Annotated in this window: 53 protein-coding genes and 1 pseudogene (1 of these 54 running past the window's edge); 29 read left to right on the top strand and 25 right to left on the bottom strand. The window is 49.2% G+C overall.

Annotated elements, in window-relative coordinates:
- Together VOA_RS00295 and VOA_RS0118855 are read left to right on the top strand one after the other, a co-directional pair.
- Positions 1–1,200, top strand: partial view of a polysaccharide deacetylase family protein gene (locus VOA_RS00295; RefSeq protein ID WP_001023751.1) — the 3' portion only. The gene continues 576 nt to the left of window position 1, outside the view; only the last 1,200 of its 1,776 coding nucleotides appear in the window; its start codon lies beyond the left edge, outside the window; its stop codon occupies positions 1,198–1,200.
- Positions 1,201–1,210: 10 nt separating this feature from the next.
- On the top strand, positions 1,211–1,771 hold the full coding sequence (locus VOA_RS0118855) for an acyltransferase (protein WP_000896831.1): 561 nt from the start codon (positions 1,211–1,213) through the stop codon (positions 1,769–1,771).
- Between the two features lie 97 nt (positions 1,772–1,868).
- Here the strand turns inward: VOA_RS0118855 and VOA_RS00300 are convergent, their stop codons facing one another.
- Positions 1,869–3,083, bottom strand: coding sequence for an O-antigen ligase family protein (locus VOA_RS00300; RefSeq protein WP_000494471.1), 1,215 nt, complete (start codon positions 3,081–3,083; stop codon positions 1,869–1,871).
- On the bottom strand, positions 3,067–3,795 hold the full coding sequence (locus VOA_RS00305) for a glycosyltransferase family 25 protein (protein ID WP_009356200.1): 729 nt from the start codon (positions 3,793–3,795) through the stop codon (positions 3,067–3,069). Before VOA_RS00305 ends, VOA_RS00300 begins: the two co-directional genes overlap by 17 nt.
- A 180-nt stretch (positions 3,796–3,975) precedes the next feature.
- Between VOA_RS00305 and waaF the strand changes: the two genes are divergently transcribed.
- The 7 genes from waaF to VOA_RS00340 are packed head-to-tail and all read left to right on the top strand — an operon-like array spanning position 3,976 to position 10,717.
- On the top strand, positions 3,976–5,037 hold the full coding sequence (gene waaF / locus VOA_RS00310; protein ID WP_000770963.1) for a lipopolysaccharide heptosyltransferase II: 1,062 nt from the start codon (positions 3,976–3,978) through the stop codon (positions 5,035–5,037).
- A gap of 6 nt (positions 5,038–5,043) precedes the next feature.
- On the top strand, positions 5,044–5,826 hold the full coding sequence (locus VOA_RS00315; protein WP_001066212.1) for a glycosyltransferase family 32 protein: 783 nt from the start codon (positions 5,044–5,046) through the stop codon (positions 5,824–5,826).
- On the top strand, positions 5,826–7,106 hold the full coding sequence (gene waaA / locus VOA_RS00320) for a lipid IV(A) 3-deoxy-D-manno-octulosonic acid transferase (RefSeq protein ID WP_000926846.1): 1,281 nt from the start codon (positions 5,826–5,828) through the stop codon (positions 7,104–7,106). The genes VOA_RS00315 and waaA overlap by 1 nt, the downstream gene beginning before the upstream one ends.
- Complete coding sequence (locus VOA_RS00325; protein WP_000734010.1) at positions 7,103–7,483, top strand: HAD-IIIC family phosphatase; 381 nt, start codon at positions 7,103–7,105, stop codon at positions 7,481–7,483. Before waaA ends, VOA_RS00325 begins: the two co-directional genes overlap by 4 nt.
- The gene (locus VOA_RS00330) at positions 7,474–9,057 is read left to right on the top strand and encodes a hypothetical protein (protein WP_000478639.1); all 1,584 of its coding nucleotides are present in this window, start codon (positions 7,474–7,476) and stop codon (positions 9,055–9,057) included. Before VOA_RS00325 ends, VOA_RS00330 begins: the two co-directional genes overlap by 10 nt.
- Positions 9,054–9,797 carry a glycosyltransferase family 2 protein gene (locus tag VOA_RS00335; RefSeq protein ID WP_000635456.1) on the top strand — a complete coding sequence of 248 codons (744 nt, stop codon included), beginning with the start codon at positions 9,054–9,056 and terminating at the stop codon, positions 9,795–9,797. Before VOA_RS00330 ends, VOA_RS00335 begins: the two co-directional genes overlap by 4 nt.
- Positions 9,794–10,717: a WavE lipopolysaccharide synthesis family protein gene (locus VOA_RS00340; protein WP_000590011.1), complete on the top strand. Its 924-nt coding sequence runs from the start codon at positions 9,794–9,796 to the stop codon at positions 10,715–10,717. Before VOA_RS00335 ends, VOA_RS00340 begins: the two co-directional genes overlap by 4 nt.
- On the opposite strand, the gene VOA_RS00345 is transcribed toward VOA_RS00340, so the two are convergent.
- Positions 10,714–11,472 carry a 3-deoxy-D-manno-octulosonic acid kinase gene (locus VOA_RS00345; protein ID WP_080480540.1) on the bottom strand — a complete coding sequence of 253 codons (759 nt, stop codon included), beginning with the start codon at positions 11,470–11,472 and terminating at the stop codon, positions 10,714–10,716. The two genes, VOA_RS00340 and VOA_RS00345, sit on opposite strands and share 4 nt — an antisense overlap.
- Before the next feature lie 85 nt (positions 11,473–11,557).
- On the opposite strand from VOA_RS00345, the gene VOA_RS00350 reads away from it, so the two are divergent.
- Together VOA_RS00350 and VOA_RS00355 are read left to right on the top strand one after the other, a co-directional pair.
- A complete protein-coding gene (locus VOA_RS00350) occupies positions 11,558–12,625 on the top strand; it encodes a glycosyltransferase family 9 protein (protein ID WP_001173301.1) in 1,068 nt (355 codons plus the stop codon).
- Between the two features lie 42 nt (positions 12,626–12,667).
- A complete protein-coding gene (locus VOA_RS00355; protein ID WP_000042989.1) occupies positions 12,668–13,447 on the top strand; it encodes a glycosyltransferase family 2 protein in 780 nt (259 codons plus the stop codon).
- A gap of 62 nt (positions 13,448–13,509) precedes the next feature.
- On the opposite strand, the gene VOA_RS00360 is transcribed toward VOA_RS00355, so the two are convergent.
- Positions 13,510–14,547 carry a glycosyltransferase family 9 protein gene (locus tag VOA_RS00360; RefSeq protein ID WP_000735612.1) on the bottom strand — a complete coding sequence of 346 codons (1,038 nt, stop codon included), beginning with the start codon at positions 14,545–14,547 and terminating at the stop codon, positions 13,510–13,512.
- Between the two features lie 110 nt (positions 14,548–14,657).
- Here VOA_RS00360 and coaD point away from each other — a divergent pair, with 110 nt between their 5' ends.
- Positions 14,658–15,152: a pantetheine-phosphate adenylyltransferase gene (gene coaD, locus VOA_RS00365; protein ID WP_000078885.1), complete on the top strand. Its 495-nt coding sequence runs from the start codon at positions 14,658–14,660 to the stop codon at positions 15,150–15,152.
- A gap of 96 nt (positions 15,153–15,248) precedes the next feature.
- Here the strand turns inward: coaD and mutM are convergent, their stop codons facing one another.
- From mutM to VOA_RS00395, 6 genes are all read right to left on the bottom strand, one after another.
- The gene (gene mutM, locus VOA_RS00370) at positions 15,249–16,058 is read right to left on the bottom strand and encodes a bifunctional DNA-formamidopyrimidine glycosylase/DNA-(apurinic or apyrimidinic site) lyase (protein WP_001114649.1); all 810 of its coding nucleotides are present in this window, start codon (positions 16,056–16,058) and stop codon (positions 15,249–15,251) included.
- A gap of 9 nt (positions 16,059–16,067) precedes the next feature.
- On the bottom strand, positions 16,068–16,550 hold the full coding sequence (locus tag VOA_RS00375) for a hypothetical protein (RefSeq protein WP_001266250.1): 483 nt from the start codon (positions 16,548–16,550) through the stop codon (positions 16,068–16,070).
- Positions 16,551–16,776: 226 nt separating this feature from the next.
- Positions 16,777–16,944 (bottom strand): 50S ribosomal protein L33, encoded by a 168-nt coding sequence (rpmG, locus tag VOA_RS00380; protein ID WP_001051801.1) that lies wholly within the window; start codon positions 16,942–16,944, stop codon positions 16,777–16,779.
- Between the two features lie 13 nt (positions 16,945–16,957).
- A complete protein-coding gene (gene rpmB, locus VOA_RS00385) occupies positions 16,958–17,194 on the bottom strand; it encodes a 50S ribosomal protein L28 (protein ID WP_000091952.1) in 237 nt (78 codons plus the stop codon).
- Positions 17,195–17,488: 294 nt separating this feature from the next.
- Complete coding sequence (gene radC, locus VOA_RS00390) at positions 17,489–18,163, bottom strand: RadC family protein (protein WP_000053459.1); 675 nt, start codon at positions 18,161–18,163, stop codon at positions 17,489–17,491.
- Positions 18,164–18,274: 111 nt separating this feature from the next.
- Positions 18,275–19,954 carry a methyl-accepting chemotaxis protein gene (locus tag VOA_RS00395; RefSeq protein ID WP_000953041.1) on the bottom strand — a complete coding sequence of 560 codons (1,680 nt, stop codon included), beginning with the start codon at positions 19,952–19,954 and terminating at the stop codon, positions 18,275–18,277.
- A gap of 182 nt (positions 19,955–20,136) precedes the next feature.
- Here VOA_RS00395 and coaBC point away from each other — a divergent pair, with 182 nt between their 5' ends.
- Complete coding sequence (coaBC, locus tag VOA_RS00400) at positions 20,137–21,336, top strand: bifunctional phosphopantothenoylcysteine decarboxylase/phosphopantothenate--cysteine ligase CoaBC (RefSeq protein ID WP_001190969.1); 1,200 nt, start codon at positions 20,137–20,139, stop codon at positions 21,334–21,336.
- Positions 21,337–21,401: 65 nt separating this feature from the next.
- Here the strand turns inward: coaBC and VOA_RS19740 are convergent, their stop codons facing one another.
- The gene (locus VOA_RS19740; RefSeq protein WP_001889830.1) at positions 21,402–21,539 is read right to left on the bottom strand and encodes a hypothetical protein; all 138 of its coding nucleotides are present in this window, start codon (positions 21,537–21,539) and stop codon (positions 21,402–21,404) included.
- Between VOA_RS19740 and slmA the strand changes: the two genes are divergently transcribed.
- From slmA to lpxN, 3 genes are read left to right on the top strand one after another with little or no spacing between them, the layout of a single operon-like run.
- Entirely contained in the window at positions 21,495–22,085 is a 591-nt protein-coding gene (gene slmA / locus VOA_RS00405; RefSeq protein ID WP_000918350.1) for a nucleoid occlusion factor SlmA, read from the top strand. The genes VOA_RS19740 and slmA overlap by 45 nt on opposite strands.
- A 5-nt stretch (positions 22,086–22,090) precedes the next feature.
- Entirely contained in the window at positions 22,091–23,038 is a 948-nt protein-coding gene (gene lpxL, locus VOA_RS00410) for an LpxL/LpxP family Kdo(2)-lipid IV(A) lauroyl/palmitoleoyl acyltransferase (protein WP_000076208.1), read from the top strand.
- 18 nt (positions 23,039–23,056) lie between these two features.
- The gene (gene lpxN, locus VOA_RS00415; protein ID WP_001283388.1) at positions 23,057–24,034 is read left to right on the top strand and encodes a lipid A biosynthesis myristoyltransferase LpxN; all 978 of its coding nucleotides are present in this window, start codon (positions 23,057–23,059) and stop codon (positions 24,032–24,034) included.
- Positions 24,035–24,118: 84 nt separating this feature from the next.
- On the opposite strand, the gene pyrE is transcribed toward lpxN, so the two are convergent.
- Positions 24,119–24,760, bottom strand: coding sequence for an orotate phosphoribosyltransferase (gene pyrE, locus VOA_RS00420; protein ID WP_000649353.1), 642 nt, complete (start codon positions 24,758–24,760; stop codon positions 24,119–24,121).
- Positions 24,761–24,958: 198 nt separating this feature from the next.
- Entirely contained in the window at positions 24,959–25,675 is a 717-nt protein-coding gene (gene rph, locus VOA_RS00425) for a ribonuclease PH (protein ID WP_001247182.1), read from the bottom strand.
- Between the two features lie 163 nt (positions 25,676–25,838).
- Between rph and VOA_RS00430 the strand changes: the two genes are divergently transcribed.
- A complete protein-coding gene (locus VOA_RS00430) occupies positions 25,839–26,705 on the top strand; it encodes a YicC/YloC family endoribonuclease (protein WP_000640565.1) in 867 nt (288 codons plus the stop codon).
- Positions 26,706–26,771: 66 nt separating this feature from the next.
- Positions 26,772–27,260, top strand: coding sequence for a TIGR00645 family protein (locus tag VOA_RS00435; protein WP_000440283.1), 489 nt, complete (start codon positions 26,772–26,774; stop codon positions 27,258–27,260).
- Positions 27,261–27,324: 64 nt separating this feature from the next.
- Here VOA_RS00435 and VOA_RS00440 read toward each other — a convergent pair whose 3' ends face one another.
- The 3 genes from VOA_RS00440 to murQ all read right to left on the bottom strand — a co-directional run bounded on the left by VOA_RS00440 (position 27,325) and on the right by murQ (position 30,923).
- On the bottom strand, positions 27,325–28,380 hold the full coding sequence (locus VOA_RS00440; protein ID WP_000739879.1) for a porin: 1,056 nt from the start codon (positions 28,378–28,380) through the stop codon (positions 27,325–27,327).
- 164 nt (positions 28,381–28,544) lie between these two features.
- Positions 28,545–29,990: a PTS N-acetylmuramic acid transporter subunit IIBC gene (gene murP / locus VOA_RS00445; RefSeq protein ID WP_001074160.1), complete on the bottom strand. Its 1,446-nt coding sequence runs from the start codon at positions 29,988–29,990 to the stop codon at positions 28,545–28,547.
- Positions 29,991–30,020: 30 nt separating this feature from the next.
- Entirely contained in the window at positions 30,021–30,923 is a 903-nt protein-coding gene (murQ, locus tag VOA_RS00450) for an N-acetylmuramic acid 6-phosphate etherase (protein ID WP_000687211.1), read from the bottom strand.
- Positions 30,924–31,152: 229 nt separating this feature from the next.
- On the opposite strand from murQ, the gene VOA_RS00455 reads away from it, so the two are divergent.
- Positions 31,153–32,001 (top strand): MurR/RpiR family transcriptional regulator, encoded by an 849-nt coding sequence (locus VOA_RS00455; RefSeq protein ID WP_000114962.1) that lies wholly within the window; start codon positions 31,153–31,155, stop codon positions 31,999–32,001.
- A gap of 26 nt (positions 32,002–32,027) precedes the next feature.
- Here VOA_RS00455 and fhuB read toward each other — a convergent pair whose 3' ends face one another.
- The 4 genes from fhuB to fhuA form a co-directional block, all read right to left on the bottom strand.
- The gene (fhuB, locus tag VOA_RS00460; protein ID WP_000115025.1) at positions 32,028–33,989 is read right to left on the bottom strand and encodes a Fe(3+)-hydroxamate ABC transporter permease FhuB; all 1,962 of its coding nucleotides are present in this window, start codon (positions 33,987–33,989) and stop codon (positions 32,028–32,030) included.
- A complete protein-coding gene (locus VOA_RS0118845; RefSeq protein ID WP_000335752.1) occupies positions 33,986–34,945 on the bottom strand; it encodes an iron-siderophore ABC transporter substrate-binding protein in 960 nt (319 codons plus the stop codon). The genes fhuB and VOA_RS0118845 overlap by 4 nt, the downstream gene beginning before the upstream one ends.
- Complete coding sequence (locus tag VOA_RS00465; protein ID WP_000487057.1) at positions 34,936–35,721, bottom strand: ABC transporter ATP-binding protein; 786 nt, start codon at positions 35,719–35,721, stop codon at positions 34,936–34,938. The genes VOA_RS0118845 and VOA_RS00465 overlap by 10 nt, the downstream gene beginning before the upstream one ends.
- Before the next feature lie 130 nt (positions 35,722–35,851).
- Positions 35,852–37,951, bottom strand: coding sequence for a TonB-dependent siderophore receptor FhuA (gene fhuA / locus VOA_RS00470; protein ID WP_001204838.1), 2,100 nt, complete (start codon positions 37,949–37,951; stop codon positions 35,852–35,854).
- 135 nt (positions 37,952–38,086) lie between these two features.
- Here fhuA and VOA_RS00475 point away from each other — a divergent pair, with 135 nt between their 5' ends.
- Positions 38,087–39,826: an ABC transporter ATP-binding protein gene (locus VOA_RS00475; RefSeq protein WP_000488006.1), complete on the top strand. Its 1,740-nt coding sequence runs from the start codon at positions 38,087–38,089 to the stop codon at positions 39,824–39,826.
- A gap of 57 nt (positions 39,827–39,883) precedes the next feature.
- On the opposite strand, the gene VOA_RS00480 is transcribed toward VOA_RS00475, so the two are convergent.
- Positions 39,884–40,183: a DUF3630 family protein gene (locus VOA_RS00480; protein ID WP_000807272.1), complete on the bottom strand. Its 300-nt coding sequence runs from the start codon at positions 40,181–40,183 to the stop codon at positions 39,884–39,886.
- Positions 40,176–42,011: an ATP-dependent DNA helicase RecQ gene (gene recQ, locus VOA_RS00485; RefSeq protein ID WP_032468443.1), complete on the bottom strand. Its 1,836-nt coding sequence runs from the start codon at positions 42,009–42,011 to the stop codon at positions 40,176–40,178. The genes VOA_RS00480 and recQ overlap by 8 nt, the downstream gene beginning before the upstream one ends.
- Before the next feature lie 162 nt (positions 42,012–42,173).
- Between recQ and rarD the strand changes: the two genes are divergently transcribed.
- Both rarD and ggt read left to right on the top strand, forming a co-directional pair.
- Positions 42,174–43,082, top strand: coding sequence for an EamA family transporter RarD (gene rarD / locus VOA_RS00490; RefSeq protein WP_000200147.1), 909 nt, complete (start codon positions 42,174–42,176; stop codon positions 43,080–43,082).
- A gap of 184 nt (positions 43,083–43,266) precedes the next feature.
- Positions 43,267–45,021 carry a gamma-glutamyltransferase gene (gene ggt / locus VOA_RS00495; RefSeq protein WP_001104623.1) on the top strand — a complete coding sequence of 585 codons (1,755 nt, stop codon included), beginning with the start codon at positions 43,267–43,269 and terminating at the stop codon, positions 45,019–45,021.
- A gap of 99 nt (positions 45,022–45,120) precedes the next feature.
- Here the strand turns inward: ggt and VOA_RS00500 are convergent, their stop codons facing one another.
- Positions 45,121–46,734 carry a methyl-accepting chemotaxis protein gene (locus tag VOA_RS00500; protein WP_000778343.1) on the bottom strand — a complete coding sequence of 538 codons (1,614 nt, stop codon included), beginning with the start codon at positions 46,732–46,734 and terminating at the stop codon, positions 45,121–45,123.
- 820 nt (positions 46,735–47,554) lie between these two features.
- Positions 47,555–49,726 (bottom strand): DNA helicase II, encoded by a 2,172-nt coding sequence (gene uvrD, locus VOA_RS00505; RefSeq protein WP_000566891.1) that lies wholly within the window; start codon positions 49,724–49,726, stop codon positions 47,555–47,557.
- A gap of 304 nt (positions 49,727–50,030) precedes the next feature.
- Between uvrD and VOA_RS00510 the strand changes: the two genes are divergently transcribed.
- The 4 genes from VOA_RS00510 (at position 50,031) to VOA_RS00520 (ending at position 52,483) form a co-directional block, all read left to right on the top strand.
- On the top strand, positions 50,031–50,291 hold the full coding sequence (locus VOA_RS00510; RefSeq protein WP_000749486.1) for a BufA1 family periplasmic bufferin-type metallophore: 261 nt from the start codon (positions 50,031–50,033) through the stop codon (positions 50,289–50,291).
- A 71-nt stretch (positions 50,292–50,362) separates the two neighbouring features.
- On the top strand, positions 50,363–51,229 hold the full coding sequence (gene bufB, locus VOA_RS0118835; protein ID WP_000378094.1) for an MNIO family bufferin maturase: 867 nt from the start codon (positions 50,363–50,365) through the stop codon (positions 51,227–51,229).
- Positions 51,226–51,993, top strand: coding sequence for an HvfC/BufC N-terminal domain-containing protein (locus tag VOA_RS00515; protein ID WP_000059859.1), 768 nt, complete (start codon positions 51,226–51,228; stop codon positions 51,991–51,993). Before bufB ends, VOA_RS00515 begins: the two co-directional genes overlap by 4 nt.
- 1 nt (position 51,994) lies before the next feature.
- Positions 51,995–52,483 carry a DoxX family protein gene (locus tag VOA_RS00520; protein WP_000025816.1) on the top strand — a complete coding sequence of 163 codons (489 nt, stop codon included), beginning with the start codon at positions 51,995–51,997 and terminating at the stop codon, positions 52,481–52,483.
- Between the two features lie 65 nt (positions 52,484–52,548).
- Here VOA_RS00520 and prlC read toward each other — a convergent pair whose 3' ends face one another.
- Positions 52,549–54,591: an oligopeptidase A gene (gene prlC / locus VOA_RS0118830; RefSeq protein WP_000070224.1), complete on the bottom strand. Its 2,043-nt coding sequence runs from the start codon at positions 54,589–54,591 to the stop codon at positions 52,549–52,551.
- A gap of 278 nt (positions 54,592–54,869) precedes the next feature.
- On the opposite strand from prlC, the gene VOA_RS00525 reads away from it, so the two are divergent.
- The 3 genes and pseudogenes from VOA_RS00525 to VOA_RS0118825 all read left to right on the top strand — a co-directional run.
- A complete protein-coding gene (locus tag VOA_RS00525) occupies positions 54,870–55,709 on the top strand; it encodes a 23S rRNA (adenine(2030)-N(6))-methyltransferase RlmJ (protein WP_000954224.1) in 840 nt (279 codons plus the stop codon).
- Positions 55,710–55,814: 105 nt separating this feature from the next.
- Complete coding sequence (gorA, locus tag VOA_RS00530; RefSeq protein WP_000190683.1) at positions 55,815–57,167, top strand: glutathione-disulfide reductase; 1,353 nt, start codon at positions 55,815–55,817, stop codon at positions 57,165–57,167.
- Positions 57,168–57,255: 88 nt separating this feature from the next.
- Positions 57,256–57,671: pseudogene (locus VOA_RS0118825) on the top strand (site-specific integrase); the annotation flags it as partial.

Below are 57,671 nucleotides of genomic sequence, written 5' to 3'. Positions count from 1 at the left end.
GAGTGTTTAGACCTCGACCGCTACCAAGTTCAAGTGATCACAGGTACACCATTGACCGAGCGTTTTAGCGCACTGCAAGATAAAGTCTCATTTCCCGGCTACAGCGCTAACGTTGAACAGGTCATGGCTCAATCAGATTTGGTGATTGGTGCAGGACGAGTCGCGATGGAGGCACTCCTGTGTGGTCGCCCGACTCTTGCGATTGGTGAAGCTAGCTGTGTGGGCATTATCGAATTGGATAATCTAAACCAAGCCATGGCAACCAATTTTGGCGATATCGGCCCACACGATCTGGCGATAGATTTCCAGCAGATCCCCGCTTTGATTGAGCAAGGCCTAAGTCAACCACACTGCGCTCAAGAGATCACTGAACAGATCAAGCTTAACTATGATTTACAAGTGATTGTGAATGAGCTTGAAAGCCTTTATCAAACGGTTTACGTCAACAAATTACAACGAGAAGTTCCCATCATCATGTACCACCGCTTTATTCGTGATGACAGCGAAAAAGGTGTACATGGAACCTATTTGCATATTCAGCAGCTTGAGAAACATTTTCGGTTGCTTAAAAAGATGGGCTTTGAAACTCTGACCTTTAAAGAACTAGCCGAGAAGGGATTTATTCATCGCTTACAACCGGGTAAGCGTTTTATCATGATTACCGTTGATGATGGCTATCGCGACAACTATGAGTTGTTACTACCGCTGCTCAAAAAGTATCAATTTAAAGCCGTGGTGTATGTGGTGACTGGCGAGAATTTTAATCGCTGGGATGTCGAAGTGAGTGACAACCCAGAAAAAGTGGTGCCTTTGATGTCACCGGAGCAAGTTAAAGCGTTACATGACTCTGGATTAGTAGAAATTGGGGGTCATACGATGACTCATCCCTTTTTGAGTAAGCTCAGCGAATCAGAACAACGCGAAGAGATATTGCGCAACAAACTCGAACTTGAAGCGCTAATCGGAGAGCCACTAACCTCCTTTGCTTATCCTTATGGTGACCATGATGCAACCTCTAAACAACTGGCTCAGGATCTGGGTTATCGATTTGCCGTAGCGACCAACAGCGGTCCACTTGTGATGCACCAAGATCCCTATCAAATTCGTCGGATTGCGATTTTTCCAAGAACCGACACTTTTGGTCTTTGGCGAAAAGTGAAAGGGAATTATCTATTTAGAAAAATGAACAAAAAATCATAAGAGGTTGCAGATGGCTGGCTTTGGATTAATTTCAAAACTGCGCAATAAAATTCGGGTAAAACCTAACAACAAGATTCAAATAGGTAAAAATACTCGTATCCGCTATTGCGACATTTATGTTAATGGTAATAATAACCAACTGATTATCCATGATGGTGCAAATTTAAAAGGCGTCTCTATCGAGCTCAATGGCAACAATTGTCTCTTAGAAATTGGCGAAAACTGCGTAATTGGCGAAAACTGTTTTTTATCATGCCGAGAATATGACACTACATTAATTATTGGTAGCGAATGCATGTTTTCGCGCAACGTAAAACTAATGACCAGTGATGGACATGATATTTTACGTGATGGTAAGCGTGTTAACCCTGCAAAAAATATCCATATCGGCTCGCATGTATGGTTAGCGGATAATGTTACTGTCTTAAAAGGCGTGTCAATTGGAAGTGGTTCGATAGTAGGCATTAACTCAACCGTAACACATTCTTTTGCCGATAATTCTGCAGCAGCTGGTAATCCAGCTCGAGTGATCGCCAACTCTATTGCTTGGCAGGAAGAGTTAACTTTTTAAATTAATATTTACACGATTTTCAATAAAAATAAAAATCGGCCTTATCAAAATAAAAAGACCGACCTTATTATAGAAAAAAACGTAATCAGAATAACAATCAGTAGTATTTAAACAGATGAAGATTTTTATTCACACCTTTCTCTGAAAAACGAATCAAAAGGCCACACAAGATCGTCAACAAATAAACAATATGGGTGTGATGCAAAGGCACATCGGTTAAGCCAGCAAATATCAGCATCATAAACATACTATTAACTAGCGGATTACCAATATATTCAAAAGCCGAATTATTTAAATTAAAAATTAGAGCTAAGCAAAACAAAAAGATTACCAGAGTACCCACTATGCCATAGCGTGCTAAAAAATCTAAATACTGATTATGTAGATGAGGCTGTGTTGCTGCACCAGGATTCGTCATTTTTGAAATGCGATCCTGCAGTCCAATATCACCCACTCCAAAGAGCGGATTTTGAGCAATAATGTCCACTCCATGCATCCACAAATCCAAGCGTACACCTATAGAACTACTTAAATAACCTTGCTTTATCAAAGCGATTTCGCCTTGAGTCTGAGTAATACGAGCATTAATCTCAGGTTGAAATATCGTATAAAAAACGCCTAAAAAAAACATTACCGATAATATCGAAGCAACATAATATTTCCATATCGGTTTAATTGTGGTGATCACCAAATAGATGATGGCAACTGGAAGAAAGAGTATTACTCCTCGCACATCAGTCATAATGATCGCAGATAAGGAAAGCGAGCCACCGATAGACGCAAGTAGTTTTAATGTTTTTGATTGCGAGTTCAATAATAGATAAACACAAGACAATACTAAAAAAGATACATACAATGCATATGGTATTGGATTAGTTGCAATGCCGACTCTGTAAATATTTAAAACATAACGTTCATAAAATGCATTTAAACCGCAAACAATGGCAGCAATTGCAATGATATAACATACCACTTTTGGATTAATTCTTTTCCATGGTACAAAAATCAAATAAGCCAGACTTGTAATTAATGTTCTCGCCAAACTGAATCCATCTCCTCGAATAACGTGATAAATAGAATATACCACTACAACCCCAAAGCCAAAAATCAGAAAGCTTTTCAATTGTGAATTATAATTATCCTTTATTTCCTTTCCATACTTTATCATTCCATAAAGACAAACCACGGGGATAAGTCTTGAGAGGATAAACTTTGTGTCAGGAAAATTAAAAATAGCCATAAGTAGTATGGCTAACGGAGATATAAAAAATGCAGCTTCTAATTTTGATATGTGTTTATTTTTTGTAAACATTGTTTGCTAATGCCATCTTTATTTTTCTATATAATGAATATAATTCCCTTGTAGGCTTTCTATATAACGGCGCACTTGGTTGCCTATCATTTTGGAAAGTCGTTTCAAAATGATCTGGGTTTTCTACAACACTGGGATAAAATACAAATGATGGCATATCGTGTAGATATAACGACCCCATATAATTATCAACGGGCATAGACCAACGTTGAGAACCTTTTATTAATTTTTTAGCACTCTCAGGAGATAACGAATAAGCTCTCGCACCTCCAAAATTATTGGTAAGAAAAGAGATCTTAAAGTCATTTGTTTTTTCTTTTAAAAACAGACGACTACGATCGTAAGCCTCTTCCAATCGAAGAAATCCATACTCTTGCGTTTTTACTCGTATGATATTGAGGTAATTAATAAAACTAGGAAGAATTTTAGCATCATCTTCTAGAATAACGATCGGCTCCCCTAATTCGACACATTTTTGCCACATCAAATAGTGGCTTGCGTAACAACCAAGCTCTCCTCGCATAGGCATTTTGCCACTCGTCAACCAAAGACGCTTGGTATAGTCATAATTGGCAAAGAGTGGATGGGGAGGATCGACTCGTCCATCAATCGCATCAAAAAACTCAAACTTCAGACCATGAGAGGTCATTTGCTGTTCAATTGATGCACGTCTATCTAAGCTGTTTTTAAGGCTAATTACGTAGATTTTCATCAGGGAAAACTCGAATTCTTATAAGAATAGTCGCCAACGCGCTACACAATGCTGATTATCAAACTGGGTCAGATTAGAGCATATCTTGACTGGCATTTGAATGCATTTGTTGAACGCAAGTGAGTTTTATCAAACTAGTGCTGTGTTAGAATAGCCGCAAAATAAGAATGACGGTGAAAAATGAAGTTACTGATTGTAGGCCCTTCTTGGGTAGGCGATATGGTGATGTCACAGAGCTTATATAAACGGCTCAAGCAGTTACATCCTAGCGCAAAGATTGATGTCTTAGCGCCAGCTTGGTGCAAACCGATTTTAGAACGCATGCCCGAAGTCAATCAGGCGATTGAAATGACGATCGGACACGGTGCATTCAACCTACTAGGGCGTCGGGCTATTGGCCATGAGCTACGAGACAAACACTACACTCAGGCTTATGTGCTACCCAATTCAGCAAAATCTGCTCTGATTCCGGTATTCGCCAAAATTCCACGCCGTACTGGCTGGAAAGGTGAATTTCGTTATGGGCTGCTTAATGACTTACGTCCGGACAAACGTGTCTTTCAATACATGGTTGAAAGGTACGTCGCATTAGCTCATCCAAAAGCGACAATGCGAGCAGACGTTTCATTGGAACACTGTCCAAGACCAAAACTCACCGTTGACCATACAGCGCAACAGACGGCGCGCCAGAGACTTGGCTTAGATTCGACGCGGCCAATTATCGGTCTTTGTCCTGGTGCAGAGTTTGGCCCAGCTAAACGCTGGCCCGATCACTACTACGCCGAAGTCGCTCGTTATGTGATTGAAAAAGGTTTTCAGGTGTGGTTGTTTGGTTCAGCGAAAGATCATCCGGTCACAACCCAAATACAACAAGCATTAAGCTCAGAGCAACAAGCATACTGTGCCAACCTTGCTGGAGAAACCTCATTAATTGAAGCGGTTGACTTACTTGCTGCTTGTCATACGGTGGTGAGTAATGACTCTGGATTAATGCATGTTTCTGCAGCAGTCGGGTGTAATATTGTCGCCATTTACGGCTCTAGCTCCCCCAAATATACGCCACCACTGACCGATAAACTGGCGATGGTGCATACCGAGATTGAGTGTCGCCCTTGCTTTAAACGAGAATGCCCGCTAGGCCATATGGATTGCCTCAATTCTCTATTGCCTTCTCGTGTCATTGAAGCGCTAAACCTATTTATCGTGCCCGATGCGAAATCGGCACTCGCTAATGAGATATAAACACTTATGAACAACACCGCTAAAGTGATTGCCAACCGACTAATCCGCCTGACTGGCAACCTATTTAAGATGCTCTCTTACCCGTTTCATTGGGTGTTTCCAAAGCTGCGTTTTACGATTCCCGCTTATTCACCCGCCAAACTAAACATGCGCGCCAATGCCACCATTCCACGCACTATTTGGCAAACCAACTTTACCGATCAAGCCTCACTACCGGTTTACCTTAACTATCTGTTTAACCGCCTAATGTCGCTCAACTGTGACTATCGCTATGTGAGTACCGAAGCGCGTGGTGAGTTCTTAAAAGAACATGCATCACCAGAAGTTTATGATGCTTACTCTCGCCTCACTAACGGTGCAGCCCAAGCTGACTTATGGCGTTTAGTGGTACTCAATACCTATGGTGGTGTGTATATGGATATTGATGCCACGCTAGTATGGCCGCTCGATAAGCTGCTCGACGACTCACAAGAGCTGTATATTCGCATTAAAAATAATACCGAGATTACTAACTACTTCATTGCGACCGCACCAAACAATCCCGATCTGCAGGCCACCATTGAACAGGTGGTTTATAACGTGAATCACTACGAGCCTTCGATGGGGGTGTATCACTCCACAGGACCAACAGTACTCAATAACATCTTGTCAGCTAAAGCGGTGATTCACACTCAAGATCGTAAATACGTCTGTATTCAGGGCACCTTTACCAATGAACACTTCCAGTACATTGATAAACCTCGTGGTAAATGGACACACATCAACCCCGAAGATCTCGTGAAAAAATAATGCTGCTCCGTACGCTTTATACGCTTTTACTCACTTTAGCTGCACCGCTTTTACTGTATGGCCTCTATCGCCATAAACAGGGAAAACCCAGTGTCGGAAAACGTTGGAAAGAGCATTTCGGCATTACCCCACCACTAAAAACCACAACCCCACCGATCTGGATCCATGCCGCGTCGGTGGGTGAAACCCTAGCGGTAACGCCACTCATAAAACAAATTAAGCAATGTTCACCGAATACACCAATTCTGCTGACTACCACGACCCCGACGGGTGCAGAACAAGCGGAAAAGTTGGCCGATTGGGTTGAGCATCGCTATACCCCGATTGATTTTTCGTTTGCAGTAAGAGGCTTTTTGCGTCGTGTCCGACCTTGCCAATTGATCATAGTGGAAACAGAACTGTGGCCAAATACTCTGCATACCGTTGCCAAAGCGGGTTTGCCGATTACACTCGTGAATGCACGACTTTCGGAAAAATCCTATCGCGGCTATCAGCGTATTCGCCCGTTCTTTAACAGTATGGCGAAACCTCTCAGCCTAGTGTTATGTCAATTTGCAGACGATGCGCAGCGTTTTATTCAGCTCGGTGTGGCTGAGACAAAAATCAAAATTACCGGTTCGATTAAGTTTGATATCAACATCACCGATGAGGTGATTGCTCAAGGTGAAGCGCTCAGAACGGCTTTAGGTAAACATCGTCTAGTCTGGATAGCCGCCAGCACGCATCAAGGCGAAGATGAAATTGTGCTTTCGGCGCATCAAGAAATCCTCAAGCAGCATCCTAATGCTTTGTTGATTTTAGTGCCGCGCCATCCTGAACGTTTTGCGGCGGTGCATAAGCTCGCAGCCAGCCTTTTTTCAGTGCAAACTCGTAGCAGCCAACAAACCATAATCTCAGACACTCAAGTATATCTCGGTGATACCATGGGTGAGATGCTGGTATTACTCGGCGCTTCTGATGTGTGTTTTATGGGTGGCAGTTTAGTGGGCAAAAAAGTCGGCGGACATAATTTGCTTGAACCTGCTGCACTGGCAAAACCCATCATTACAGGCTCTAGTTTTTACAACTTTACTGATATCACCCACGCGCTCATCAATGCACATGCCTGTGTGATTGCTGACCAATCAGAAACTATTGCCAAGCTGGTAAACCATTGGTTTGCTGATGTTCAAGAACGGCAGCAATGCGGAAAAAATGCGTTAAAGATCGTGATGCAAAATCGTGGGGCTCTCGAAAACACCTTGATCGAATTAGGTTTTACTAAGGAATTCGTCCAATGAAAAAATTGATCGTCGACCTCGACGGCACTCTCACCCAAGCCAATACTTCAGATTATCGTAACGTGCTACCTCGGCTTGATGTGATTGAAAAGCTTCGCGAGTACCACCAACAAGGGTTTGAGATTGTGATTTCGACGGCGCGTAATATGCGCACTTATGAAGGTAACGTCGGCAAAATCAATATTCACACGCTTCCTATCATTACTGAGTGGCTGGATAAACACCAGGTGCCTTATGATGAAATTTTAGTAGGAAAACCTTGGTGTGGGCACGATGGCTTTTACATTGATGATCGCGCCGTGCGCCCTTCCGAATTTGCCTCGATGAGTTTGGAAGAGATCCACCAACTCTTTGAGAAGGAAAAATCATGTTCCTAATTATGTCTGGTGCCTATGTTGGCCAAGAGTTGGAATCTGAATTTGGGCGTATTCCTCCGAGTTTTCTGCCGTTAGGCAATCGTCGCCTGTTTCAGCATCAAGTCGCTTTGGCACCACAAGGCGTAAAAGTCTATCTCTCTTTGCCTGAATCTTATGCTGTCTCAGAGATTGACCACCAATGGCTTGAACAACATCAGGTGACAATTATCGCTACACCAGATGGACTCAGCTTAGGGGCATCACTGGTGGCGGCACTCAATATTAGTGGGCACTCACTCAATGCACCACTGCACATCCTCTACGGTGATACGCTATTTAACCAACTGCCGGTTGGCGATGATATCGTCAGCGTTTCCACGGCAAAAGACAGCTATAACTGGGCCGTATTAACTAATGATGAAGTCGATTGGCTACAAGATGTCAATACGCCCATGAGTCACGAAAGTCAGCGAATTATCGATGGTTACTTCAAATTCAGCCGACCACGGGAACTGGTTCGTTGTATAACACAGAGTGAATGGAAGTTTATTGCAGGCCTCAATCGCTATCATAAAAGCGTTGGCCTAAGTGCGCTCAACTCCATCGGTTGGCTCGATTTTGGCCATGTGAATACTTACTATCACTCTAAAGCCGAATTTACGACGCAACGCGCCTTTAATGAGCTGACCATCACCGCTAAATGGATTGAAAAATCAAGCATCAAAAACCAAAAAATCGCCGCTGAGGCTTACTGGTTTGACAATCTGCCGATGGCGATGCGTGGTTTCATTCCACAATATTTAGGCAGCCAAAACAGCGAGGGGAAAATTTCCTATCGTTTAGAGTATCTCTACCTAACAGCACTGAACGAGTTATTCGTTTTTTCCAGATTACCGAGCCAAATCTGGCAGAAAATCTTAGCTAGCGCAGTGGAGTTTTTAAGTCTATGCCTTGAGCAAACGGTCGAGCAAAATGCTCCCATCAATACTCTCGACATCCTATTTGCCGATAAAACCGCTCTACGCCTTAACGAATTCTGTACAGCGCGACACATCACTTTAGAAGATCAATGGCAGTTTGCGGGACAAGATGTTTCGCTAGCGCAAATTCTACACGATAGCCAAAAACATCTACCTGATAGCAAACCCTTGCTAGGGGTCTTGCACGGTGATTTTTGCTTTAGCAACATTTTGTATGACTTCCGAGCCAACAAAATTAAGACGATTGACCCTAGAGGAATGACGCCTGACGGACAGAAAACACTGTATGGTGATATCCGCTACGATCTCGCTAAGCTGAGTCATTCGATTCTTGGCTTATATGACTGGATTATTGCCGGTTACTACCATGTTGAGATTGCCGATAACGCGATCGAATTAAAGATTGCCGAACAGAGCCATCATAAAGAGACGCAGCAAGGTTTTATCGAACTGATTGAACAGACCTTCGGTCTCACGGCGAAAAATCTCTACGCGATGCAAATTCAACTATTCCTCTCCATGTTGCCTTTGCATGCCGATGATCGTCGCCGCCAAGATGCCTTGTTTGCGAATGCATTTCGTCTCCATCAAATTTTACTGAGGCTTGATCAATGATTGTGATCCCAATGGCGGGAATGAGTTCTCGTTTCTTTAAAGCCGGCTATACCCAGCCTAAATATATGCTTGAAGCCCATGGTCAAACCCTGTTTGAACACTCGGTCAACAGCTTTGCCGCCTATTTTGCTAGCACTCCGTTTCTATTTATTGTGCGCAATGTTTACGACACAGCGGCCTTTGTGCGCGAAAAATCGACTCAGCTTGGCATTAAACAGTTTTACATTGCTGAATTGCATACCGAAACTCGCGGCCAAGCAGAAACGGTGACTTTGGGGTTAGAGGAATTAGCAAAACAAGGCTTGGACTACCAAGGCTCGATCACGGTGTTTAACATCGACACATTTCGTCCGAATTTTGTATTTCCTGACATTAGCCAACACAGCGATGGCTACCTAGAAGTGTTTCAGGGCGGTGGTGACAACTGGTCTTTCGCCAAACCAGAACATGCTGGCAGCACTAAAGTGATTCAGACAGCCGAGAAAAATCCGATTTCCAATCTCTGTAGCACTGGGCTTTATCACTTCAATCGTAAAGAGGATTACTTGGAGGCGTATCGCGAATACGTTGCCAAACCTAGCCAAGAATGGGAGCGAGGCGAGCTATACATTGCGCCACTCTACAATTTGCTCATTCAAAAAGGGTTGAATATTCACTACCACCTGATCGCGCGTCATGAGGTCATTTTTTGTGGCGTGCCAGATGAATACACGGACTTTTTGAGGCAGCCACAACCATGATCAAGATTGATGATGAAGCGATCACCTTTGTTGTACAGGGACCGGTACAAGCCAGTGCCAGTCGTCAGCAAATCGCGGGCATCACCGAGCAGTGTTTGAACTCCATACGGCGCTTTTTTCCTAAATCGACCATCATTCTTTCGACTTGGAAAGGGCAGCCGTTGGATGGGCTCGATTACGACCAAGTGTTGGAACTGGATGATCCCGGCGCAAATACCGTTTTTTATGACGGCCAGCCAATTAAACTCAATAATAACCGTCAGATGTACAGCACCCACATGGGGCTGAAAGCGGTAAAAACGCCTTATGCGGTTAAGTTACGTACCGATAACCTGCTGACGGGTCGTCAATTTGTTGAGTTGTATGAACAATATGCCGATCTCCCCCGAGCGCAGAATTATCAATTTTTGACTCAGCGAGTGCTCACCAGCAGCACGTTTTTTATTTCGAGCCACTACGGACATCCGGTGCATTTTCATAAAAGCGACCTGTTTGATTTTGGACTGACCCAAGATCTCCTGACTATTTGGTCTGATCGCTGGATACCAGAATTACAATTCACGCTTAAACCGGGCTACAAAGCTCGCCACCCAGCAACGGAGCAAGTTTTATGTCTGAATTGGATCTCCGCATTACTCGATGAAGAGCACCATATAGAGAGTAAAACCTGCGATCACGCAGGCTTAGGTGAAAACTTTTGGCCACAGTTTATGGCCAATAACTTACTCATGGATTGTCCAGAAAATATTGGATTGGATGTCACTGAGCGCTTCTATAAACGAGGTAATCTGGCGCTTGAATATGACCTTAAGGATTGGCTGTATCTTAATGGACAGACTCGCCGTCCACTTGATTTCAAGCGCTTATATCGCTACTACCGTTATCAAGAAGGTAAGCTTTTACGTAAGCTCAAATCCTAATCGGCCAATTGGTAACCTTGCACTACAGGTTGCCAATCTAATTCACTCCATTTAACGGCTCGTTTGACAACTTCCTTTTCAAACGAACGTTTTAATCTATTTAAGTTGTCTTGTTTCCAACTATGACCTGATTGCACATAACACTTATCAAAATCAATAATCCATACCTTCTCTTGGTCATCAATCAAGATGTTATGAATATTAAGATCGGTGTGGTTGACTTGCGCATCGTGCATTTTTCGGATCTCACGGCCGATTTTACGATAGAGTTCATCGCTGATCGGGCTTTCTTGCAAGATACTCACCAGATCGCGGGCATTCGGCACTTTTTCACTTAAGAGATCGGCTTTATACAGCAGCCCGTGTTTTTGTACGCGAGCGGCAATCGGGCGCGGCACGTTAACGCCAGCATCACGCAAGTGATTGAGCAGCATAAATTCTTGATAGCTTCGGGTCTTTTCCCAACCGGTGAACCAGTAAGAATCGGCCACTAGTTTGCCAAACAAACCACCGCGGCGATAATGACGCAAAGCACCTTGTGTCTGTTGCAACTGTACAAACCACGTGGTGCCTCGTCCTGTCGCGCTTCCGAGCACTTTACCATTTTGCTGCCAAAACTCGGGGTTACAGCATTGACTTGGGTCTTCATGCAAAAGCGCGTCGTCAAACCAAACTTTCTGCTGCGCGTCGTTGAACGTCTGTATCAAGGGGCGATTCCTATCGTTATCCGGTAGTTTTGCAGTTTTGCTCTGCATCTGGCGTGCTGCATTTTACATTTTCTGGTCAGCTCTGCATAATTCTGGCTCAATTATCGAATAGTTTTATCGAATAGGCTTGGCTATGGCATTGTTTCAATCAGCCCCACACTCCCTCTGTATCCTGCGTTTATCGGCGATTGGTGATGTCTGTAATACGATAGCTGCCGTACAAGCGATTCAACGCCAATGGCCGCAAACACGCATCACTTGGGTAACGGGTAAACTGGAAGCAGAACTTATCCAATCTCTGCCCGATATTCAGGTCATCGTGTTTGATAAAAAACTCGGATGGCGTGCTTATACTCAGCTTTGGCAGCAATTAAAGTCCGAGCGTTTTGATGCGCTGCTGCACATGCAGTACGCTTTTCGCGCCAGCATTGCGACTTTGGGGATCAAAGCTCGCTATAAACTGGGTTTTGATGCAGCGCGCAGCCAAGATTTTCAAACTTGGTTTACCAATGTCAAAGTTCCCTCACCGGACAAAATGCACGTCTTAGATGGTTTATTGGCGTTTGTTGAGCACTTAGGTATTCGCGATATTGAGCCTAAGTGGTCACTCACCTGCCAGCCTGACGATCTGGCTTGGGCTGAGGCGCACTTTCAGCCCGAGCAGCCTCGCTTAGTTGTGGTGCCCGGAGCAAGCAAAGCTTATAAGAATTGGACGACAGAGGGCTATGCAGCAGTTATTGAACATGCCCAACAGCAAGGCTGGCAAGTGATCTTGGCCGGAAGCCCAGCACCAGTTGAGCGCGATCTGGCCGCGCAAGTGGAGCAAGCACTCGCTCACCCCGTCTTAAACTTGGTGGGAAAAAGCACGCTGCAACAGATGCTCGCACTGCTCGCACAGGCAGATTTGGTGATCGCCCCCGATACAGGCCCAGCGCATATGGCTAATGCCATGAATACACCAATCATTGGTCTCTACGCTCACCATAATCCTGAGCGCACAGGTCCATACCATTATCGCCACTATGTTGCTTCCGCTTACCAAGAAGCTTTACTTGCGGAAACCGGTAAAACGCCGCAGCAGGTTGATTGGCGCACTCGGGTTAAAGACCCCAATGCGATGCAGCGCATCACTGCGCAACAAGTGATTGCGATGTTTGAGCGTGCATCTGCTGACATCATGACCACACAGGTGAACGATTGATACACCTTTTATACCCAGATTTATTCGTAACGAGGATTTTTCGTGAGTAAACCAACGCTTGCTGTCGCATTGATAGTAAAAAATGAAGCGCGTCATCTGGATGAGTGCTTACAAACCGTGCACGACTGGGTTGATGAAATCGTGGTGCTCGATTCTGGCAGTCACGATGAAACCGAGCAGGTCGCGCGTCGTTACACTGAAAAATTTTACGTGAATGCAAAGTGGCCGGGCTTTGGCCCGCAGCGCCAACTGGCACAATCTTATGTCCAATCGGATTATGTGCTGTGGCTGGATGCCGATGAGCGAGTGACTCCTGAGCTCAAGCAGAGCATTTTGCAAGCCGTTGCCGCTAATAAGCCCGATACCTTGTATCAATTTGCACGTCTCAGTTGGGTGTTTGGTCGCTTTATCCGCCATAGCGGTTGGTACCCCGATCGCGTACTGCGCCTCTATCCAACTCAACTGACTCGTTACAATGACGCATTAGTGCATGAAAAGGTGCACGTTGAACCAAGTATGAAAGTCGAAACTTTAGCGGGCGATGCGATTCACTACACCTATAACGATGTGCACCACTATCTGGTGAAATCCGCGGGTTACGCCAAAGCGTGGGCGGATCAACGTCAAGCGAAAGGCAAGAAGGCTTCCCTTTCTCAAGGCATCGTTCATGCTGTGGGCTGCTTTTTGAAAATGTATCTGCTCAAGCGCGGTTTTTTAGATGGAAAACAGGGATTTTTAATTGCACTGCTCTCTGCACACTCCACCTTTGTGAAATACGCTGATTTGTGGGCACGTGATAATGACGAGCACTACAAACGCTAAGCGGATATCTATCGAGTAAAGTAACAAAGACAAAGGGAGCCGCAGCTCCCTTTTTTTAATGATTAAAGCCGCACACTACGTAGCCAAGGCGTAAGCTCAGTCAATACGCTCTTCATATCAATCCGACTCATGTTCTCTTGGTTTGCTTTATCGTCTGCAGGCGGCGGACAAAAAGCGATGTGCTTACCTTGCGAGTTGAGTGGTCGCCAGCGCAGTGGCGTTGCTGAACGCTTGGCTGGGAAGAATCCGACCGTGGGCACATCCAAGGCTGCCGCGATATGCAAAGGGCCTGTCGAACCCGCAATGAAAAGCTGCGCGCAAGCCAGCGAGCGCGTGAAATCTACCAGTCCATCATTTTTGGTATACAAGGCCGCACGAACACCTTGCTCAGCAAGCAAACTTTGCAACTGCGCGGCTTTCTCTTCTTCACCCGGCCCTGCGGTGAGCACCACCTGTTTGTGCTCATCCATCACGCCTGTGACTAACTCACAGTACTGCTCAAGGGAGAGATTATTCGCTGAACCGCCACTGCCAGCATGCACAAAAAGCCACGCTTTGTCGGGAGTAATGCCTAACTGCTCAGCGAGTTTGCTGCGCTGCGCTGCCAATTGCTCGGCAGGAAAAGTCAGATACGGTGCGTTTGGTTCAATAATCGGCTGGCCGATATCACGCAAAAAAGCACGTACCAAATCAAGATTATATTCGTATTCCGGCTTGGCCGATTGCGAGCGCTTTTGCTTAATGCGGTGCTGATAGAAAATCTGCGCCAATTTGGTCGCGGGCGCTAAACGGTAAGGAATGCGTGCTTTCCACACTAAGAGCGCGTTATACATGGTCGAAAACAGGTTAATAGAAGCATCAAACTGCTGCGCTTTTAAGCTTTGCACCAACTTCTTATGCTGCGCTTTATCCGCCTGTTGGCCGGGGTCGATGATCACCGCGTCAATCCATGGACAAAGCTCAGCCAGTGCGGCAGTGTATTTCGGCACCAGCGCGGTGATATGACAATCCGGCAGAGAAGCTTTCAGCATGGCGAAACTTGGCCAAGCCAGCATAAAATCGCCAATTTTATCGTTGCGAATAACCAGTAACTTTTTCATTGTGCTCGATAAGGTGTGAAATTTTGCGTGCTCATCATACCGACTTCATAGGTAAATGTGAGGCTTTTTGTTAGGATGAGGCCACTTCCCTGATTGATGAGTAACGGATTGTGAGCCAAAAACGTCTTTCCCGAGTGATTTACCCCGGCACTTTTGACCCCATCACCAACGGTCATCTGGATCTGATTGAGCGCGCAGCGCAGATGTTTGATGAAGTGATCATCGCCGTGGCCGCCAGCCCGAGTAAAAACACTCTGTTTACGCTCGAAGAGCGCGTCGAGTTCGCGCGCCATGTCACCTCTCATCTGGATAACGTCAGCGCGAAAGGCTTTTCCGGATTGTTAGTTGATTTTGCCAAAGCCGAAAAAGCGAATGTCTTGATCCGCGGCTTGCGTACCACAGTCGATTTTGAATACGAATTTGGTCTCACCAATATGTATCGCCGTTTAATGCCGGGCTTAGAGAGTGTGTTTTTAACGCCCGCCGAAGAGCACGCGTTTATCTCGTCGACCTTAGTGCGAGAAGTGGCGATCCACGGCGGCAATGTGGATGAGTTTGTGCCCGCTATTGTCGCTAACGCTCTACATCAAAAGAAAAAAATCTAGTTATTCAAAGGGATGCAAGCTTGCATCCCTCAATCCCCTTCCTACTTGAAGCTGCAGCGGTGTTGGCTACCTGCAACTCTAAGTCGTTTGGGTATATCAATGCTGGCACTGCGGGCAGAAAAAGGTATTGCGCTGAGCAATTTTCTGCTCGCAAATCGGCTCTCCACAATGGGGGCAAGGCTGTTTGGGTTTGCCATACACTTGCAGCTCTTGCGCGAAATAACCCGGCTTACCATCGCTTTGGGTAAAATCTTTCAGCGTGGTGCCGCCTTGCTTAATCGACACTTGCAGCACTTGTTTGATGTTCGCCACTAAGGTTTGCCACTCCTCTAAGCTCAGCGAATGAGCGGGGCGCAGTGGATGGAGGCGTGATGTAAACAGCGATTCATTGGCGTAGATATTGCCCACCCCCACGACCGCTGCGTTGTCCATGATGAAAGCTTTTACTGCGATGCGTTTGTTGCGCGCTTTGTCCATCATATATTCAGCGTTAAAAGCTTCGGTCAACGGCTCAGGCCCCAAACGCCCGAGCACTTCATGGCTCTCATCAGGCGCACACCATAACCAAGCCCCGAAGCGACGCGGATCGTTATAGCGCAGCCGTTTGCCGCTGGTCATCACCAGATCCACATGATCGTGTTTCGCAGCAGGAAAATCGCCATCCAAAATACGCAGCGAGCCAGACATACCCAAATGCACAATCGCACTGCCGACGGCCGTTTCAATAATAAGATATTTAGCGCGGCGATGAATCGCGAGAATAGTCTGCCCTTCAAGCTGTTTCAGCTCTTGAGGGATAGGCCAGCGCAACTTGGGTGTACGTAACACTAAGGATTGAATGGTGCCGCCGACCAAATGTGGGGAGATCCCTAATCGGCTGACTTCAACTTCAGGTAATTCCGGCATGACAACCTCTTACAATGGCGCAGGGAATAGATAACTCGCTTCGGCCGAGACCGCAATCCAACGATCTTGCCAGTTTTTTAGCAACCAAAATTGTGGGGTTTGATAGAAGGTGATCCTTTGTGGCTCTTCGCGATCGGCATACCACACTTCTATCGTTTGTGCGTTTGGCAACGTGGGTTGCAGGGCGCGATACGTCGCCTCATCCACTTCTGTCCCAGTGAGTGCATGCCAACGCTGCACTAATTCTTGCCCATCAACACTCAACTCAGGCTCCGACTGCCACTCTTCGCGGCTTTTTTCTAATGAAAACGCAGGGAAATGCAACGCCTGTAAGGTGGCGTCTGTTCTCAGTAAGCTTGGAAACTGGCTCGCCGGATCGGGCAATAAATAGCTTTTAATCACGGTCGGCAGATTAATCACAGCGATAAAAGCAATCACAGACAAAATCAGAATGTTGTTCCAACGGCGACGTCGATTGGGAGAAACGCGCATAATCACTCCTTGCGATAAGCAAACGTTTTGAGATTAACAAAGTGCTTAGTGAGATCCTAGTCATCCCCTTGCTACTTGAAGCTGCAACGCCAAGTAGTTTGAGTATAAGAGGAGCTCTATACCTTGGGCCTTCTGTTATTGGCAGCCAAAACCCAAATAACAGGCAGAAAAAAACCCAACCAAAGGCTGGGTTTTTTTACAACACTGTAAACAAGAGCTAAATCAATTACTTGATTTTTGCTTCTTTGTACACAACGTGCTGGCGAACTACAGGATCATATTTCTTGATCTCGAACTTGCCAGGCATATTGCGCTTGTTCTTATCAGTGGTGTAGAAGTGACCTGTACCTGCAGATGATACTAGGCGGATTTTTTCGCGAATGCCTTTAGCCATTGCTCAATTCCTCTTAAACGTTTTCGCCACGTGCACGGATCTCTACAAGAACAGCATCGATGCCTTTCTTGTCGATGATACGCATACCTTTAGCAGTTAGACGTAGTTTAACAAAACGTTTTTCGCTCTCTACCCAGAAACGATGAGTTTGTAGGTTCGGCAGAAAACGACGCTTAGTAGCATTTTTTGCGTGTGAGCGGTTGTTACCAACTGCAGGACGCTTACCAGTTACTTGGCATACTCGTGACATGAATGTCTTCTCCAAATCGTTTCAGCTCGATATCAACCTTGGTGGCCGAACCTCTCTCTTTCCAAAATCAGAAGTTGAGGTTAAAAACCGTTATGGAATACCCATACAAGGCTATCAAAGGTCGCGCATTATACTAACTTGCCGCACATTGCTCAAGACCCGAACAGATCCTTTTCGCAGGATTTGCTGATCTTTTTACGGTGCGAGCTGAATCAGGGTTAAAAAATGTCGGGGCATATTAGCAGATTCTCGCTAACTCACAAGCTTAAAAATGCCGCAAACCATAAGTGTTGACTATATCCAGCCACGTTCAGCAAAAGAGACCACTTCCCCATCACCGACGACAAAATGATCCAGCACACGAATCTCAACCAAACCGAGTGCATCACGCAGGCGATCGGTGATCCTTCGATCGGCTTGACTCGGTTCCGCAACACCCGATGGGTGGTTGTGTGCCAGTATTACCGCAGCGGCATTATGGTGCAGCGCCCGCTTAACCACTTCTCGTGGGTAAACGCTCGCCGCATCAATCGTCCCTTCAAATAAAATCTCATCACGAATGACACGATGTTGGTTATCCAAAAACAATATATAGAAGGCTTCTCGTTGGCGATCGCGCAGCACGCTCGATAAATAAAGTTTGGTTTGCTGCGGACTGGTAAGTGCATCACCGCGCTTTAAGGTTTCAGCGAGATAACGCTGCGTCATCTCCAATACCGCTTGTAATTGAACAAATTTGGCTTCGCCCAACCCTTTGTGGCGACAAAACTGCTCCTTGGAGGCACAGAACAGTGCGCGCAGTGATCCAAAATCGCGCAGCAGCAGATCCGCCAAGGCGAGTACATTCATACCATGTGTGCCTGTACGTAGGAAAATCGCCAGCAATTCCGCATCACTTAATGATTGCGGGCCGCGTTGCAGCAATTTTTCGCGCGGCATGGATTCGGTGGGTAACTCTTTCAGACTCATCTCTTTTCTCGGCGTCGGTTTTGCTTACTCAAGCCAGAGAAAAGGAAGGGCCGCAAGCGGTCCTTCTCAAGTTTCGAATCACCTCAAGCGGCGATGCAATTTCACTGTTGATTAAAGCTTAAAATGCCCAACCAAAGTGCCCATCTGTTGCCCAGAATGGGACAAACTTGCGCTCACGCTTTCGGTCTGTTTAAAGCTTTCACTAAGTTCATTGACGATCTGCTGAATCGCGACCAGATTTTGGTTGATGTCTTCTGCTACGGCGCTTTGCTGCTCAGCCGCAGAAGCCGTCTGAATGCCCATATCATGAATTAGGCTTACTGCTTTGGAGATCCCCGCTAAGCTCTCTTTAATCTGCACCGATTCCAGCGCGGTTTTCTCACCACGCTCTTGGCTGATGTTCATGCTCTGCACCGCTTTACTGACCCCTTGGTGCAGCGCATTGAGCATTTCACCAATCTCTTTAGTGCTATTTTGAGTACGACTCGCCAGTGAGCGTACTTCATCGGCCACCACAGCAAAGCCGCGCCCCTGTTCACCCGCTCGCGCCGCTTCAATCGCCGCATTCAATGCCAGTAAATTGGTTTGCTCAGCAATATCGCCAATCACTTTCAGCACTTGGGTGATCTTCGCCGCCTGTTGGCTGAGATCGCCTACCGCGGCAGAGGTTTGGTTCACTTCGTTGACCAACTCACCAATCCCGTCAATCGCCAGATTCACCTCTTTCTGCGCGACAGCAATTTGGCTGTTAGCCGACTCAATCGCTTGCGCGGTCGAGTAAGTGTTGCTCGCCACTTCGCGCGCCGTGGCGCTCATTTCAGTCACCGCGGCGACAACTTTATCGGTCTCTAAACAGTGACCATCCATCTTATGGCTGGCTTGCGAGGTTTGTTGATCCAACTCCTGCGCAGCCGCTTCGACCGTATTGGCCGAGGCGCGGATATCAGTCATAAGCGGATGCAGCTTATCCATAAAGGCGTTAAACGCTTTCGCCACATCGCCAATCTCATCTTGGCTCTCAACTTTAATTCGCGCGGTTAAATCGCCGCCACCCGCAGCCACCGCCTGTAATGAGCTCACCACATGTTGCAGTGGTGCAATGCCGCGAGACACCAAAACACTCACCGCAATAATAGTGAACACCAAACCGACAACCGAAAGCCCAATCGCGGAGATCATTTGATCGTAGAGATCCGCCTCGCGCTGCGCGCGAAACTCTGCCACTTGGGTATCGACATCATCAATATAGATGCCCGTCCCCAATACCCAATCCCATTTCGGTAGGTATTCGGCATAACCCAGTTTCGGCGCTTGAGCATTAATCGTCGGTTTGTGCCAAGAGAAATAGAGGAATCCATCGCCCGTTTTTGAGGCATCAATTAAACCGGCAATCACCGCCACACCATTTTCATCTTTCATGCCGTAGAGGTTTTTGCCTTCTAATTCAGGCTTAATCGCATGCAGGGTATTAACCCCTTGTGAGTCGTAAGCAAAGAAATAGCCATCGCTGTCAAAACGCATCGCTTTGAGGATTTGTTTGGCTTGCGCTTGGTTTTCACCGGCTTTATCACTCTCATATAAAGGTTTCACCGCCGTCACCCCCATCATGAGATAGGCTTGCAGCTCTTTTTTCTTGGCATCAATCAGATCGGTGCGGTAGTTTTCTAGCTCTTTTTGTAAGGTAGATAACCCACTCTGATAATTCACCGCCATGACCAAGGCGGTAATGACGATCAGAGGAATGACCGTCAATAGCAGTAATTTGGTACGGCTTCGTAGAGAAGACAGCATAAGATTCCCTTTCATTATTGTTAGCTTTGTGAATGACTTATCTCATATTCATGGTCTATTGTCTGTGAAATGACCGATGCTTTGCAGCTCGACCAGTGGCGCGATGCGCAGCGGCGGTTGTGACTCCAACTTTTAGCTCGAGCTGTGCTAACATAGCGCGCAGATTTTTTGAGGGATCCCAAATGCAATCATTGGCAGGCAAAAAGATTCTGCTCGGTATCAGTGGCGGTATCGCAGCGTATAAGTGTGCAGAATTGACTCGTCGTTTGGTGGAGCGCGGCGCGACCGTGCAAGTGGTGATGACCCACGCCGCCAAAGAATTCATTACTCCGCTGACCATGCAGGCCGTTTCCGGACGTCCCGTGTCGGATAGCTTGCTTGACCCTGCGGCAGAAGCCTCGATGGGGCATATTGAGCTCGCTAAATGGGCCGATTTGGTGCTGCTGGCCCCGGCGACTGCCGATCTCATCGCGCGCATGGCCGCTGGTATGGGCAATGATTTGCTGACCACGCTCATTCTGGCCACCAGCGCGCCAGTGGCGATTGCTCCGGCCATGAATCAGCAGATGTATCGCAATATCGCGACCCAAGAAAATCTACAAACGCTTATCCGCCGTGGGTATCTGACTTGGGGTCCTGCGGCTGGCGAACAAGCCTGTGGCGATGTTGGCCTAGGTCGTATGTTGGAGCCGATGGAGTTAGTGGCGCACTGCGAAAACTTCTTCGCCCCGAAAATTCTTGTCGGTAAACGCGTGCTGATCACCGCGGGTCCCACTCGTGAAGCGCTCGACCCAGTACGCTACATCACCAACCACAGCTCAGGTAAAATGGGCTTTGCGCTCGCCAAAGCCGCCGCGCAGCTCGGCGCTGACGTCACGCTGGTCAGCGGGCCGGTGCATCTGCCAACGCCAGTGGGCGTCAATCGCATTGATGTGCAAAGTGGATTAGAAATGCACAGCGCGGTGATGAAAGAGGCAACCTCACACCAGATCTTTATCGCGTGCGCCGCGGTAGCCGACTACCGCCCACAAACCGTGGCCGAACAGAAGATCAAAAAGAGCCGTGATAACGATACATTGACTATTGAGATGGTGAAAAATCCCGATATCGTGGCGTCCGTTGCGGCTCTGACTGAGAATCGACCGTTTACCGTTGGCTTTGCGGCAGAAACGCAAGATGTCGAGACCTATGCGCGTAGCAAGCTCGTGCGCAAGAATCTGGATATGATCTGCGCTAACGACGTCTCGATTGCTGGCCAAGGCTTTAACAGCAATGACAATGCCTTGACCCTATTCTGGAAAGAAGGGCAACACAGCCTACCTTTAACCAGTAAAGACGCGCTCGCTAGCGCAGTAATGCATTTGATTCATGAGCAAATGTAGGCGTTATTTTCGCCACCTACTTCAACCATTTTTATCAACACGCTTCGAACAACCTCTGAGCTTAGTTACACTTCAAAGGTTTCATCTTTGTCGCAGGCGCTGAGTCTGCGACGTAGTTGTTGTTCATCAGCAGTGATAACCAAAAGGAAAAACGGGGCATGGCCGGCAATAAAAAAATCAATCGACGCGAAGAAATCCTGCAAGCTCTAGCCGAGATGCTTGAATCCAATGAAGGGGCTTCACGCATCACTACCGCAAAACTCGCTAAGCAAGTTGGTGTGTCCGAAGCCGCGCTGTATCGCCATTTCCCGAGCAAAGCTCGTATGTTTGAAGGCTTGATTGAGTTTATTGAAGAATCCTTGATGTCGCGTATCAACCGCATCTTTGATGAAGAAAAAGACACGCTCAATCGCATTCGTTTGGTGATGCAACTGCTGCTCGCCTTTGCCGAACGTAACCCGGGCTTGACACGCATTCTCTCTGGGCATGCTTTAATGTTTGAAAATGAGCGCTTACGCGATCGCATCAATCAGTTGTTTGAACGGATTGAAACCTCTTTGCGCCAAATTCTGCGTGAACGTAAACTCCGCGAAGGTAAATCTTTCCCGGTGGATGAAAATATCCTCGCTGCGCAGCTGCTCGGTCAGGTGGAAGGCAGTTTGAATCGCTTTGTGCGTTCTGATTTCAAATACCTGCCAACCGCGAATTTTGATGAATACTGGGCGCTGCTAAGTGCACAGATTAAGTGAGTACAATGAGTCAAGATAAATACAGCAAACCTGAATTCTCCTTCTCTTTATTGCACCCAAAATACTGGGGAGTCTGGCTTGGTTTTGGCCTACTCGCCCTGCTGGTTAACCTGCTGCCTTATTCTGTGCTGTTAAAAATCGGCCGCAGTTTAGGCCAATTTTCGATGCGCTTTGGTAAAAAGCGTGTCCATATCGCCAGACGTAATCTGGAACTCGCCTTCCCAACCATGAGCCAAAGCGAGATCTATGCGTTTGTCTTGGAAAACTTCAAAAACACCGGTGCGGCCCTGATTGAAACCGGCATCACTTGGTTCTGGCCAACGTGGCGCTTTAAGCGCATTTTGATTGATAAAGATACCCAAGCCATTCGCCAACATGCACAAACGGGCAAAGGGGTTTTGCTGTGTTGCGTACATGCACTCAATCTGGAAATCACCGCGCGCGCGTTTGCTGTGCTAGGCATCGGTGGCTATGGTGTTTACCGTCCGCACAGCAACCCCGCATACGAATTTATCCAGTACCGTGGTCGAACACGCAATGGCAATCAGCTTATCAACCGAACCGATATCAAGCAGATGATCCGCGTGTTACGCCAAGGCGAGCGTCTGTTCTACCTGCCAGACCAAGACTACGGCCACAATAAATCGGTGTTTGTGCCTTTCTTTGCAGTAGAAGAAGCTTGTACCACAACCGGCACCAGTATTTTGGCTTATACCAGCCACTGCGCGATTGTGATTGGCTCCGGTTTCCGTAACGCGCAAGGGCGTTATGAGATCATGGCTGATAAATCAATTGAAGCGGACTACCCACAAAAAGATGAAACCGCTGCCGCGGCTTACATGAATAAATTTGTCGAAGAGATTATACTGCGCGCCCCCGAGCAATGGATGTGGCTGCACAAACGCTTCAAATCCTTGCCGGACATTGAACTGACTAACTCGCGCTATCAGTAAAGCAGTAAAGGTGAATTTGTGAGCGATCAAGACAACGGCGTGACTCGCCATCTACATAACCCGCAATTTGAGTGGCGCTTTCTGCACCCAAAACATTGGGGGACTTGGATTGGCATCGCTTTCGCGGCACTGTTGGCCTTTATTCCTTGGCGCTTGCGTGATCGACTGGCGAAACCTTTGGTGCCACTCATCATCAAGAAAAATGGCCGCGTAGTCCGCCGCGCTCGGGTGAATCTCGCCTACTGCTTTCCAGAGAAAAGTGAGCAAGAGCGCGAACAAATCCTGCATGATACTTTTGTGAAAGCCTCGCAGTTTATGCTCGGTTATTCAGAGCTGTTGGTGCGTTCAACTCGCTACAATAACTCGCGTGGCGAACTGATTGGCGAAGAGAACTTGCTGCCACTGCTTGATAGCGGTGAGCGCGTTATTCTGTTAGTCCCGCACTCTTGGGCGATCGATTATGCCGCCGTTATGCTGGCCGCTCGTGGCTATAAAGTCGCGAACATCATGAAACCGCAGCGCAACCCGATTGCCGATTGGCTGATGCACGTCCAACGTATGCAGTATGGTGGCCGTATTTTCACTCGTGAATCGGGCATTAAACCTTTCTTGCGTTCCATTCAATCCGGCTATGTTGGCTACTGGGTGCCGGATGAAGATCACGGCCCGCAAAACTCCGTGTTTGTACCGTTTTTTGCCACTGAAAAAGCGACTCTTAAAGGGTTTGGCAAAATGGCTAAGCTGTGCAAAGCGCACGTGGTGCCTTTAATGTCATGCTACAACAGTGATTCAGGCCGTTATGAAGTGCACATTTTGCCTGCGCTGCAAAACTTCCCGACGGGCGATGAAGAAGCCGATGCACTGGCGATGAACCGTGCGATTGAAGCGCTGGTCACGCCGCAGCCTGAGCAGTACATGTGGAACTTGTCTTTGCTGAAAACTCAGCGTGATGGCAGTGAAATTTACGACAACTCCCACCATGGCGATCAAAGCTAAGCGTTTTGTTTTTGAGCTTAGTGCTAAAAAAACAGCCCCAATTGGGGCTGTTTTTCGTTTTAGGCTTGGGTTGGATGAATACGCTTAAATGCCGTACTGCGCGCGGTACGCTTTGACCGCCTCTAGATGCTCAGTGTTGTTACCTTGCTGTTCAAGATAGGTGATGAGATCCGTCAGGCTCACAATCGAAATCACCGCACAGCCGAAATCGCGCTCTACTTCTTGAATCGCAGACAGCTCGCCCTTGCCTTTCTCTTGGCGATCAATCGCCACTAGCACGCCCGCTAAATCGGCGTTGTTGGCTTGGATAAGCTCCATCGATTCACGAATTGCCGTACCGGCAGTGATCACATCATCCACCAGCATAATGCGGCCTTCTAACTTGCTGCCCACCAGATTACCGCCTTCGCCGTGATTTTTGGCCTCTTTGCGGTTAAAGCAGTAAGGCGTATCCACATCGTGGTGATCCGCCAACGCGACTGCTGTGGTGGTAGCAATCGGAATACCTTTGTAAGCAGGACCAAACAGCACATCAAACTCAATACCAGAATCGACTAACGCTGCCGCGTAAAAACGGCCCAAGCGCGCTAAATCACGGCCAGTATTAAACAGACCAGCGTTAAAGAAATAAGGGCTTTTGCGGCCTGATTTCAAAGTAAATTCGCCAAACTTCAGCACCTGTTTTTCTAGGGCAAACTCAATAAATTCACGCTGGTACGCTTTCATCACATCTTCTCTAATTTACGATTTAAGAACTATTCATCTTCTAAGATATTGCCGTGAGGGCAAGACAGCAAAACTTTGAGTCCCTAGGAGCTTACTGAAGTAAGTGACTAGGGCAAAAAGTACTTGCTAACGCAGCCATCGCGTCAATATCGACGAAGATGAGGGCAAAAAAATAGCCCCCAATTGGGAGCTATTCGATCAATCTAATAACGATGCCTTCTGCACCGCGACAATATCCGCAATGCCTTTTTTGGCCACGGCCAACAATTCCAGCAACTGCTCATGACTGAACGGCTCACCTTCCGCGGTGCCTTGGATTTCAATCATCTTGCCTTCTTCGGTCATTACCACGTTCATATCCGTGTCAGCGGCTGAATCTTCAACATATTCCAGATCGCACAGCACGTTCTCACCTAAGATACCAACCGAAACTGCAGCCACATGGCCTTTCATCGGGTTCTTCTTCAGTTGGCCTTTAGCCATCAAATGAGCAAAAGCATCCGCCAGCGCCACGCTTGCACCAGTAATCGAAGCAGTACGCGTACCGCCATCGGCTTGAATCACATCACAATCGACCGTGATCATAATTTCGCTCATTGCTTCCAGATCCACCACTGCACGTAGGCTGCGCGCGATCAGACGCTGGATTTCCATGGTACGACCGCCTTGCTTACCATTGGTCGCTTCACGGCGCGTGCGTGAATGGGTTGCGCGTGGCAACATGCCGTATTCCGCGGTCACCCAGCCTTTACCTTGGCCTTTTAACCAACGTGGCACACCTTCTTCAATGCTGGCATTACACAACACTTTGGTGTTGCCAAATTCCACCAATACCGAGCCTTCTGCGTATGCAGTATAGTTGCGGGTGATTTTGATGGGGCGAACTTGGTCCGCAGCGCGGTTATCTGGACGCATAGGGTCTCGACCTTCTCGTGGCTGTATCAATTCGGTTGGGGCGGGATTATAGCCCAAACCCCCTACAGGCGCTAGGTTAACGAATTCAGCACGGTAGCGCCGTTTTGCCTGCTTTGCTACTATTAGCGCCAGTCACAAAGAGATGAAAGCAAAGGACATCCTGATGATTTACAGCATGACTGCGTACGCACGCAAAGAAGTCAAAGGCGATTGGGGCAGCGCCGTGTGGGAAATTCGCTCGGTTAACCAACGTTATTTAGAAACGTACTTCCGCCTGCCTGAGCAGTTCCGTGGTTTAGAACCACTGCTGCGCGAGCGTTTTCGTCAGCGCCTGTCACGCGGTAAGATCGAGTGTCATTTGCGCTTTGAAGCGAATCCAGCCGCACAAAGCCATCTCACCATCAATGAAGGACTCGCCCAGCAAGTGATTAATGCCGCTAACCAGATCATGCATATGACTGGTGAACTCAGCCGCATTAACCCATTCCAAGTGATGCAGTGGCCGGGTGTGATGGAAACGCCAGAGCAAGATATGGACGCCATCAACCAAGCGCTACTCAGTGCGTTTGATGAAGGCGTGGACGAATTTATCGCCGCGCGTGGTCGTGAAGGCGACAACATGAAAGCGCTGATTGAGCAGCGTTTGGATGCGATCAGCGCCGAAGTGGTCAAAGTGCGTGCGCGTATGCCAGAAATTCTGGAATGGCAACGCGAGCGTCTATTCAGCAAGTTTGAAGAAGCGAAAATCGAGCTCGATGCGAGCCGTGTAGAGCAAGAGCTTATCCTACTGGCGCAGAAATCCGATGTGGCCGAAGAGCTGGATCGCCTCGACTCTCATGTCAAAGAAGCGCGTGAAGTGCTGAAAAAAGGTGGCTCATGTGGCCGCAAACTCGATTTCATGATGCAAGAGTTCAACCGTGAATCGAACACCTTGGCTTCGAAATCCATCTCGACCGATATCACCGCCTCCGGCGTGGAGCTAAAAGTGCTTATCGAACAGATGCGAGAGCAGATCCAAAATATCGAATAATCTTGAAAGCCTCGTTGATTCGAGGCTTTTATCTAATGTCCTTTACCTCTTAGTGATTGGAACCCCATGGAACGACTCATAGAAAAGCTTCTCTACTCTGCACGTTGGATTATGGCGCCGATTTATCTTGGTTTAAGCCTGATCTTGCTTGCGTTAGGCATTAAATTCTTCCAAGAGATTTTTCACCTGCTGCCGAATATTTTTACCATCAAAGAAGTCGATTTGATCCTGATTGCGCTCTCGTTGATTGACGTGTCACTGGTCGGCGGTTTGATTGTGATGGTGATGTTTTCCGGATATGAAAACTTCGTCTCTAAGCTCGATATCGATGAGGGTGAGGACAAACTCGGCTGGCTAGGCAAGCTCGATACCAGTTCACTGAAAAACAAGGTTTCCGCTTCAATTGTGGCGATCTCTTCGATTCATCTGCTCAAAGTGTTTATGAACACCGAAAACATCGCCAGTGACAAAATCAAATGGTACTTGCTGCTGCACATTACCTTTGTTTTATCGGCATTTGCGATGGGTTATTTGGATAAGCTCACCAAGAAATAGTGATAAAAATGCCGCCCCTTGGGCGGCATGAATCAGGACAATAAATAGAGTGAGGCTTTGCAGGTTACAGCTCGTAACGCAAACCTAAGTGGTAGTAGCTTTCATCGGCATGAGCGCCACCAAACGAGGTTTCACCGCCATTGTAACTGCCGCGCGTACCGCTACGATCCACATAGCTGGTGTAAATCGACGAACGACGCGTCAGCTTATATTGCGCTTCCAACGTGGTATCTTGTAGCTCTAACTCATCTCCACCTTGGTTCTCCAGAGAGCGATAACCGGCACGCAGTACCCAATCATTACTCAGGTTGTACACGGCGGTGAGTTCCACCACTTTATCGGTACTTTTCTGGGCATAAAAACCATCGAGCGAGTCTTCAGAATAGAGCGCGCCGAGCATCCATGAGCCGATGTAATAGCGAGTTCCCGCCCCCCAAAATTGGTATTCGGTATCATTACTGCGTGCATCGCCTTGGGTTGTCTGTGCTGCGATAACAGGCGCTAATGTGCCCCACTCCCCCATATCTAAGGTGTAACGCAAGGCCGCGTTGTAACCGTAGTCGAGTGCGGAGGTATTGTTACCCAGCAAGTAGGCCGCCGAAATATCCCAGTTACCTAGCGTGTTTTGGTACTGCAACGTTCCATCCTGACGGAAAACTTGGGTCGCGGTTTTATCCACTTTATTGGCCTGGCGAGCCATAGACACATCCGAAGAAGCAAACACATCACCGATATCGGTAAACATGATGAGGCCAGAGGAAACACGTCCGCCAGTAATGCGACCATAATCTTGCAAATCTAACCCCGCCCACACATAACGCGCGGTCAGCGAAGGTTTATCGTTCACTTGGCTCGCGTATTCTGCTGCTCCAACTTGGTACTGCGCCATGCCGATCACCGAGGCGTGCTCATTGATGGTTTGTGAACCGCTTAGCCCAATCCGGCCATCGAATTCACCTTTGGCATCCCCATCCGTATTGTTTTTGTTAGTAATGTTGAACCCTAGACGCGAGTAGAGATCGATATTCGAACCATCTTCTGCTTGGTAAATTTGGGCCGCAAAAGCTGAAGAAGAGAGCAGCAAAGCGGGCAACAGTGTTGCCAATAGATTTTTTTTCATAACAAACCTTTTAGTAAAGTAATGACGAGTAGGGTAATGATATTTTTAGGCAAAACTCTCCCCCAGCCTAAAAACAGGCCGTTGTGCTATGTGGGGAAAGAGTAGATAAATGCGCTCCCGCGACTAAATCAGGAGCGCGGCTAATTCATCTATAGGGGGGCGAATTAGCTTAAATCGACATTTTTACAACCGAAGAAGTAGGTAGCAGCAAAGCCAACGGAATAGGAGATGAGCAAACCACCGACAAATACCGCCATACCCGCAAAAATACCTTCGGCCGAAGTCATCAGGGGAATCGCCACCACACCGGATGGGCCAAACACGGTATTAAGGCCAACCGGCAACCCCAAATAAGAGATGAGACCGATAAAGAAGCCACCTGCCGCACCGCCAATACAGGCAGTGACAAAAGGTTTCACCCGCGGTAGCGTCACGCCATAAATCAGTGGCTCACCAATGCCGAGAATGCCTGGGATGATCGCACCTTTAATTTGGGTGCGAATCGTGGTCTCTTTTTTGGCTCTCGCGTATAGCGCCAGTGAGGCACCGACTTGCCCAGCGCCTGCCATAGCAAGAATTGGGAACAGTGAATTAAAGCCTTGCGCTTCCATTAGCGCGAAATAAACCGGCACAAAACCTTGGTGAATACCAAACACCACCGAGATTAAGAACAAACCGGCCAAGATGGCAGCACCCAGTGGGTTATCGTTGAGGTTTAAAAACAGCCATGACATGCCTTTAAACAGCTCACCACCGATAGGCATGATGATAAGGAAAGTCACCGCGCCCATGATCAGCAAAGTCACCACCGACGTCAGGATCATATCCAAATCATCCGGCATATATTCACGCACTTTCCGTTCCACTTGCGCGCCTAAAATTGCCGCCAGTAATACCCCGATGATGTTGCCACGTGGGTCAATCGTAAAGCCGAAGAACTCACTCATCCCTGAGTAAATACCTTTGGTCGCTTCTGGGTCATAACCGAGCACAAACAGCGAAGCCAGAATCGCCCCATTCACGCCGGAACCACCAAATGCCTGTTGCGCATTGTATCCAATCAAGATACTGAGGAACGCAAACAACCCTTTGCCAAACACTTTGAGATAAGTCACCAGATCGAGCATAAACTCGCTCGGGGTTTGACCCACCACGTAGACTTGCTCAAGCAGAGTCGCGATGCCCAGTAGCAAGCCTGCGGCAATAAATCCGGGGATCAGCGGGGTAAAAATGGTGGCAAACTTGCTCAAAAAGCGTTGTACCGCACTGGTTTGCTTGCTCTTCATCTGCTTTTTCTGCTGCGCGGCAATCGTGGAGAGATCCGCCTCGCTCACTGCAGGTGCCACGTTATCGCCCGATTCAATCAAAGCATTCATCATATCCGCGGCCGTTTGTGCTTTACCGGGACCGAGGATGATCTGCAGTTGCGCGTCACTTTCAACCACGCCCATCACTCCGGAAATTTTTTTCAACGCCGCATGATCAGCGAGCGCGGAATTATTCAGCGTTAAACGCAAGCGAGTCATGCAGTTGCCACATTTGGCGACGTTACCACTGCCGCCCACCAGAGACAGCACTTGTGCCATCATGGTTTGGGTTATTTTGGCCATAATCGGCTCCTTGTCTTGTCTCTTCCTGTTTTATTCTTGATTGAGCGCAGCACGGATAAAACCTTGATGCTGCGTCAGTTTTTGCGCCGCTTTCTCTGCCGTAAAGCCCCCTAATATCATCAAAATGGCGGTCTTACAGTGGCGACCACACGCGGCCAATGCGGCTTCCGCTTGCTCAGCGCTTACGCCTGTCGCTTCCACTACAATGTTGGTTTGCCGTTGGATGAGCTTAGCGTTGGTTGCTTCCACGTCCACCATCAGGTTGCCAAACACTTTGCCACTTTTGATCATCGCGCCCGTAGTCAGCATGTTGAGCACCAGTTTCTGCGCAGTACCCGCTTTCATACGTGACGAGCCAGTGACCACTTCCGCACCGACTACAGGGGTAATCACAATATCGGCGCACATTTCCATTGGGCAGCCCGGATTACACGCCAGTGATACTACGGAGGCACCGACTGAGCGTGCGTACTCCATACCCGCAATCACATAGGGGGTACGGCCACTGGCCGCGATGCCAACCAGCACATCCTTTTCACTCAGATGCAAGGCCTTGAGATCGCTTTGGCCTAGCTCGCGGTTGTCTTCCGCATTTTCGACTGCTTTCAAAATCGCTGTGTGACCACCGGCAATCAGACCAATCACTTGCTCAGGTTGACTGCCATAAGTCGGTGGACATTCGCTCGCGTCCAAAATACCTAAACGACCAGACGTGCCTGCGCCCATATAAATCAAGCGTCCACCTTGAGCAAACGCAGCGGTAATCGCTTCCACCGCTTGCGCGACTTGTGGCAAGGTTTGCGCGACCGCCAAGGCGACCAACTGATCTTGTTGGTTGATCACTTGCAGCATGTCCAACGTGGACAAGGTATCAATCTGCTCACTGGCTGGATTACGGCTTTCGGTCACTAAGCGGGTTAAATCAATCTTCATAAGACTTCTCGGCAAATTTCGAATTGAGGCGATTCTATGGAATAAAATATTCCATTTTGGTGATAGAAATCACAATTAAGGTTATTCTTTAAGCAGGCGTTTTTTGGAATAATTGTGAAAAGCATCGAAAAAAATATCCACGCAACCATGAAGTCATTGATTGAGAAAGAGTGAAGTGTGGCGTGCATTATTCCCATTATGGAATATTTTATTCGCAAGGAGTGTAAAAATGTCAGTTCTACAACGCATCGTCAGCCGCCGAACCCAACTTTCCGAGAGTGGTCGCCAAATTGGCGATTGGGTGATTGCGAATGCGCCTCAGGCGGCAGCGATGACCAGCCAAGATTTGGCAGCGTGGGCCAATGTCAGCCAGTCGAGCATAGTCAAATTTACCCAACGGCTTGGTTTTAAAGGCTACAGCGAATTTAAACTCGCCCTCACCGAAGAGCTAGGACGCAAACAAGTCATGGTCAACCAGCCTTTACACAGCAACATTTTGGCCGATGACCCCACCGCCGTGATTGCCCAAAAACTGGTGCAAACCAAAACCGATGCCATGTTTCACACGACCAATGCCCTGCGTTTGGATGAGTTTAGTGAGGCGATCAGCTGGATTCAGCAAGCGGTACGGGTACAGATCATCGGAATTGGTGGCTCCGCGCTAGTCGCCAAAGATCTCGCATTTAAGCTGCTCAAGCTCGGCATTACCGCGCTCACGGAGCAAGATAGCCACGTGCAGATCGCGACCGCTCGCACCTTACATAGCCAAGATGTGCTGATTGCGATTTCATTTTCGGGAGAAAAGCGCGAAATTCTGATTGCAGCGGAAGCGGCCAAACAGCAAGGCGCGAAAGTGATTGCCCTGACCACACCGAACAAAAATCGCTTACGTGAGCTGGCCGATCTGGCACTGGATACGATTGCCGATGAAACGCAGCACCGCAGCTCTGCGATCGCTTCGCGTACCGCGCAAAACGTGCTGACCGACCTGATTTTTCTCACCCTCACTCAGCAGCGTGAAACGTCCGCGCGGCAGTTGATCGATGACATTTCTTCCGACATTCGCCAGATGCGTTGAGAGGCGAGCGCCTCTCAACTTCGGGTTCAGCGTGCACGCTGACTGAGTAACAGCAGCAGGAAATAGCTACCACCAATGATTGCCACTAGCGTGCCTGCGGCGATTTGCGCGGGGAATAACAAGGCTTGCCCCAACCAGTCTGCCCACAACATCAAAGTGCCGCCCACCAAGGCAGCGAGCAGAAGTTGAGATGGAGCACGCTGCGCGCCGAGCATCATCGCCATGTGTGGCGCAATCAAACCGACAAAGCTGACGGGCCCCATGGTCGCGGTCACCAAAGCGCACAACAGCGCGACCAAGATCAGCAAAACTAAGCTGGCGCGACTCGCACTCAAGCCGCGAGCAGAAGCAAAGCCGCGCCCAATTGAGATCAAGGTAAGCCAACGAGACAAGCCAAGCGCCAACAGTGTTAACCCCACCACACCCACGCTGAGCAGCAAAGCTTGCTCGCCCGTGACACGATAAGTTGAGCCCGATAGCCACAGCAAAATCTGATAGCTGTCGCCCGTTCCTTTAGCCAAGGTAAATTGCACCAAGGCCTCCAACAGTGCGGTGATGGCAATCCCAGTCAAAATCAAGCTAGACGGTGCGTAATGATGGCGCCGCCCAAGCAGCAACAGCACCACCAATACCGCAGCGCTGCCAAGCAGCGCCGTCATCCAGTGGGTGCTCTGCAAACTTTGCCCTAAAAACAAGCTAGTAAACACCAAGGCAAACGTAGCCCCCGAAGAGACGCCCAAAATATCGGGGCTGGCTAACGGGTTATAAATCAGCCGTTGCAGTAACGTTCCTGCGATCGCCAATCCCACCCCAGCAAACAGCGCGGTGAGCATGCGCGGCCAACGAAGCGGCCATTGAAACTCACTCGGCAGCGCCCAGCTTGCACTTTCCATCTGCCAACCAATATGTAAACCCAGAGCCAAAAATAAAGCCGCCGCAATGAGCATCACCGCCCATCGAGAAGGCGAACGGCGATGTGGAGACAAGGAGATAGAGAGCGCATCCTGCGCTTGGAGCTGGCGACGACTAAACCAGATCAGCGCCGGAGCACCAATCACGGCGGCGGTAATGCCGCTAGGTACCACTTCCTCCGCCCACACGCTCAGCCCCATGGCGAGCATGTCCGTGGCAAGCAGCAACAACGCGCCAAGCAGCGCACTGCTGTACAACTCCATTTTGGGCGTGCGCGCCCCCAGTGAACGGGCAATATTCGGGGTTAATAAACCGATAAAACCGATCACCCCAACCGCAGTAATCGATGCGGATACCAGCCAAATCCCACCCGCCATCAAAAGTAAAAAGGCAGGCAATACCGCTAAACCACGCGCCGCCGCCCCTTCATGGCCGAGCCGAAGCAAAGTCAGCACTCGTGGTGCAAACAGCACTAACGGGAACACCAAAGCCAAACGCGGCAGCAACCAAGTGAGCCACTCCCAGCCGTTTTGCGCCAAATCGCCCGCGCCCCACATAAACACATTCTGAGCGAACTCTTCGTTCAGCAGTACCAAGGCCGTGGCAATCGAACCCAGCAAAATGTTCACCACCATACCGGAAACAACTAGCGGTAATCCGGTGAGGTTGCGTAGCCCCGCAATCGAGATTATCAGTGCGAAAGCGAGTAGCGCTCCGGCCATCGCAGCCAATGCACTGTAATCGGCCAGCCAATCACTGAACCAGATATTGACGATAATCAGCCCCAACCAAGCACCGGATGAGGTTCCCAACGTCAGCGGTGAGGTGAGTCGGTTTTGGGTCAACTGCTGCATCAAGCTGCCCACCAACCCAAGCACCGCGCCCACCACTATGGCCATCACCGCACGGGGTAGCTGCGCGTAGATAAAATTCACCTGCGCGAAACTTTGCGCGGCTTGATTACCGAGCACCAATTGCCACTGCTCATTGAGAGTTAAACTATGCCCCCACTGTAAGCTAACGAGCGCCAACAGCAGAGTCAGCGCCCCCAAACCAGTTAAACGCAGCACACTCATGATTGCGGAGCCACCGCCAGCAAGCTTTCGGTGATCGCTTCTGCGCTATAACGCAGCGACATCGCCCCGCCATAGCTCCACACGGAACGCACGGAATTGACACGCCCCGCCTGCACAAACGGCATTGCTCGCCACAACACCGATTTTTGCACTTTTTTCTCTTCCGCAAACGGCAAGAAATAGAGCACATAGCCTTGCTCAACGTGTTGCAACTCACTCAAGCGTTTTTGCACTATGCCCCACTCTTTCGGCGGCTGCGGCAGCGCTGACGATAAACCGAGCTGTTCTAGCACATATTGCGGCGTGGAGTTTTCGGTATACAAAAACACCGAGGTTGGGTTGGCAAAACGCAGCGTTACCACCGCAGGTAAAGTGTCACCAAAGGCGTGCTGTAGCGAAGCTTTCAGCTCAGAAAAACGGGCATACATCGCCTCCAGTTTTTGCTGCGCTACCACTTCTTTGCCAAACAAGGTGGCTAAGGTTTTAAAGTGGCTAATCGCCACTTGGGCAGCGTTATCTTGCTCAGCAAAGTTGGGCAGATACACCACTGGCGCAATGCGCCCTAAGGTGGCCAGCAAATCTTGTTGCGGCCCTGCGGCTAAAATGACATCCGGTTTAAGTGCGGCGATTTTCTCTAAATTCGGCTCAGTACGGGTGCCAATATCTTGCACCGAACTTGGCACCTCGGGTTGCACAACCCACTGCACGTAAGAACTCAATTCCGGCGCGCCAACGGGCTGAATGCCCAGTTCAAGCACTTGTTCAAGCAGATCCCAGTTCAGTACCACCACTCGCTGTGGAACCTCAGCAAAACTGTGCGTCCCTTGGCTATCCGTCAGCACAATTTGTGCTTGCACGGGCAGTGCGAATAGACAAAGCACGGCAAGCCAGCCAAAAACGGCCTTTGGTCGGCAAATGTTCCGCAGACGAACATTCCATAGACTCATCAAGCACATACGATCGCAACCTTATTAGTAGAAGAGTGGGAAATGGGATTCGGGTGATCAATCAAACGGATCGGTGAGTGATACAGATCCGACAACCGCTGCTCATCGAGCAACAATTCAGCACCGCCTTCAAAGGCGATCTGCCCCTGCTTAAGCGCCACAATGTGGGTCGCATAGCGCAGCGCCAAATTGAGATCATGCAAAATCACGATAATACCCACGCCTTGGGTTTGATTGAGCTCGGCCAGCAGCGCCATCAATTGATATTGGTGATGCACATCAAGCGCCGACGTCGGCTCATCCAAAATCAGCACCGGAGATTGCTGCGCAAGCAGCATCGCCACCCAAGCGCGCTGGCGCTCACCGCCGGAAAGCTCATCCGCCAAGTTATGCGCAAAACCACTCACCCCCGTTTTTTCAAGTGCCGCATTGATAATCTGCTCATCTTCCTTGCGCCAACGACCCAAGGTGCCGCGCCACGGAAAGCGCCCTAAACGCACCAACTCACGCACGGTTAATCCAGCGCTAGTCGGCAATTTCTGCGGCAAAAAGGCCACCGCCTTGGCGAGGGTTTTACTCGGCAGCGATGAGAGTGATTGACCATTGAGGGTCACTTGACCATTATCGGGCGACTGTTGGCCCGACAGTAAACTGACTAAGGTGGATTTGCCGGAACCGTTGTGACCGAGCACAACTGTCAGCTCATGGGTCGGAATGGTCAAATGATCGATCGCCAAAATGGTGCGCCCACCGCGAACCATTTGAATATCAGCTAACTGAAACATTGATCCCCCTAATAATTGGCATTCAATAAAAACAACAAATCCCGCCAGAAGCGGGAGTTGTCTGGCAGCCAATCATCCTAGAATACGAACAATCGGCTACCCCAAACGGCAAGTTCACAACAAGTGCCGACTACCAGCGATAGTTGGCACTGAGCACAGCACTGCGTGATTGGCCGTAGTAACACCAGTAATCACACCCAGAAACGAACTCGCGATCAAACAGGTTGTTGATGTTGAGCTGCGCTTGCCAGTTTTCTGTGATTTCATAGCCCGCCATCAGATCCACCAAAGTTACACTCGGCACCGTACGATCACTCGAACGCGGGTTATCTTTCGACTCACCGATGTAACGTACGCCGGAGCCAAACGTCCAACCTTGCAGACCAAGCTGCGCCGCATCGTAATCCAGCCACGCTGACGCTTGATGTTTCGGGATCAAACCGGCTTGTTGCGTGCCCTTGCCACCCGTTTCATCGGTTTTGGCATCGGTGAAGGTGTAGCTGGCGGTCAGTTTCAAGCTATCGGTGACATAACCCACGCTTTCGACTTCAATGCCTTGGGCGGTCATTTCACCCGTTTGCGTTGCCACAAAAGTCGTTGGGTTGGTCACCAGCGCATTTTGTTGGGTGATATCAAACCAAGCTAGATTGATGTAACCATCATAAAACTCTGGCTGGTACTTCACGCCAACCTCAGTTTGTTCGCCTTTCAGTGGCTTATACAACTCACCCGTCGCGCTATCAATGGTGCTGAGCACATCAAACGATTGTGAATAGCTGAGGTAAGGCGATACACCATTACTGGCTAGATACATCAAACCCGCATTGAATGAAAACTCCGCATCGCTGCGGCTTTTACGCTGCGCGTTCTTTTGGCTTTCGTTTTCAGTATCGACCCAATCCATACGGCCGCCAATCAGGCCAATCCACTGCTGATCCAGCTTGATTTGGTACTGCGCGTACAAACTCGCTTGCTCTTTAGTAATTGTGCGATCCGCTGCGGAAGATTCATCGATAGGCGTGTAATTGCCATAAATCGGGTTGAACGGATTGATGGTGCCAAAGCTGTAGTTATCTAACTCAACACCTTGAGTCTGGTGGCGTTGCAACTCTAAGCCCATCAACAGCGTGTTTTCAACACGTGCAGAATCCCACTTCGCCACCGCTTTGTTATCTAAGCTCAAGCTTTCGGTTGAACCATCACGGAACACAATGCCTTGCGTTAATGTATCTTTACTTGGGTCATCATTCGAGAAAGCGTAGCTGCTGCGCAGATAGAGATCGTTATCGCCGTAATTGAAGGTCTGTGACAGCGCCCAGACATCATTAAGATCATGTTCGAACAAGTAACCCAATGACACCTGACGACGCTCATACTTGTCGTAATCCGGTTGCCCTAAGTTGGTAGAGGGATCGATATGACCAAAGTTGGAATCGATTAAGGTGCCCGCCGCAGGGAAAAATGGGTTAGTCGGCACACCGCTGTCTTCCAAAAAGCTCGCCAACAGGGTTAAACGGGTTTGCTCAGAAATATCGATGCTGAGACTTGGCGCAAGGTAGTTACGGCTGGTTTGCGTACCGTTCAACTGCCCATCATTCTCTTTCATCAACGCGACTAAACGGTAACGCACGGAACCGTCTTGATTCGCGTAATCGGAAATGTCTAAGGTTAAGGTGCGCAGCGCATCATTACCCACTTGTAGGCCAACCTCACCTTGTGGAATGTCGGTCGGTTTCTTCTGCACCGCATTGACCACCCCACCCGGAGGTGCCTCACCATACAAAATCGAAGCAGGACCTTTCAGCACTTCAATACGCTCTAAAGCGTAAGGTTCGATAAGCCAAGTGTAGTAACCATCACGGAACAGGCGACTGCCATCTTGATAGGTCGCAGCATCAAAACCACGCACTTTGAGCCAATCAGTATCATTGTCCGCGCCATAAGGTTGAGCGGTGACGCCGGAGGTATAGCGCAGCGCTTCATCCAATTTTTGTGGCGCGCGAGCCACAATCTCTTCTTGAGTGACTATCGATAACGCTTTTGGCGTTTCTTGTGCGGGGGTTTCCACTTTCAAGGCTGAAGCGGTCACCACTAAGGTTTCTAACTGCTGAGTTTCTTGATCGGTATTGGCCATTGCACTCGGTGCGGCAACCAAAACGACAGGGATGAAGTGCAAGCGAAGCGCACGACGAATGTATTGTCCGATCTGACTCGGGCGAATATCACGCATGATAAAACCTCTGCTGTATGATTTGAGAATTATTTTTATTAGTATTAACTTTCCGCAATTTTAGTGATAATTAGCTTAATTAAAAAGTAAAAATTGCGAATCTTTCTCAATTTCATTCAGTAAGGCACCCTGTTCATGTTTCAATGGTTTGAAAAACTGACCGAACCTTTTCCGGCTCAAGAGCCACAAACGCCGCCGAAATCTTTGGTTGCTTTCTGCCGCTATTACACGCAAGGCTTTGAAAAACCGCTGTTATTGATGTCGCTACTCAGCGCCTGCGTAGCGATGGCGGAAGTCACACTCGTGCGTTACATGGGGGAGATTGTTGATATTCTCAGCACTCAAGAGCGCCACCAGTTTTGGGAAATGCATGGCGAACGGCTGTGGACAATGGCGGCACTGGTACTGGTGGTGATGCCAATTCTGGCACTCGTACACTCGATGTTGCTGCATCAAACCATTTTGGGTAACTACCCGATGTCGATCCGCTGGTCGACTCATCGCTATTTACTCAAACAAAGTATCGGCTTCTTCCAACGTGATTTTGCTGGGCGCGTTGCGACAAAAGTGATGCAAAATGCGAATAGCGTGCGCGAAACGGTGCTGAAATTGGTCGATCTGTCGGTCTATATCGCGATTCAGGTCTACTTCGTACCCCGCTTAAAAACCATTTCGACCGATCAAGCCAACGCACAATCGCAAATGACCGGGCGGATTGTTGATACCTACACCAACATCACCACCGTAAAACTGTTCTCCCACTCTCAACGCGAAACCACCTACGCAAAATCGGGCATGAAGCAGTTTCTACACACGGTTTACCGCCAGATGCGTACCTTAACCTCGCTTCTCTACAGTGTGGATCTGATCAACTATCTGTTGCTGTTTAGCATTGCTGCTCTCTCGATCCAGTTATGGCTCGCAGAAACGGTCACCGTCGGGGTGATCGCAATTGGCATTACGATCGCGCTGCGCATGCAAGGCATGTCGAAGTGGATCATGTGGGAAATTCGCGCTCTGTTTGAAAGCGTTGGCACCGTGATTGACAGCATGAACACCATAGCGAACCCAGTGGAAATTGAGGATCGCCCGCAAGCAAAATCGCTCCAAGTGAAATTTGGTGAGCTGAGCTTCGCGCAAGTTCGTTTTGGTTACAGCGCGCAAAAAACCGTGTTTGACGATCTCAACTTAGTGATTCAAGCCGGAGAGAAAGTCGGTATTGTCGGCCACTCTGGCGCGGGGAAATCCACGTTAGTCAATCTACTGCTGCGTTTTTATGATGTGCAAAGCGGTCAGATTCGAATTGATGGGCAAGACATTAGCCATGTCAGCCAAGAGTCGTTGCGCCGCCATATCGGCATGATCACCCAAGATACTTCACTGCTGCACCGCTCGATCCGCGATAACATTTTGTACGGCGACCCGGATGCCGATCAAGCCGCCATCGAAGAAGCCGCCCGCCAAGCGCATGCTCATGATTTCATTCAGGAGTTGCAAGATGAACAAGGCCGCACTGGGTATGATGTTCAAGTCGGTGAACGTGGCGTGAAACTGTCTGGCGGCCAACGTCAACGTATTGCGATCGCACGTGTGCTCCTGAAAAACGCGCCCATCTTAATCATGGACGAAGCAACTTCCGCACTCGATTCTGAAGTGGAATCAGCCATTCAAGAGAATCTGCATACTTTGATGGCAGGCAAAACCGTGATTGCGATTGCGCACCGTTTATCGACAATTGCCGCGATGGATCGGCTGATTGTAATGGATGAAGGGAAAATCGTAGAACAAGGCACACATCAAGAGCTACTGGCGCACAAAGGGATTTATGCCCAGTTATGGGCGCACCAGACGGGCGGTTTTATTGGCGAAGCCTAATCCACCGTACATCCGAAAATCGTGAAGCGGATGGGGGGAACCTCACCCTGTCGTTAATCAGATTTGGGACAGGAGCTTGGCAATAAACGCCAGCTCCTCATCACCCTGACCTGCGGTTAGGGTTTCCAGCCACAATGATTGGCTGTAATGCTCACCGCGCAACAGCAAATGGCAACCTTCGAAATCGATCAGCCAAGTGTGCAGATCCGCATCGCACTGCTTTTCCAACACCCGAGCAGAAAGCAGGTTCACCAAACGCAAAGCGGTTTCAGCAAAAGCATCAAAATCGAAGTTTTCGGCGCGCACAATCAAGCGCCCTTCCGCGGCAAGGTATTCGCTTAAGCCAAACTCAGCCATGGTAAGTCAAATGCTCCTGAATCAGATCCAAAAACGGGTCGGCGTATTTTTCCAGCTTGCGCTGCCCAACCCCATTCACCGCCAACATTTCGCCATAAGAGGTCGGCATGATCTCCGCCATATCAATCAAGGTGGCATCACTGAACACCACATACGGTGGTAACCCTTCGTCATCGGCGATCGATTTACGCAACTTACGCAGTTTGGCAAACAGCTTTTTGTCGTAGTTTTTGCCCGACAACTTATCGGATTTCGCCGCGCGCGCCGCGGTATCTAAACGCGGTACCGCCAGCTCAATATTCATCTCACCGCGCAGCAGCGGGCGTGCTTCTTCAGTCAGTTGCAGCGTCGAGTTACGCGTGATGTTTTGGTAGAGCATGCCTTTGTGGATCAGTTGGCGGAAAATACTCACCCAGTAATCGTGGCTGTGATCGCGGCCAATCCCATAAGTGGTAATTTTGTCGTGACCATGCTCGCGAATGCGGATGTTCTGCATGCCGCGCAGCACTTCCACCACATAGCCGATCCCGAAGTTTTGATTGACGCGATAGACACACGACAGTGCTTTGCGCGCCTCTTCCGTGGCATCAAAACGCTTGGGCGGATCGAGGCAGATATCGCAGTTGCCACACGGCTGATCGCGATATTCGCCAAAATAATTGAGCAGTACTTGGCGGCGACAAGTTTGCGCTTCAGCAAATGCGCCCATCGCGGTGAGCTTGTGGCTTTCGACCTGTTTTTGCGCGCCATCGGGCTTTTCATCGAGCATGCGGCGCAGCCAGTTCATGTCCGCGGGGTCGTACAGCATCATGGCTTCAGCAGGCAGACCATCACGCCCTGCGCGGCCAGTTTCCTGATAGTAGGATTCAATGTTGCGTGGAATATCAAAATGCACCACAAAGCGCACGTTGGGTTTATTAATCCCCATGCCAAACGCCACGGTCGCCACCACAATTTGCAGGTCATCACGCTGAAACGCCTCTTGCACCCAAGCGCGTTCATCGGCGTCCATCCCCGCATGGTAACTGGCAGCACGAATGTGGTTTCCGCACAGCTTTTCGGTGAGCATTTCCACTTTTTTACGGCTGCCACAATAAATGATGCCGCACTGCCCGCGCTGAGTTTCCAGATAACGAATCACTTGCGAAACTGGCTTATGTTTTTCCACCAGCATGTAGCGAATATTCGGGCGATCAAAACTGCCCAGATACTGATGCGGCTCATTGAGCTGCAAACGCTGCATAATGTCGTGACGCGTTGCGTCATCCGCAGTCGCAGTCAGTGCCATCACAGGGATATTGGGAAAACGCTGCTTAAGCTGGCCTAACGAAGCGTACTCAGGGCGAAAATCGTGTCCCCATTGCGAAATACAGTGCGCTTCATCGACCGCAATCATAGCTAAAGGCAGATGGCTAAGACGCTCGATAAACTCGGCGGTCAATACCCGCTCTGGCGACACATACAACAGCTTGAGCTGCCCTGCGTGCATGCGGTTGTAAATCGCGATCAGCTCCTCGCGCGTCAACGTGGAATTCACGCACTCTGCCGCCACACCATTGGCTTTAAGCTGGTCAACCTGATCTTTCATCAGCGAAATCAGGGGAGAAATCACTAAGGTGACCCCTTCGCGCACCAGCGCTGGGATCTGGTAACAGAGTGATTTACCACCACCCGTCGGCATGATGACCAAGCTATCACGCCCAGCCAACGCCGCTTCAATCACCTCTTGCTGACCAACGCGAAATTGCTGATAGCCAAACACCTCGTGTAAAACACGTTCAGGAGTCACAGAGGGAGCAGAAGATTCAGCCATTAAGGTCGCGGTCATATCGGTAGAGTGCAAAGTGTGAGTCATCAGTCGCCAACAAGCTGGCTATTGTAGGGGGGTTGCCCGGTGAATAAAACCGCAAAATACGTACAGTGTACGATTCTCAGGTTATACTCCGGCTCCGTAGCTTAAATTCACTAGCTAACCAGAGAGCATACGCCAATGACATCCGAACAAAACAACGCCAAAAAAGGCATTTTGCTCGCGATTAGCGCCTACACCATGTGGGGTGTGGCACCGATTTATTTCAAAGCCCTTGGCACCATCTCCACTCCAGAAATTCTTAGCCATCGAGTGCTATGGTCGTTTGTTTTACTGGCGGTGCTGATCCATTTCGGTCATCGCTGGCGCAGCGTGGTTGGCGTAGTACAAACTCCACGTAAATTTTGGCTGCTGTTAGTCACCGCGCTATTAGTTGGTGGTAACTGGTTGATTTTTATCTGGTCAATCAATTCAAATAAGATGTTGGATGCCAGCTTAGGCTACTACATTAACCCGCTGCTCAACGTGCTGCTCGGCATGCTGTTTTTAGGGGAACGGCTGCGTAAATTACAGTGGTTTGCGGTAACGCTTGCCGCCATTGGGGTGGGCATTCAGTTGGTGGTGTTTGGCTCAGTACCGATTGTGGCGATTGCTCTTGCCACCACCTTCGGCTTTTACGGTTTGCTGCGTAAGAAAATCCAAGTGGATGCGCAAACTGGCTTGTTCCTTGAAACCCTATTTATGCTGCCCGCTGCAGCAATTTATCTGTTTTGGTTTGCCGACAGCACCACCAGCAATCTGCTGCTTAATGGCTGGCAACTCAACCTGCTGCTGATCTCAGCGGGGGTAGTCACGACTTTACCTTTACTCTGCTTTACCGGAGCGGCAGCGCACCTCAAACTCTCTACGCTAGGCTTTTTCCAATACATTGGCCCAAGTTTAATGTTTCTGCTCGCGGTGTTGGTGTATGGCGAAGCCTTTACCAGCGATAAAGCCATCACCTTTGCTTTTATTTGGGGCGCTCTCGCGGTATTCAGTTTTGATGGTTTAACAGCGGGACGAGCAGCTCGCCGCGCACAACAGCACTAAATCACAGGAGGTAAGCCATTCCTTGCTTAGCTCCTTTTTCCTCTCATAAAAGCACATCCATTCCAAGCCGTTCAATCCTGAGACATTGCTGCATAAATCACCGATTTAGCCAACAACTCACTAGAACCACTGTTTAACTTCCCGTTAACATAAACGACTCATGACAACCAAAATGGAGATGGGTATGAATTGGACTCATACACCCTTGGCGCTTCCTGCGCTGATTTTTGCCATTGCTGCACAAGCTGCACCCAATCAAACCACGGATTCGATTGCACCCGAACAAGCCACCGGCTTCGAGCACAAGCCGTTAGTCAAAGCCAAAAACTGGATGGTCACCGCCGCTAACCCACTGGCGAGCGAAGCGGGGGCTTCGATTTTACGCCAAGGCGGCAACGCGATAGATGCCATGGTGACAACACAACTGATGCTGGGCTTGGTTGAGCCGCAATCATCTGGTATTGGTGGCGGATCATTTTTGGTCTACTGGGATGCCAAGAAAAAAGCGCTTACCACTTTCGATGGTCGCGAAACCGCGCCACTCAACGCCACGCCTAAACTGTTTTTAGATAGTACAGGTCAGCCAATGAAATTCTACGATGCCGTGGTCGGCGGTCGCTCCGTTGGCACACCCGGCACGGTCAAACTGCTGTGGGAAACCCATCGTCAATACGGCAAGCTGGAATGGGCGCGCTTGATTGAACCTGTCGCCAAACTCGCCGAGCAAGGCTTTGAGGTGAGTCCTCGCCTTGCGGCACTTATTGCAGAAGATAAAGAGCGTTTAAGCCGTTTTCCTGCTACCAAAGCCTATTTCTTTGATGCACAAGGTGAACCACTCACAGCCGGCACCTTACTGAAAAACCCAGACTACGCTGCCACTCTCAAAGCCATTGCACAGCAAGGCGCGGCGGCTTTCTATCAAGGGGATATTGCCAAAGACATCATCGCCACGGTGCAAAATGCGCCGGGCAATCCCGGCGTGATCGATCAGCAAGATTTTGATACGTACCAAGTCAAACAGCGTGCGCCCGTATGCGCGGCTTATCAAAGCTATCAAGTCTGCGGCATGGGGTTACCCAGCTCAGGAGGCCTGACGGTGGGACAAATTCTGGCTCTCACCGAGCAGTACGATCTCAAAGGTTGGGGCGCACAGGATGTGAAATCATGGCAAGTGCTGGGGGATGCGTCACAGCTGGCATTTGCCGATCGCGGTTTGTACATGGCGGATCAAGATTATGTGCCCGTTCCAACTCAAGGCTTATTGGATAAAGCCTATCTGGCCGAGCGCGCTAAACTCATCCAACCCGGAAAAGCGCTGACCAGTGCGCCAGCAGGCAATCCGCCTTGGCATCATGCGCAGCTACGCAGCCCCGATCAGTCGATAGAACTGCCTTCCACCAGCCACTTTAATATTGTCGACCGTGAAGGCAATGTGGTGTCGTACACCACCTCGATCGAAAACGCGTTCGGCTCACGCTTGTTGGTGCGCGGCTTTTTGCTCAACAACGAACTGACCGATTTTTCGTTTGCCACGCAAAGTGAAGGTCGCCCGATTGCCAATCGTCTAGAGCCGGGCAAACGCCCACGCTCTTCGATGGCACCGACTATTGTCCTGCAGGATAACCAACCCTATCTGGCGATTGGTTCACCCGGTGGTAGCCGAATTATTGGCTATGTCGCTCAAGCGATCATTGCTCACACCCAATGGGGCATGGACATTCAAGCCGCGATCAATCAACCGCATGTGCTAAATCGTTTTGGCGAAACCGAGCTCGAACAAGGCACCTCCGCCGAGCAGTTCAAGCTGGCGCTAGAAAGCTTAGGGGCAAAGGTCGGGATCAAAGAGCTCAACTCTGGCCTGCACGCCATCCGGATTACTGCACAAGGTCTTGAAGGAGCAGCCGACCCTCGCCGTGAAGGCATCGCCATCGGCGAGTAACCCAAACCTCAGGCGACACATTGAGATCTTAATAGATGTCATCGTTATGGCTCAAACCGCCAATATAATAAGGGCTTGCCTATGGCAAGCCCTTGATGTTTAACGCAGCTTAAATTTTCCAATTAAGCTTTCAAGTTCTTGAACTCGACCACCGAGCCCTCTGACACTGTCAGAACTTTGGTTAGCCAGTTGCAGCGTTTGTTCAGAAATATCACTGATCGAGGTGATATCTGCCGCGATTTCCTTCGTTACGGCCGTTTGCTCTTCCGCCGCCGTAGCGATCGAATTGACCATGCTCTGAACATTGCCAGCCCCTGTAACAATGCTTTCCAATACCGTTACGGCTCCGCTACTTTGCTCCACACCGATATCCACTAAACGGCAGCTATCTTGCGTTGCCACCACCGCTTCTTGAGTACCAGACTGGATCGCTTGAATAATCCCTGCCACCTCTTGCGTGGCTTTTGTGGTCCGTTCAGCCAGCGCACGAACCTCATCGGCGACCACCGCAAAACCGCGTCCAGCATCCCCCGCTCGCGCAGCTTCAATCGCAGCATTCAGTGCCAACAAATTGGTTTGCTCTGCGATGCCTTCGATAACACGAATCACACTGCCAATCTGCTCACTGTGCGAACCCAGTTCATTCATCTGCAGCGACATATCATTCATCTGCTGTGACACTCGCTGTACGCTCTGCACCATTTCGAGGATCACTTTGCGCCCTTGTTCGGCAGAAGCTTCCGAGCTGCGAGCCTCCGCATAAGTCGCTGAACCTTGTTGAGCCACTTCCGAAATGGTTAAGCTTAACTCTTCTGCGGCTGTTGCAATCAGGTTGGCTTTATCCGCTTGAGCCGATGCTCCAGCCACAATCTCCGAGCTGACCGAAGTCAAATCATTGGTCACTTGTTTAACTTGATTAGACACACCAGAGATCGAACCAATCAGTGCCACTAATGACTGCTGCATACGATTAACGGAGCTAGCCAAATTTGCCAGTTCATCGCCAGAGTGGTCTTGGATCATCTGCTGAGACAGATCACCCTCTGCCACACCTTGCGCCATCACATTCAATTTAGACAAACGCACAACGATCGACTGAGCCAACAAATAAGCGACAACGCAGGTTAGTAGGGCAGCAATGCCTGACAGCAGCATGATGGTATTTTCAATGCTGACGAAAGATGAAGTGAGGCTCATCAGTGCTTTACCAGCTTCGTCTTGTTCATTCTGTGAAGCTTCATCGAGCTGAGACTCAATTTGCACTAAATGCTGCTCAAACAGCTGGTGCAATCGCTGCGTATTCTGCGCAATATTCGCTTCGCCAAGATGAGAGAAAATATCGCGCTCGACACCTGCAGTAAATTGCGCCATGTGTTCGCGGATCTGCTCTAAACGGCGATAATCACTGCTACCTGCGGTTTCTAATCCAAAAGTAGTTTGCAGCGCCTGCGCAAACTCTTGTTTGTTTTGCGCATAGTTTTGCGTGGCATTATCAACATTCACAATCGCATTCAAAGCATCACGATAAATATCACCCGCTTCATCGATCAAAATAAGATAAGAGACTAATTCAGGTACATCATCCTTGTGTATTTCAGTTGCCACCTTGTGCGACTGAGAGACCTCTGACCATATGACACTCGCCATCACCAATAATATGGCGAGCACGCAGCCGAAACCGACATACAATTTTTTACTCACGGATAATTTCACACGTCACCTTACCTTTCTAAAATTCAACTTACCAATATCGGCACTCAAGGCGAATGCTTGAGCCAACCCAACGAGCAAACTTCGAATAACCGCCAATTAATAGCAAAAAACTCAATAAGCAGTTATGGGGATTATAGCTCGCATTGGTGTAAGAGATGTCTCACAAATGAGTAGGAAAAACTCTTTTTCCTGTGTACAACAATGCCAACAAACAAACCTAATCAATTGATTATTATTAAAAAAACAACAAAGCAACAAATGAGAGCATAAAGAAATCGATTTCATTTGCTTGTTCAGAAAACTCATCTGAGTAAGATGAATCTCGTTGGAAGGATACTGACACGGAACAGGAAAGCACCACGGATTGGTGATCTTCAGGAAGAAGAGTCGGACATTCAGGATGAGTGCTCGGCAAGGAAAGCGAAACAGGACATTGAACGGACGCAATCGTTGCTAGGATGGTAACGACAAGGATGGGAAATGGACACCTCTGGACGAGGCACGGACTGAACATCAGGATGATGACAGGGACACCGCTCAGGGAACAAGTGATGTGAACTCACGAGGATTGTGAGTGTAATGGATGACACAGGACACCGCTAGGAAGGCGATGCAAGGATTGAGCTGACGGATTGCAGCGTACTATCAAGGATTTGATGCATGGAGCACCTTTAGTAGCGGGAATGCTGCGAGTAAGACTCTAACCCCGGTGGGCTTGCCCCCGGGGTTTTCTTTTATGGTCGTTTTTATAGAGCGACAAGAGAAACAGCCAAGACATTGCCTCTTGCAAAGAGGCAATCAATCCCCGCCATAAAGCCGCTTACACTTTCTCCAATCTCGCGTAAGCCGTCACTAACCACTTAATGCCTTCGCCATTAAATGCGACTTGCACTCGGCTTTGTGGACCACTGCCTTCAAAGTTAATGATGGTGCCTTCGCCAAATTTCGGGTGACGCACTCGTGACCCCAAACTAAACCCCGTTTCGTTAAAACTCTCTTTAACTACCGTTTGGCTAAAGCGTCCCGTACTGGTTGGGCGGCTGACTTGTGCTTTCATACGCACTTCGTCTAAGCAGCCTTCCGGCAGTTCACGAATAAAACGTGAGGGTTTGTGATACTTATCTTGCCCGTACAAACGACGCATCTCCGCGTAGGTGATGTAGAGCTTTTGCATCGCACGCGTCATGCCGACATAACACAGGCGGCGCTCTTCTTCGAGACGCCCCGCCTCTTCGGCAGACATTTGGCTAGGGAACATCCCCTCTTCTACACCCACCATAAACACTTGAGGGAATTCCAACCCTTTAGCACTGTGCAAGGTCATCAGCTGTACCGCATCATCATGCTCATCGGCTTGACCTTCACCGGCTTCCAGTGCCGCATGGGTCAAAAACGCGGTCAGCATGGTCATATCCTGCGCTTCTTCTGGCTTTTCAAACTGGCGCGTCGCCGTGACCAGCTCTTCCAAGTTTTCAATCCGCGCTTTGGATTTTTCGCCTTTCTCCTGCTGATACATCTCCAGCAAACCAGAGGTTTTTACTGCGTGGTCCGTGAGCACATGCAGTGGCATGTCGATACCTTCCTCTTCCAAGGCATTGATCAGCTCAACAAAGCGACTCAACGCGCCCGCAGCACGCCCGGTAAGCACTTGGTCATTGAGCAGACCGATACTGGCATCCCACAAGGTGCAACCGCGATCACGCGCGGCAAAACGTATCGTCTCTAACGTCTTATCACCCAAACCGCGTGGCGGCGTATTGATTACCCGCTCAAATGCAGTGTCGTCATTGCGGTTATTAATCAAACGCAGATAACTGAGCGCATCTTTGATCTCTTGGCGCTCGAAAAAGCGCATCCCGCCATAAATGCGGTACGCCAAACTCGCTTGCAATAACGCCTCTTCCAGTACCCGTGACTGGGCGTTGTTGCGATACAAAATCGCGCAATCGGTGAGTGTGCCGCCTTGCTCCTGCCAACCTTTGATTTTGCTGACCACAAAGCGCGCTTCATCGAGCTCGTTATACGCCGAGTACACCGAAATAGGTTCGCCAACCAAACCGTCAGTCCACAACTGTTTGCCCATTCGCTCGCTGTTATTGGCGATCAGTGTGTTTGAGGCTTCCAAAATGGTTTTGGTGGAGCGGTAGTTTTGCTCCAGTCGAATGGTATTCACGCTCGGGAATTCAAGGGTAAATTTCTCGATGTTTTCTATTCGAGCACCACGCCAGCCGTAAATAGACTGGTCATCATCACCCACGATCATTACGTTCGACTGGGCGCCCGCCATCATGCGTAGCCACGCGTACTGAATCGCGTTGGTATCTTGAAATTCATCGACCAAAATGTGCTTAAAGCGAGCTTGATAATGCTCACGAATATGCTGGTTACCACGTAGTAGCTCTAGGGTGCGCAGCAAAATCTCGGCGAAATCAACCAAGCCGGCGCGATCGCACGCTTCTTGGTAAGCGGTGTAGAGCTTGAGGTAAGTTTGAGTGACCGGATCAAAGGCGTTGATGTGCGCTGGGCGCAATCCTTCATCTTTTTGATTGTTGATCCACCACGCGACTTGCCGTGCTGGCCACTGTTTGTCATCCAGATTATGTGCTTTGATGAGGCGTTTGAGCAGGCGCTGCTGATCGTCACTGTCGATGATCTGAAAATCTTCCAGCAGTTTAGCGTCGAGATAATGGGCGCGCAGAATGCGGTGGCAAATACCGTGAAAAGTACCACACCACATGCCAGAAGCGGTGCCATGCATCAGCTCTTCAATTCGGCCGCGCATTTCTGCCGCCGCTTTGTTGGTAAAGGTTACCGCCATCACCGAAAACGGCGAGGCTTCTTCCACCGACATCAGCCACGCAATCCGGTGCACCAGCACGCGGGTTTTACCACTGCCGGCACCGGCCAAAATCAGCAAGTTTTCCAGTGGCGCTGCCACCGCTTCGCGTTGTTTATCGTTGAGACCGTCGAGCAATAGAGAGGGATCGATCATGACTTCGCCACTGGTTATTTATACATAATGGCGGCGATTATAACCCTAAAACTGGTGAGACCCAAGCAAGGGAAACAACACTCAAGATCCCTATCTAAGGCGCAACGGGCAATCCATCAAAATCAGCCCTTCGAAAAAAATTCAAACTATTTTTCGATGCAAACCATATTGTTACTCTTTCCATTGCTTATTTTTAAAGCAAATAGTGAAAGGTTTTTCATCTCGCCCCGCTCCTTTTGTCTAAGCAAGCCATGTTAATGACTTGTGAAAACAATGACCAAGGAACTGTCTTGAGGAACACATCATGAAAAAATCTAACCTAGCTGTTACTGCTGCAATCACTGGCCTACTCGCTATGGGAGGCACTTTACTGACCGCCACCGCCGCTTCTGCTGCTGACAATGAAAAATGTTATGGAGTCGCTAAAGCGGGGAAAAATGACTGCGCCACCAAAACCGGGTCTTGTGCAGGTACCGCCAAAATGGATAACCAAAAAGATGCTTTTGTGGTGTTACCCAAAGGCGTCTGTGACAAGTTAGCTGGCGGCAGCACCATGTCACATTAACGGTTGAGTGCGCAGCCTTGGCTGCGCACCACTTTCAATGGTGATGTTGATCGCGTAACAAGGATGGCTCCATGGATTCAAACTCAGTCCACCCTCATGTTGGCGTGGGGTTACGCAGCCCACATTTTGCGTACTTTCAGCAGCAGAACACGGATCTAACTTGGCTGGAAATCCACAGCGAAAATTATTTTTCACCCTACTCTCCAGCAAGAACTGATCTGCTCTCATTGCGGGAGCGGTATGCGTTGAGCTGTCACGGCATTGGCCTCTCACTAGGCTCGGTTGAAGCCGTCAACCGCACGCATCTTGCCCAACTCAAAGCTCTCGTTGATGAGATTGAACCGATGTTCGTTTCCGATCACCTTAGTTGGAGTGCGCAAGGTGGACGCTACTTCAATGACTTACTGCCTTTGCCCTATACCGAAGAAGCACTAGAGGTTTTTTGCCGTAATCTTGATCAGGTGCAACTGGCTCTCAAGCGCCCGCTGCTGATCGAAAATCCCTCCAGTTATCTGCGTTTTGAACACTCCACTATTCCGGAATGGGAATTTCTCTCTACCGTTCAACAGCGCACAGGCTGTCGGCTGCTGCTCGATCTCAATAACGTGCAAGTATCTGCGTTTAATCACGGCTTTGATGTGCACACTTATCTCAACGCTATTCCAGCTTGCGCGGTGGATGAAATTCATCTGGCAGGCTACAGCGTGAAATCTCTCCCTGACGGGGAGATCTGGATTGATACTCACAGTCGGCCCGTCAGCGATGAACTGTGGCAACTTTTTGAACAGTGGACCCAACTGCATGGCAGCCGCCACACGCTGATTGAGTGGGATCTTGATATTCCAAGCCCTTCGGTGTTGCTCGCCCAAGCGCAGCGCGCCGCACAGAGCCTAAATCGGATCAACGCCAACCCCTCTCATGTAAGGAGAATGTCATGAGCCTGACGCTAGCTCAATTACAGACTCAATTTGCTCATGGCCTGAACTATCAAGTCGGGGGAGAAGCGTGCGCCATCATCGCGGATGGGCGAGATCCCACGGATCGACTCCAGATTTATCGTAACAATCGTGTGATCAGCCTCAGTGAAGTGATAGCAGCTACCTACCCTCTGCTACTTGAGATCTTGGGAGAAGAGTGCTTTGCCGCACTGGCGCGCGAATATGTGCTCACTCACCCTTTAACCAATCCGGATGTCAGTCACTATGGAGAGCGGTTTGACGCCCTGATTGAACGTGCCACTCAAGTCACCACGATTGTCCCTTACGCAACGGCGTTGGCGCGTTTTGAATGGACGCTCGATCGCGTCCAACAAGCCTATGCGTGCGAACCTCGCCCACAATGGACACCACTAGAGTCACTAAGCACAGTGGCGGCAGAGCAACACGCCGAGGTGGTACTTCATCTATTGCCTTGGGTGCACGCCTTCGACTCTGCCTATGCTCTGTTTGATTTACAGCGTGCGCTGCATAGCAACGATGTTAGCCAAATCACGCTGCATCAAGCGCAAATGGGTGTTATCGCGTGTGATAGCGAAGGGTATCCTTGGACGCTACCACTCCAACCCCATGCTTACCAACTACTACTCGCGATTGAACAACAGACGCCTCTTGGCGATATTCCGCCCGATACACTCGCAGCACTCCCCTCTTTGCTGCCACTGGAAATTCTGGCGGGCTTCACCCTTGCGTCACAAGGAGCTTAATATGTCGATTCTTTCTCGCTTAATCCAAGGCTATTACTCACTCTGTCACATTTTACAGCGCGATGTCGCCAACCTGCTGCTGCTCATGTGTCGATTCTGGGTTGGATGGGTTTTCTGGCAATCGGGTTGGATTAAAATATCCAGTTGGGACAGCACCTTATATCTGTTTGAACTGGAATACCAAGTGCCACTCTTGCCTTGGCAATGGGCGGCCTACTTCGGCACCGCCGCAGAATTAGGACTGCCCTTGCTGCTCATCCCTGGTTTGCTCGGACGTTTAAGCGCCTTTGCACTGTTTGCCGTCAATGCCATTGCGGTGATCTCCTATCCTGTGCTTTGGGAACAAGGTTTTACCGATCACCAATTGTGGGGAATGATGCTGCTGACCGTGATGGTTTGGGGATCTGGCCGATATTCTCTCGATCACTGGCTTAAACACCACTGGCACACCATCAGACAGATCCACCAGCAGCTTGATTTACCCCATTAACAGGATATGAGGGATGTAAAAAACCCCGCACAGAAGTGCGGGGTTATGCAGATCAAGGTTCAAATTTAAGCGGCGATTCCGGCATGACGCAGCAAAGCATCAATTTGTGGTTCGCGACCACGGAAGCGCTTAAACAGTTCCATTGGCTCTTCGCTGCCACCCATTTCAAGGATGTTGGTAAGGAAGCTTAGCCCTGTTTCGTGGTTGAAGATGCCTTCTTCTTCAAAGCGTGAGAACGCATCCGCCGAAAGTACTTCTGCCCACAGGTAGCTGTAGTAACCCGCGCTGTAGCCACCAGCAAAAATATGGCTAAAGCTGTGCGAGAAGCGGTTCCACTCCAAGCCTGGCAGCACCGCCACTTTCTTTTTCACTTCCGCCAAGGTTTCCAGCACTTTTGGCCCCACTTCTGGGTCGTAAGTGGTGTGTAAAGTGAAGTCGAACAACCCGAACTCCAACTGGCGCAGAATAAACATCGCCGATTGGAAGTTTTTCGCCGCCAGCATTTTATCCAGCATGGCTTTCGGCAGAGGTTCGCCGGTTTGGTAATGGCCGGAAATAAACGCCAGCGCCTCTTCTTGCCAGCACCAGTTCTCCAAGAATTGGCTTGGCAGCTCCACCGCATCCCAAGGCACACCATTGATGCCTGATACCGCGCCCACTTCCACTTGGGTCAGCATATGGTGAATGCCGTGGCCAAATTCGTGGAACAGAGTGGTCACCTCATCGTGAGTAAACAATGCAGGCTTATCGCCGACTGGGCGGTTGAAGTTACACGTCAGGTAAGCCACTGGCGTTTGCAGTGCGCCATTGTCGGTAGTGCGACGCACACGACACTCATCCATCCACGCGCCACCGCGTTTGTGTTCACGCGCATACAGATCGAGATAGAAGCTGCCACGCAGCGTGCCTTTTTCATCAAAAATATCAAAAAAGCGCACTGACTCATGCCATACATCCACCCCTTGGCGCTCTTTCACTTGCATGCCAAACAAGCGGCTTAGCACTTCAAACAGACCATTCACCACTTTTTGTTCAGGGAAGTATGGGCGCAGCTCTTCATCGGAGATGTCAAACAGATGCTGCTTTTGTTTTTCGCTGTAGTAAGCAATATCCCACAGCTCAAGCTGCTTCACGCCACATTCACTTTCCGCAAATTGGCGCAGCTCTTCGACTTCACGCTCACCTTGCAGTTTGGCTTTGCTCGCTAAATCATTTAAGAAACCAAGCACTTGATCGGTGGTTTCGGCCATTTTGGTCGCCAGCGATTTTTCGCTGTACGTGTTAAAGCCGAGCATACGCGCGATTTCATGGCGCAGTTTGAGCTGCTCAGCAATGATTTCGCTGTTATCCCACTTACCCGCATTCGGGCCGCGATCCGAAGCGCGCGTCACGTACGCTTCATACACTTCTTTGCGCAGCGCTTGGTTATCACAGTAAGTCATCACCGGTAGGTAAGATGGAATGTCTAAGGTCAGCAGATAACCCTCTAAACCTTTGGCTTCGGCTGCCGCTTCTGCCGCCGCTAACGCAGACTCCGGCATACCCGCCAGTTCGTTCACGTCCGTAATGTGCTTGCTCCACCCCATGGTGGCATCCAACACGTTGTTGGAGAACTTAGAGCCCAGCTCAGACATACGCTTACTGATTTCGCCATAGCGCTTTTGCTCTTGCAGTGGCAAGCCGATGCCTGACAATTCAAAATCACGCAGACTGTCGCTGATGGTTTTTTGCTGCGCGCGCGTTAATGCCGCAAAGCCTTCGCTCTCTTTTAAGGTTTTGTACGCTTCAAACAAGCCCTTGTGCTGACCAACCCAAGTACCATATTCAGAAAGCAGTGGCAGGCAGCTTTCATACGCTTCACGCAGTTCATCACTGTTCATGACGGAATTCATGTGGCTGACTGGGGACCAGATGCGGCTTAGGCGATCATCCACCGCTTCAATCGGCGCAATCACGGTTTCCCAACTCGGTTGTGGGTTATCGGCCAGAACCTGATCTATGGTGTGGCGACAATCCGCTATCGCCTGTTCAACCGCTGGCTTTACGTGCTCCGGTTTAATCGCAGAAAACGGTGGCAGATCCGTAAAGGTAAGAAGTGGGTTTGACATAAAAAGATTCCTTTTCATCATAGAGACAGGCCGAATTTTGACCTGGGAGTTATGCTAGTAAATATAGGTAGCAGAATGATTTTTCAATAGGAGGCGGTAGGAAAAGCGTTGCAAAATACGACTCCGTCGCGCCTTTCGCTACACAAAAAACCGCGGCTTTACGCTGCGCTCTGCGCCCTAAATCGGTATATAATCAAGCCAATATTTTTATTTCTATTACTAGCGGCAGGCTGAACGGCCTCTAGTACAGCGCCCCTTGAAGGGTTTGAGAGTCTATTTTGTTAAGTTACCGACACAGTTTCCATGCGGGCAACCATGCGGATGTGCTAAAGCATATCGTGCAGAGCCTGATCCTGAATTCTTTGCAACAAAAAGAGAAACCTTTTGTCTACCATGATACTCACTCTGGTGTGGGTCGTTACGATCTGACTCATGAATGGTCAGAAAAAACGGGCGAATACAAACAAGGGATTGCAAGAGTCTGGCAACAAGACAATATTCCGGCGGAGCTTAATAGCTATCTGGATGCGATTCGCCAGCTCAATCAAGGAGAGACTCTGCGTTACTACCCAGGTTCACCCCGTGTGGCACGCGCCCATCTGCGTGAGCAGGATCGCATGGTGCTGACCGAACTCCACCCAAGCGATTACCCATTGCTGGAGCAAGAGTTCCACCGCGATCGCCAAGTCTCTATCTATAAAGAAGATGGCTTCGCGCGCCTGAAAGCCAGTTTGCCGCCGCAAGAGCGCCGCGGCTTAGTGCTGATTGACCCGCCTTATGAGCTCGCCAAAGAGTATCGCGACGTAGTACAAGCGATCGCTCAGAGTTACAAACGCTGGGCAACCGGCATCTATGCGATTTGGTATCCGGTGGTCAATCGCTGCGATATTGATGACATGTTAGAAGGCTTACAAGGTTTAGGCATTCGCAAAATCTTACAAATTGAATTGGGTGTTTCCCCTGACACCAACGAACGCGGCATGACCGCTTCCGGCATGATTGTGGTGAACCCGCCGTGGACGCTGGAAAGCCAGATGCAGACCATTCTGCCTTTCCTCAAACAGGCGATTGCCCCTGCAACGGGACATTACAAAGTTGAATGGGTCGTGCCTGAATAATCGGCTTTTTCATCAAGGCAGGTGGATTGTGACGCACTTGCCCTGATATAAGGAATACAAGAAAAGAGCGAAGAGCATCTTCGCCAGACATAATTGGAGAAAGTAATGGCAACACATTTTGACTACCTGTGTATTGGTGGCGGCAGCGGCGGTATCGCTTCAGCCAACCGCGCGGCGATGTATGGCGCGAAAGTCGCTCTCATCGAAGCCAAAGATCTCGGCGGTACTTGTGTCAACGTTGGCTGCGTACCGAAAAAGGTGATGTGGCACGGCGCGCAAATCGCAGAAGCGATGCACCTTTATGCGGAAGATTACGGCTTCGATATCGATGTGAAGAACTTCAACTGGGCAAAACTGATTGAAAGCCGCCAAGCCTACATTGGCCGCATTCATCAATCTTACGATCGTGTTCTGGGCAACAATAAAGTTCACGTTATTAAGGGCTTCGCTAAGTTTGTCGATGCGAAAACCGTTGAAGTGAACGGCGAACTGTACACCGCTGACCACATTCTGATTGCCGTAGGTGGCCGCCCAAGCATTCCAAATATTCCAGGCGCAGAATACGGCATCGACTCGAACGGCTTTTTTGAGCTGAGCGAGCAGCCAAAACGCGTTGCGGTGATCGGCGCTGGCTATATCGCAGTAGAAATTGCCGGCGTGCTGAATGCGCTAGGTACAGAAACTCACCTGTTCTGCCGCAAAGAGTCACCACTGCGTAGCTTCGACCCCATGATCATCGAAACCTTAGTGGAAGTGATGAACAACGAAGGGCCACAACTGCACACCCATAGCGTGCCAAAACAAGTGGTGAAAGAAGCCGATGGTAGCCTGACGCTGCATCTGGAAAATGGTCAGACGTACAACGTCGATACCCTGATTTGGGCCATCGGTCGTCACCCAGCCACCGATGCCATCAACCTTGCGGCAACGGGCGTTGCTACGAATGAGCAAGGCTACATCAAGGTCGATGAGTTCCAAAACACCAACATCGCAGGCATTTACTGTGTCGGTGACATCATGGAAGGCGGAATTGAACTGACTCCGGTTGCGGTAAAAGCGGGACGTCAACTTTCTGAGCGCCTGTTTAATAACAAACTGAACGCCAAGATGGATTACCAGTTGGTTCCAACCGTGGTGTTTAGCCACCCACCGATCGGCACCATTGGTCTGACTGAGCCACAAGCGATTGCTCAGTACGGTGCAGAGAACGTGAAAGTGTACAAATCCAGCTTCACCGCTATGTACACCGCCGTCACCTCTCACCGTCAGCCATGCAAAATGAAGCTGGTTTGCGCTGGCCCAGAAGAGACCGTGGTTGGTCTACACGGCATCGGTTTTGCGGTTGATGAAATGATCCAAGGTTTTGGTGTCGCGATAAAAATGGGCGCAACCAAAGCCGATTTCGATTCCGTGGTCGCAATTCACCCAACGGGTTCAGAAGAATTTGTTACCATGTAGATCGGTATCTGGAAAATCCACCCTGTAGATTTGTAAACTCTGGAAAACATACTAGCCTCTACGTATATCAAATACATTGGAGGCTGGTATGGTTACTGTCATAAATTCGAAAAATTTTGATGTTCCCCGAATCTATCCGCCATCAAGCAAATCGAAATCCATTCAATTAAGTGGATTTCCTACCTTTTACTCTAAAGACAACGAATACCTGCTACCGGTGAACCTTTGGCTCAATTACTTGGTGAATATTCGAAAAGCAGTCGATGTAACAGTGAGTGTTCGCGCTCTTAAGAGATATTGGCAGTTCTTAGAAACAAATAATTATTCCTGGGATAATTTTCCAGCAAACGACTATCTAAAACCCACCTATCGATTCAGAAATGATGACCTGTTAAAAGCAGCTAGAAGCGGTGAGATCGCTTTTTCGACAGCATCTATGTACATTCTTCATGTGGGGGAGTTCTATGAATGGGCAGCTCATGAAATATTTATCATCTTCACGAC

Origin of the sequence: Vibrio sp. RC586, assembly GCF_000176715.1 — a bacterium.
Classification (GTDB): Bacteria; Pseudomonadota; Gammaproteobacteria; order Enterobacterales; family Vibrionaceae; genus Vibrio.
Note: the sequence above shows the minus strand (reverse complement) of the source record. Positions and strands in the feature narration are given on the sequence as shown.

Bases quoted from the DNA above. Each gene is read 5' to 3' on its own strand.
- VOA_RS0118855 (WP_000896831.1), top strand. From the start codon at position 1,211: ATGGCTGGCTTTGGATTAATTTCAAAACTGCGCAATAAAATTCGGGTA.
- VOA_RS00300 (WP_000494471.1), bottom strand. From the start codon at position 3,083: ATGTTTACAAAAAATAAACACATATCAAAATTAGAAGCTGCATTTTTT.
- VOA_RS00305 (WP_009356200.1), bottom strand. From the start codon at position 3,795: ATGAAAATCTACGTAATTAGCCTTAAAAACAGCTTAGATAGACGTGCA.
- waaF (WP_000770963.1), top strand. From the start codon at position 3,976: ATGAAGTTACTGATTGTAGGCCCTTCTTGGGTAGGCGATATGGTGATG.
- VOA_RS00315 (WP_001066212.1), top strand. From the start codon at position 5,044: ATGAACAACACCGCTAAAGTGATTGCCAACCGACTAATCCGCCTGACT.
- waaA (WP_000926846.1), top strand. From the start codon at position 5,826: ATGCTGCTCCGTACGCTTTATACGCTTTTACTCACTTTAGCTGCACCG.
- VOA_RS00325 (WP_000734010.1), top strand. From the start codon at position 7,103: ATGAAAAAATTGATCGTCGACCTCGACGGCACTCTCACCCAAGCCAAT.
- VOA_RS00330 (WP_000478639.1), top strand. From the start codon at position 7,474: ATGTTCCTAATTATGTCTGGTGCCTATGTTGGCCAAGAGTTGGAATCT.
- VOA_RS00335 (WP_000635456.1), top strand. From the start codon at position 9,054: ATGATTGTGATCCCAATGGCGGGAATGAGTTCTCGTTTCTTTAAAGCC.
- VOA_RS00340 (WP_000590011.1), top strand. From the start codon at position 9,794: ATGATCAAGATTGATGATGAAGCGATCACCTTTGTTGTACAGGGACCG.
- VOA_RS00345 (WP_080480540.1), bottom strand. From the start codon at position 11,472: ATGCAGAGCAAAACTGCAAAACTACCGGATAACGATAGGAATCGCCCC.
- VOA_RS00350 (WP_001173301.1), top strand. From the start codon at position 11,558: ATGGCATTGTTTCAATCAGCCCCACACTCCCTCTGTATCCTGCGTTTA.
- VOA_RS00360 (WP_000735612.1), bottom strand. From the start codon at position 14,547: ATGAAAAAGTTACTGGTTATTCGCAACGATAAAATTGGCGATTTTATG.
- mutM (WP_001114649.1), bottom strand. From the start codon at position 16,058: ATGCCGGAATTACCTGAAGTTGAAGTCAGCCGATTAGGGATCTCCCCA.
- VOA_RS00375 (WP_001266250.1), bottom strand. From the start codon at position 16,550: ATGCGCGTTTCTCCCAATCGACGTCGCCGTTGGAACAACATTCTGATT.
- rpmG (WP_001051801.1), bottom strand. From the start codon at position 16,944: ATGGCTAAAGGCATTCGCGAAAAAATCCGCCTAGTATCATCTGCAGGT.
- rpmB (WP_000091952.1), bottom strand. From the start codon at position 17,194: ATGTCACGAGTATGCCAAGTAACTGGTAAGCGTCCTGCAGTTGGTAAC.
- radC (WP_000053459.1), bottom strand. From the start codon at position 18,163: ATGAGTCTGAAAGAGTTACCCACCGAATCCATGCCGCGCGAAAAATTG.
- VOA_RS00395 (WP_000953041.1), bottom strand. From the start codon at position 19,954: ATGCTGTCTTCTCTACGAAGCCGTACCAAATTACTGCTATTGACGGTC.
- coaBC (WP_001190969.1), top strand. From the start codon at position 20,137: ATGCAATCATTGGCAGGCAAAAAGATTCTGCTCGGTATCAGTGGCGGT.
- slmA (WP_000918350.1), top strand. From the start codon at position 21,495: ATGGCCGGCAATAAAAAAATCAATCGACGCGAAGAAATCCTGCAAGCT.
- lpxL (WP_000076208.1), top strand. From the start codon at position 22,091: ATGAGTCAAGATAAATACAGCAAACCTGAATTCTCCTTCTCTTTATTG.
- pyrE (WP_000649353.1), bottom strand. From the start codon at position 24,760: ATGAAAGCGTACCAGCGTGAATTTATTGAGTTTGCCCTAGAAAAACAG.
- rph (WP_001247182.1), bottom strand. From the start codon at position 25,675: ATGCGTCCAGATAACCGCGCTGCGGACCAAGTTCGCCCCATCAAAATC.
- VOA_RS00430 (WP_000640565.1), top strand. From the start codon at position 25,839: ATGATTTACAGCATGACTGCGTACGCACGCAAAGAAGTCAAAGGCGAT.
- VOA_RS00435 (WP_000440283.1), top strand. From the start codon at position 26,772: ATGGAACGACTCATAGAAAAGCTTCTCTACTCTGCACGTTGGATTATG.
- VOA_RS00440 (WP_000739879.1), bottom strand. From the start codon at position 28,380: ATGAAAAAAAATCTATTGGCAACACTGTTGCCCGCTTTGCTGCTCTCT.
- murP (WP_001074160.1), bottom strand. From the start codon at position 29,990: ATGGCCAAAATAACCCAAACCATGATGGCACAAGTGCTGTCTCTGGTG.
- murQ (WP_000687211.1), bottom strand. From the start codon at position 30,923: ATGAAGATTGATTTAACCCGCTTAGTGACCGAAAGCCGTAATCCAGCC.
- VOA_RS00455 (WP_000114962.1), top strand. From the start codon at position 31,153: ATGTCAGTTCTACAACGCATCGTCAGCCGCCGAACCCAACTTTCCGAG.
- fhuB (WP_000115025.1), bottom strand. From the start codon at position 33,989: ATGAGTGTGCTGCGTTTAACTGGTTTGGGGGCGCTGACTCTGCTGTTG.
- VOA_RS0118845 (WP_000335752.1), bottom strand. From the start codon at position 34,945: ATGTGCTTGATGAGTCTATGGAATGTTCGTCTGCGGAACATTTGCCGA.
- VOA_RS00465 (WP_000487057.1), bottom strand. From the start codon at position 35,721: ATGTTTCAGTTAGCTGATATTCAAATGGTTCGCGGTGGGCGCACCATT.
- fhuA (WP_001204838.1), bottom strand. From the start codon at position 37,951: ATGCGTGATATTCGCCCGAGTCAGATCGGACAATACATTCGTCGTGCG.
- VOA_RS00475 (WP_000488006.1), top strand. From the start codon at position 38,087: ATGTTTCAATGGTTTGAAAAACTGACCGAACCTTTTCCGGCTCAAGAG.
- VOA_RS00480 (WP_000807272.1), bottom strand. From the start codon at position 40,183: ATGGCTGAGTTTGGCTTAAGCGAATACCTTGCCGCGGAAGGGCGCTTG.
- recQ (WP_032468443.1), bottom strand. From the start codon at position 42,011: ATGACCGCGACCTTAATGGCTGAATCTTCTGCTCCCTCTGTGACTCCT.
- rarD (WP_000200147.1), top strand. From the start codon at position 42,174: ATGACATCCGAACAAAACAACGCCAAAAAAGGCATTTTGCTCGCGATT.
- ggt (WP_001104623.1), top strand. From the start codon at position 43,267: ATGAATTGGACTCATACACCCTTGGCGCTTCCTGCGCTGATTTTTGCC.
- uvrD (WP_000566891.1), bottom strand. From the start codon at position 49,726: ATGATCGATCCCTCTCTATTGCTCGACGGTCTCAACGATAAACAACGC.
- VOA_RS00510 (WP_000749486.1), top strand. From the start codon at position 50,031: ATGAAAAAATCTAACCTAGCTGTTACTGCTGCAATCACTGGCCTACTC.
- bufB (WP_000378094.1), top strand. From the start codon at position 50,363: ATGGATTCAAACTCAGTCCACCCTCATGTTGGCGTGGGGTTACGCAGC.
- VOA_RS00515 (WP_000059859.1), top strand. From the start codon at position 51,226: ATGAGCCTGACGCTAGCTCAATTACAGACTCAATTTGCTCATGGCCTG.
- VOA_RS00520 (WP_000025816.1), top strand. From the start codon at position 51,995: ATGTCGATTCTTTCTCGCTTAATCCAAGGCTATTACTCACTCTGTCAC.
- prlC (WP_000070224.1), bottom strand. From the start codon at position 54,591: ATGTCAAACCCACTTCTTACCTTTACGGATCTGCCACCGTTTTCTGCG.
- gorA (WP_000190683.1), top strand. From the start codon at position 55,815: ATGGCAACACATTTTGACTACCTGTGTATTGGTGGCGGCAGCGGCGGT.